This window comes from Labilibacter marinus (assembly GCF_001659685.2).
GTDB lineage: Bacteria > Bacteroidota > Bacteroidia > Bacteroidales > Marinilabiliaceae > Saccharicrinis > Saccharicrinis marinus.
The window spans coordinates 1-57,671 of the sequence record NZ_LXYE02000055.1; the positions used below are offsets into that span (position 1 = coordinate 1).

The window sequence follows — 57,671 nt, forward strand, 5'->3', positions numbered from 1 at the left end:
AATAAAACAATTATTAATTCACCAACTTACTTAAAACAAAAGTGTCAATAAGCCATAATTATGGCATCTACCAATAGTTAAATTAGTAGAAATAAAAACGGCCACTTTGCTAACAAAGTGGCCGTAGAATATATTAAGCTTTAAAACTTAGTCTTGTAATTTTGCCGCTAAAAATTCGCGGTTTAAACGAGCGATATTTGAAATAGAAACACCTTTAGGGCATTCTACTTCACAAGCTCCAGTGTTCGTACAAGCACCAAAACCTAAATCATCCATTTTACCTACCATAGCTTTAGCTCTACGAGCTGCTTCAACTTTACCTTGCGGTAACAATGCTAAGTGACTTACTTTTGCAGAAACGAATAACATAGCCGATCCGTTTTTACAAGTAGCAACACAAGCACCACAACCAATACAAGAAGCAGCATCCATTGCTTCATCAGCATCTGGCTTTGGAATAGGTAATGCGTTAGCATCAGGTACACCTCCAGTACTCACTGAAGTATAACCTCCAGCAGCAATAATTTGATCAAATGCAGTACGGTCTACAATTAAATCTTTGATTACAGGAAATCCTGCAGAACGCCAAGGCTCAATTGTGATAGTCTCTCCATTTTTGAACTTACGCATGTGCAACTGACAAGTAGTTACATCATCATCTGGTCCGTGCGGACGACCATTGATATATAAAGAACACATACCGCAAATACCCTCACGACAATCGTGATCAAATGCAACAGGCTCTTTACCTTCACCTACTAATTGCTCATTTAAAATATCCATCATCTCAAGGAATGAGCTATCGATAGACACTGTCTCTAATTTATATGTTTCAAAACGACCCTTATCTTTAGCATCGTTCTGACGCCATACTTTTAGAGTCAAACTTATATTATTATCCATTTTTCTCTGTTTTACTATTGAACATTAATAGACTTACAAGATTATTTGTAGTTACGTTGAGCAACTTTAACAACATCAAATGTAAGTTCTTCTTTATGCATCTCAGGTGCTTTATCTTCACCTTTATACTCCCAACAAGCAGCGTAAGCAAATTTGTCATCCTGACGTAATGCTTCACCTTCTTCTGTTTGATACTCTTCACGGAAATGACCTCCACATGATTCTTCACGATTCAGTGCATCACGCGCCATTAAGTCTCCAGTAGTAATAAAGTCAGCTAAACGAGATGCTTTTTCAAGTTCAACATTCATACCTTTATCAGATCCAGGAATTTTAACGTTTGACCAAAATTCCTTCTTGATTGCAGCAATTTTTTCGATAGCTTCTTCAAGACCCTTTTTGTTACGAGCCATACCAACGAAATCCCACATTACCAATCCAAGTTCTTTATGTAAGCTATCCACAGAACGCTCACCTTTAATTGACATTAACTTGTCGAATTTAGCTTTAGCTTCTTTTTCAGCTTCAACAAATTCTTTTTCGTCACCTGTCATACGTGGTGTACGAATATCATCAGCCAAGTAATTTTGAATAGTATAAGGAAGTACAAAATACCCATCCGCAAGACCTTGCATCAAAGCAGAAGCTCCAAGACGGTTAGCACCGTGATCAGAGAAGTTAGCCTCACCAGCTGCAAATAAACCAGGAACAGTAGTTTGTAATTCGTAATCTACCCAGATACCACCCATTGTGTAGTGAATAGCAGGATAAATCATCATTGGTTCTGCATAAGGATTGTCATCAACAATTTTCTCATACATTTGGAAAAGGTTTCCGTAACGAGAACGGATGGTATCTTCACCTAAACGCTCAATAGACGTTTTAAAATCAAGATAAACCGCTAAACCTGTATTTCCAACACCAAAACCTGCATCACATCTTTCTTTAGCAGCACGAGATGCAACATCACGAGGTACTAAGTTACCGAATGCAGGATATCTTCTTTCTAAGTAATAATCTCTTTCGTCTTCCGAAAGGTCAGCACCTTTTTTCTTACCAGCTCTAATCGCTTCAGCATCTTCCTTCTTTTTAGGAACCCAAATACGACCATCATTACGTAATGACTCTGACATTAACGTTAACTTAGACTGGAACTCACCGTGAACAGGAATACATGTTGGGTGAATCTGAGCATAACAAGGGTTAGCAAAAGCAGCTCCTTTTTCGTATGCTTTAATAGCAGCAGAACCATTAGATCCCATTGCATTTGTAGATAGGAAGAATGTGTTTCCATATCCTCCAGTTGCCATTACTACAGCATGACCAAAATGACGAGAAAACTCTCCTGTTACTAAGTCACGAGCAATAACACCACGAGCTTTACCATCCACCATTACATAGTCAACAATCTCAGTACGCGTATACATATCAACAGTACCTGCATTTACCTGACGCATTAACGACTGGTAAGCACCAATTAATAACTGCTGACCTGTTTGTCCTTTAGCATAGAAAGTACGACTTACCTGCGCACCACCAAAAGAACGGTTATCTAATAAACCACCATACTCACGTGCAAAAGGTACACCTTGAGCAACACACTGGTCGATGATATCATTACTTACAGAAGCCAAACGGTAAACGTTAGCCTCACGAGCACGATAGTCACCTCCTTTTACTGTATCATAAAACAAACGGTGCACAGAATCACCATCATTAGGATAGTTTTTTGCAGCATTGATACCTCCCTGCGCAGCAATAGAGTGAGCACGACGAGGAGAATCTTGAATAGTAAAGTTTTTTACTTTGAAACCCATCTCACCGAAAGAAGCAGCAGCAGAAGCTCCAGCCAATCCAGTTCCGATTACAATAATATCAAGGTTTCTTTTATTTGCAGGGTTAACCAACTTTTGGTTAGCCTTATAATTGTTCCACTTTTCGGACAGTTGCCCTTCAGGAATCTTTGAATCTAATTTCATTTCTTAAGAATTAAATGATTAAGAAAATAACATAAAATAAGCAGCGATTACGATAAAACCAAGGTTAATTACCCAAGCGAATACCGTTCCAATAACTGTCCATCGCTTACGCCAGATGTTGTTACTAGCACCTAAAGTTTGGAAAGCCGACCAAAAACCGTGTGTTAAGTGAAGAGCTAATCCTAATGAACCAATAATGTAAAGAATTGCCTTTACAGGATTTTGTAAATTAGCTTTTACCAATGCATATGTATCATGCATAGTAACACCATCAATAGTTACCTCAGCAGCTCCGTGAGTAATTTGAAGAGGCACCCAATAATCAGCAATGTGTACGCCTAAAAACGCTAAAATAGTAAGACCTAAAATAAACATGTTTTTAGATGCCCACATCACTTCTTTGGTACCATTACCAGAAGCGTATTTGTTATTTCCGCGCGCTTTGTTGTTTTGCGCTGTTAACAAACCACCATAAATGATGTGTACTAAAAAACCTAGGCCTAAAACTGGTTGCAAACCAAATTTAATAAGCGGTAATGCCATAAAGTTTGCCGCAATATTAAATGTCTCACCAGTTTTATCCACCAATAACGTCAAGTTAATGGCAAGATGGACTATCAAAAAGATAATCAAGAAAAGCCCTGACAAACTCATCAAAAGCTTTTTTCCAATCGAGGAACAAAATAAATTACTCATAAATTTAAAATATTAAAATCTCTAAAATTATATTCGATTTTTGTATTTGAGAGCACAAAGGTAGTTTGTTAACCGTTTTTTACAATGGGAATAAAGAAATAAATCTTTATTTAAAATCTGTCTAAGGATTTACCGTAAAATAACTATTAATTAATGAATTAACATATGCTTTTTAGTTTTAAAAATCATATTTTTTTAATCGGAAACAAATTTTAACATTTAAAAACACTAGGCATACAGACGGTTTAAAGCGTCATACAAGACTCGTTTCTCTGACAAAAAATCGCATTACAAGACGAATACAAAAATCAATTTCTAGCCTATTTTAATCAATAACTAATAGTTGTACTTGGTACGCTTTATATTTAAAACAAAAATATAGGATAACCATCACTATTTATATTGCTCTTTTAAATTAAGGTAAAGTTTTATATTTTTGCGCTTATATCCCCAAAGGCAGCTTTGCGTTGGGCAACTATACTTAGAAAAATTCACAAGTTTAATAAGCTAGGTTATGAACGAAGAAATTGAAATATTGCTGGATATGGCCAAGGAGAAGATGGACAGCTCCATCACACACCTTGAGCACGAATTAGTAAAAATTAGAGCTGGAAAAGCAAGCCCAGGCATGCTTGAAGGTGTTATGGTTGACTATTATGGCTCAATGACTGCATTGCAACAGGTTGCCAATGTAAACACTCCAGATCCACGTACTATTGCTATCCAACCATGGGAAAAAGCCATGATTGAGCCTATTGAAAAAGCAATTATGTTGGCTAATTTAGGATTGAATCCTGAAAACAACGGTGATTTGATTCGAATCAGTGTTCCTGCTTTAACAGAAGAGCGTCGTAAGGACCTAGTTAAGCAAGTGAAAAAAGAAGCGGAAGATGCTAAAATTAGTATTAGAAACGTAAGAAGAGATTGTAACGAAGAACTTAAGAAAATGCTTAAAGACGGTCTTGCTGAAGACTTGGAAAAAGATGCAGAAGCTTCAGTTCAGAAATTAACAGACCAATATTCTAAGAGTATTGATGAGCTTGTTACTAAGAAAGAAAAAGACATCTTAACTATCTAATCAGCTAGATAGATTATTGATAAAATACGAAGGGCTAACTAGATTCTAGTTAGCCCTTATTTATTACTTCAACTGGTGTACCAGGAACAAACTTATTAATGGTACACAATAAATCTTCATATCCAATTGGCTTGGCGATATAATCATCGCATCCTGCCACTATTGATTTCTCTCTTTCTTCAGACATGGCATAGGCTGTTTGCGCAATAACAGGCACACTACTATTTATCTTTTTAATTTCTTTGGTAGCAGCATAACCATCCATTTCAGGCATCTTAATATCCATTAACACCAAGTCAATATTATTAATCCTATTAAAAATATCTACTGCCTCAGCTCCTGTTCGTGCCCAAATTAAGCTTGCATTAGATATAGACAAGGCTACTTCTAAATACCTGAAGTTATCCTCTTCGTCTTCGGCAATTAAAAAGGTTTTACCTTCCCAGTTATATATATTACTTTCTTGCCTCTTTTTATTCGGATTATCTACATTATTTACTTTATGGTATGGCACAGTAAAAAAGAAAGTAGTACCTACACTAGGCTCTGATTCAATCCAGATTTTACCACCCATCAAATCCAATAAATCTTTCACCAAGGAAAGTCCAATTCCTGTACCTCCGTATAAAGTTTGTCTACCTTCCGAGAATTTATAAAATCGTTCAAAAATACGATCTTCCTTTCCCACTGGTAATCCAATACCTGTATCTTTTACATAAAACTGTAACACATCCTCATCCGTCAACTCATATCCAAATTCAACAAAACCTCTATCTGTGAATTTTATTCCGTTACCAACCAAATTAGCCAACACTTGCTTTAAACGATCTCCATCGGATAATATCATCGTATTAGCATCTGCTACCCCTTCCTTTAGATATAACTTGATATTTAGTTGCCCGCGTCGTTTAATATCATTTGAAAAATTATCATAAACATCTTGCAAAATATCGTGTAAGCAAACTGGCGAATTTCTAATTTGCAGCTGCCCTGTATCAATTTTTGAAATGTCAATTAAATCCTCAACAATAGTCAATAGGTTTTTTACATTTAGATTAATCAGGGTAACAAACTCATCTTTTTCTGGCCCACTAATTTCTTTGTGCGAAAGCAGATTACTGAACCCCAATATTGCATTCATTGGAGTTCTGATTTCATGCGACATGTTAGATAAAAACGAATTCTTGAGCACATCCGCTTCTTCAGCCTTAACAATGGCACGCATTAACTTTTCTCTTTCCTGACCTAAGATGTTTTGATACCTCAACTCTTTCTCAAAACTAAAGCTCATTCCATTAATAAAAGATACTAATGGAAAAAGGGTAACCACATTTACAAAAATAAATAAAACACAAAGGTTGATAAAAACAGATAAACTAAATGCCGATAGGAAATCAACGGTGTAAACTTGCGCATAATGTAATAAGCCAACGATAACAAACATGACTGCATTAAGTACTACCGAATACACGCCCGCCTTTTTCCCCAACAACATTCCTGCTAAAATAGAATAGGATATTAATATTACTAAGCCCAGCGCAGCTGGCGCATCCTTTATAAATAAGAAACCTCCAAGCACATAAACGGACATCAATATCCAAACAACCCGAAGTTTAAAAGGTAATGATTTAACTATTCCAGCAAACAGAACACTAAAAAAAACTACAGTACTAAACATGGCTGAACCATAATTCTCATCCTGAAGGAATGAAACAGCATAATAAACATATGCTACAAGGCCCATGACCAATAAGGCAAGTGTAAAATAATGGAAAACTCTTTCGCGCCAATAATAAAAGCCACCACCAGATGGAACCGTAGTTGGTCCCAGCTTCCTCTTCACCCAAACATTAAGCTTTCTTGCGGCTTTACTTTTTTCCTTTGTCATACATTAGAGAAACAGGAGGTTTACTATTTCATTTAACAATAGTCAAAACTCCCCTAAATAGGGCTATAAAGATAAAAATTTCAATTTTATATCAAATCTTATTCCGTAAAATTATTGAGGTGCATTTGAATAAAAAAGAGTCCTTATTTTATCCTCTTCTACTCAACGGACAATTAGAACAAATATCAATACCTTCCTGCACGGTCAATACCCTCTTTCTAAAACTATTATACTGCAAAGAATTCCATATGCTAGAAAATGACTTTTTATGCAGATTACCCATATTATATTGAGCGTTTTTATCAAAACAACAGGGAACCAAGTCTCCTTTCCATGTAATTACAGCGGAATCCCAATGTTTTTTACACTTATTTTTCACTTGCCCCTGCAAACTAACCGCTCCATCCTTTTGTAACCTATAACGTGATAAAGCTTCTTTTTGGGGTAATAAATCCTTCTTCTTCTCCACATCATACACCTGCGCCATTTTCACCTCTACCATATCCGCACCTAGCTCAATAGCCTTTTCTTTAAAACGGAGTATTTGATGCTCATTAAATGAAAATGCAAGAAACTGCGCTCTGATAATGGGCGTTCTGGATTTAGCCTTTTTCTTGGCCTCTGATAAATTACGAATGCCCTCTAGCACCAGCTGCACTTGTCCACCAACTCTATATTTTTGATATATGTCTTGTGTTATTCCATCCAAGGAAACGACCAATACATCCAAACCACTCGTCACCGTCTTTTCTGCTTGTTGAGGATTAAGAAACTGTGCATTGGTAGAAGTTTCAACAACTAAACCTTGTTGCTTAGCAGATTTTACCAAGTTGAAAAATTGCGGATGCATATATGGCTCTCCCTGAAAGTAGAGGTTTATATGCCATAACGATTTGTGTGTTTTTGCCAACAATTCGCCAAAAGCTTCTTCGTTAATCATTCCTTTGGGGCGAGTTAAAATACCCATACCAGTGGGGCATTCGGGGCATTTCAAATTACAAACATTAATCGGCTCTATACTTAAAGCCAATGGATACCCCATCACCCTCGGAGTTCTAGTCATGACACTAACCCAAAAGGAAATGCCCAGCTTAATTACATTAACCAGTTTTGCCCAAGTTGCTGTACGAACATAAGTCCATGCAATAAGCAAATTTGCCCGATAGTCTCTAATTCGCATCTAACAAATCGAACACTTGATTTAAATTTGGAGATAGAATAATCTCCGTCCTTCTGTTTTTCTTTCTGGCCTCACTCGTCTTAGTCGAATCAACAGGCACAAACTCCCCTCTTCCTGCTGCTGTAATTCTCGATGCGCTTATATTGCCATTCTTTAATAAAATACGCGTAACAGACGTGGCACGTTTCACACTCAAATCCCAATTATCCAGCAAAACTGCACTTTTATAAGGAACATCATCGGTATGCCCTTCCACAAGTACATTAATATCTTTTTTTTGCTCTAGTACGCCAGCGATTTTTGCTAATGCACCAACACCAATGGCACTCACCTCGTAACTACCTGATTTAAACAAAAGCTTTTCCTCCATGGAAACATATACTTTCCCATTTTTTATGTGCACCTCAAGCTCATCGCTACCAAAATCAGTTAATGCATTAGCTACCGTATTCTTTAAAGCATTCATTAACGAATCTTTTTCCGATAAGGCTCTCTCTAATTCGTATAATCGTTTATTACGATTTTCTAATTCTCCTTCCATGGAGGCTAAATTCGCGGATGCCGAAGCCAACTTCTCTCTTTTTACCGCTAACTCTCTTTCTGATCTAAACAACGCGTCCTCACGTTTTTGCAGTTGCTCGTGTAAAGATTGTAAATGCTCCAATAGTTCTTTTGATTCACCTGAAATGTTACCCGAAGAATTTTTAACGAACTCTCCATACTGAGCAGCCAATTCCTTATTTCTGTTTTTCAAAGCCCAATTCTGCTTTGCCAAACGTAAGGTATCTTGCTCCAACCCTATCACAAGCTCCTTCAATCGCTCCAACTCACCCTTTAATTCCTTATTATCTACCTCCATCGAGCGATAATCCGATTGTAAGCGATTCAGTTCTTCCTTATTATCTATCTCTCGTTGTTGCACATCTTGAAACTGCTTTAAAGGCACACAAGAAAAAATTCCTAATACAACTAATGCTACAACTATAATATTCGACTTCTTCATTTCACTCTATTTTTATCCATCTCAAATATGCTGAATATTTTATTACTTCAAAACAATCTTGCACTAAAGGTTTAATAAAAATTGGCGATTCGCTTAAAGAAAATCAAAGCACCATCCGTTTCACTCAAATAGCTACAATCATTTGACTGAACTGTATTGAATTCACCTTTATTCATTCCTCGCAAAGGCTCCATAAGAAATCAATTTTAAGCGTTAAAACAAACATGATTTTTTTGATTCATCGACTGAGACCAACCTCATACAAACCTAGTAAAGCATCTAAGCAAAATGTTCTAATCGCTATTTTCATCAAAACTACAATTCAAGTTTTTTTACTCACATTCAACCCTGCATTATTATTTAAACTGAATTCGTTTTAAATTAAAGAGGGCAGGTTATTTAATTGCATGTAATATATTATATTTGTGCCCAACAAATTTTCACCCCAATAACAGAGAATGGAAGAAATAGGGCATCAATTACTTCAACAGATTAATAACCCTGATGATTTAAAGAAGTTTAGCGAAAAAGAACTCATTCAGATTTCTACTGAATTGAGGGACTATATCATTGATGCTGTTTCATGTAATCCAGGTCATTTTGGGGCGAGCTTAGGGGTGGTTGAACTTACCGTTGCCTTACACTACGTTTTTAATACACCTACCGATAAAATCATATGGGATGTTGGACATCAGGCCTATGGACACAAGATTTTAACCGAAAGAAAAGAAAACTTCCATACCAATAGAAAATACAAGGGTTTGAGTGGGTTCCCCAACATCTTCGAAAGTAAATATGATGCTTTTGGAGTAGGACACTCTTCAACCTCTATTTCGGCAGCTTTAGGAATGGCTATTGCCGCACAAAAAAAGGAAGAAAAAGACAAACAAGTGATTGCCGTTATTGGGGATGGTAGTATGACTGCGGGTTTGGCTTTTGAAGGATTAAACAATTTAAGTATTGCTAACTCTAATGTGTTGATCATTTTAAATGATAACAATATGGCCATTGACCCTAGCGTTGGTGGATTAAGTGATTACTTGGTTGACATTTCTACTTCGCATACTTACAATAAAATACGAAGTGAGATTATTAAGGGCCTAGAGAAGTTGAAAATAACAGGCCCTAATTCTGAGGATAAAATTGTTGCTTTAAATAATAGCATCAAATCCCTACTCACCAAACAATCCAATATTTTTGAAGGATTAAACATTAGATATTTCGGTCCTGTAGATGGGCACGATATTAATCATCTGGTAAAAGTACTAAAGGATTTAAAAGATATTCCTGGCCCTAAAGTTTTGCATTGCATCACTAAAAAAGGAAAAGGATTTAAATTGGCCGAAGAAAACCAAACAGCCTGGCATGCAACTGGAGCTAAGTTTGATAAATATACAGGTCAGAAATTAGATACAACACCACAAAAGCCTCGTCCGCCAAAATATCAGGAGGTATTTGGGCATACCATTGTGGAGCTGGCCGAGAAAAACGAGAAGATAGTGGGTATTACACCTGCCATGCCTTCGGGGTGTTCTTTAAATATTATGATGGAGAAAATGCCCGACCGCGCTTACGATGTAGGTATTGCCGAACAACATGCGGTTACTTTTTCTGCTGGTTTGGCCATCGAAGGAATGGTGCCGTTTTGTAACATCTACTCTTCGTTTATGCAACGCGCATACGACCAGGTGATACACGATGTGGCTATTCAAAATTTAAATGTAGTTTTTTGTTTAGATAGAGGCGGATTGGTAGGCGCCGATGGAGCTACACATCATGGAGTTTATGATTTAGCCTTCTTCCGACCTATTCCTAACCTGATTCTATCTTCGCCACGTAACGAAGAAGAGTTAAGAAACCTAATGTATACGGCGCAGTTGCCTGACCAAGGACCTTTTGTTATTCGTTACCCTAGAGGAATTGGAACCAGTGTGGAATGGCAAACCCCTATGAAAGAAATTGAAATAGGGAAAGGCGAAAAACTAAAAGATGGTGACGACTTGGCCTTTATTAGCCTGGGTCCTGTTACCAATAAAGTACATCAAGCCTGTGTAAAACTCGACAATGAAAGCATTTCTTCGGCCTGTTACGACCTGAGGTTTTTAAAACCGCTGGACGAAAACCTGTTACACGAAGTGTTTAAAAAGCATAAAAAGATAATTACCGTAGAAGATGGAACGATTATTGGTGGTGTTGGTAGCGCTGTAATCGAATTTATGGTGGATCATGGTTATTCTGCTCAAATTAAAAGAATGGGTGTACCCGATAGATTTGTTGACCATGGAACACAAACCGAATTACATAGCGAATGTGGCTTCGATAAACGAGGAATGATGGAAACCGCAAAAAGTATGTTCCAATAAGGTTGTTAAAAATGTATCCGTCGTATAAAAAATACTTTTCTCTCAGCATATCACTTTTTATACTCTCTTTTACTTTTGCTCAAAAAGTTAAAGTGTTTGATGCAGAAACGCGCTTGCCTGTTTCTAATGTTATTGTGTTTGATGAAGCAGAAAGTCAGATTGCAGGCACTGACCACGATGGTTTAGTAGATTTATCTGTGTTTAATGAGGAACAGGCTCTATGGTTTAAACATCCTGCTTACGAACTGTTCTATTTATCTCGCAACAATCCTTTACCCAAGGCCATTTACATTTATCCAAAGGTGTATACTTTAGATGAATTTGTGGTTTCGGCCTCTCGTGTTGAAGAGAGTAAAAAGAACATTCCATACTTTTTAGAAACCATTAAACCGCGCTCCATTGAATTTAAAAATGCAGCTACAGGTGCAGATATACTAACCGGAACAGGTTATGTGGCCGTTCAAAAAAGCCAAGGTGGTGGCGGTAGTCCTATACTAAGAGGGTTTGAGGCCAACCGGGTGCTATTGGTGATGGACGGGGTTCGCATGAATAATGCCATCTACCGCAGTGGCCATCTACAAAATAGTATCACTATCGACCCTAACATTCTGGAGAAAACCGAGGTACTATTCGGCCCTTCATCTGCCATCTACGGAAGTGATGCTTTAGGAGGTGTAGTCAGTTATTTTAGTAAGGACCCTATATTATCCAACGATACTATGGTGGTGATTTCAGGCGAGGCATCGCTGCAAACTATGAGCGCATCTAACGCTACCCGAACCAATGTTAATGTAAATGCAGGCTTTAAACATTGGGCTTCGTTAACCAGCTTTACCTATAGTGACTTTGGCGATATTAAAATGGGAGAAAACCGACCTGATAACGCACCTCAGGATTGGGGAAAAATTTATCATTATGTAGGCAGAAAAAATGGACAAGATGTAATGCTGGATAATCCGGATCCCAATGTGCAGTTGAACACCGGATACAAACAGTACGATGTATTACAAAAAATAAAGGCTACACTTAGCCCCAATCATGCATTTGTTTTAAATGCCCAATACTCTACCTCATCTAATATCAGCCGATTCGACCAGCTAAACGATTATTCTGATGACCAATTAAAATATGCCAATTACTATTATGGCCCGCAAGACAGACTCTTTGTATCTGCCAATAGTCGATATAAAAAGGAAACAAAATGGTTTTCTTCGCTAAACACCATTGTGGCCTATCAAAATATAAAAGAATCGCGCTTTAGCAGGAAGTTTGGTGACGACCTACAAAAATCGCAAGAAGAGTTCTTAGATATATTTAGCTTTAACTTTGATTTTGCCAAGCAATTTAACGCCAACTCTAAACTACAGTATGGTGCAGAGATATTATATAACGATATGGCTTCAAAAGCCAAGTATACCGATATAAATACTGGCGCCATTACCACGGCTACAACCAGATATCCCAATGGAGGAAGTTTTTTTCAATCTTACTCCTTATACCTGAATTATCACCAGAAACTGCACGAGCAACTGAGCTTAAATGCAGGGGTTCGTTTTGGATATTTTAGGTACGACTCTAAGTTTATAGCCGATGATCTTTTTGAACCTATCGTGGAGGATTTAGTCATGAAAAACAAAGCTCCTTCAGCAAGCTTTGGTATGGTTTATCTACCCCAAGATACTTGGAAAATTTCGGGTGTTTTGGCTTCGGGGTATAGAGTGCCTAACGTAGATGACTATGGTAAGATTAGAGCCAAAGGCGATGAAATAAGTGTACCTAATCCTTTTTTGAAACCAGAATATGCGCTAAGCACTGAGTTATCCATCACTAAAAGCTTTTACGATGAAGGTTTGCTTATTAGTGCAACAGCATACAACACTTGGCTTTTTGATGCCATCTTAAGAGAATATGTTAGTTACAACGGACAAGATTCTATTGAATACGACAACGATATGTATCGTATGTATCACAACAGTAATCAGCACAAAGCCATCATTCGAGGTGTTTCTGCAGGAGCCCATGCTCACCCTTTTGAATATCTTACCTTAAACGCCACCATTAACTATACCCACGGTAAGGTAAGCACTACAGCCGAACCCATGGGGCACATTGTTCCTTTGTTTGGTAAAGCCAGCGCACAATACCGACGTAAAGATTTAAAGCTTGAGTTTTATATGAACTATCAGGCACAAAAAAGATTGGAAGATATGTCGCCATACGGAGAGGATAACCAAGACGAAGGCACTGAGGACGGATTTCCTGCTTGGCAAACCTATAATATTGCTGCGCAATACCAACTTTTTAATAGCCTTACGCTACAAGCCTCGGTAGAAAACATCCTGGATAGACACTACAAAACCTTTGCTTCAGGCATTAGCGCTCCTGGCAGAAACTTTATATTCTCCATTACGGGGAGGTTTTAAGCTGTGCTTGAAATACAAAAACTCTAGATTCAGATAGCACTTATTCAACACCTCCAATTTTCATGTTGCAAGTATGCATTTCTTTAGTGAGAGCCGATATTTAGATGCAGACAGCAAACATTTCAGTGCTACGAGCGGCTTATTCATATGTGTTTTTTCTTTATAAAATACAATCGGCCAGCAGCATTGTCTAGTAGGTAAAATATAAGTTTGCATAATGTGCTTATGCAATAGCACTCCACAAAATTCGTTTTAATAGTTGAAAGACTAAACAACTATGAATCTTAAAACTCTCAACTTTAAACAACTGGCATTAGTGTTCATTTTTACCTTGGGTACTCCCTCTTATAGTCAGTATAAAAAGTATTTGGCCCATACGGCAAGAGTTAAAACAATTGAAACAGGAATTTATGGATTAGATGATAAGGTAGGAATTTACTTGGCTTACGCCCAACTCAATAAAAGAAAAGCATTACTCTACTTTTTAATGAGTTATGGAGACAGAACCAACAACCCCAATATGAAAGATGAAGTAATGTTGCAGTTTAATTATGGTAAAAATATTTATAATCTGAATAAGCACTTGTTTATAAATGGCTATCTGGGAGGATTTATTTCTGCTCAACGAACTATTGGCACATCCATTGGCCCGACAATAAACATGGAAATTGAATACTTTTTTACCAAAAAATGGGCCCTTAAAACTTCTGGAGCATTGTTATACTATAGTCCATTGCCACACAATAAAAACCTGCAATGGAGAGCGTACGGGGGTATTAAATACATTCTGGCTAAACAACTAAAAAATAAAAATAAGAAACGACACCAGTTTGATAGTTGGTGTAAATAACTACTCGCCCCTCCTATCACACGATTTTCACCTAAAATTCGCATGTCTTTTTTTCCTAGCTGACTCGAATCTGCTATTCATGAAATAGTAAAGCTGTTAGAAATTGTATTCCAGAATTTAATCTATTTGTAATAATTGCACATATTGCAAATACCGCTAGCAAATTGTTGTTTTAATAGTTAGTGTTTATACACTTGTTAATCATGTTCATCCTGTTCATCCTGTTGTTAAATTTGAGACAAGATTGACAAGACAAACAGGATTAAATCGAATTACAGCTTCACCACTTTATGCGTATAACACTCATTATTTATTTCGATAAGAATAATATACATTCCTTTGCTTAGTGCCGATAAATTAATTCGCGAATTGGTTTGTACATCTGTTAGTTTAAGAATGGTTTGGCCCGACTGATCAACAACCCTAAGTATATTGGCGGTATCAATAGTTTGACTGGTAATGTACATGTAGTCTTTTATAGGATTTGGAAATACAGCAAACGGACTCTGGCGCATTTCTTTTACAGACGAACTAGCTCCATATTCGTAAGCCCCAATACTAGGCAACTGATGACGAATATGTCCTAGTATATCGGCATTGATACCTAAATAATAAATGGCTGCCTTAATAGCCGGCGAACCTTCCTGAAGTGCTAGGTTATCAGGATTACTTACAAACAACGGGTTGGAAGGTTCTGGCGATTGCAGATCCCAACCAGTATCATCTTGGTATTGTTGCCAATCATCCATCTGGTAACTTTTTCCTGTACCATTTATGCTAACCATGCGTTGGTTATCGTTTTCATGATAAAACAAGTTATTATTTAATGTAGTCCCCAAGTGCGAGTTGTTGGAAAAAGTAATGCCCGACAATACATATTCGTCATCCACATTTCCGTAAAATATATTGTTACTCACCACTAAGTTCTCGGGCGATTTAGACACAGCAAGCATGGCTCTATAACCCGATCCTTCTGCCGTTACATTCATGCCATAAAAAGTATTGTTTATGATGGATGAATTTTTTAAACCTACTGCACCAATGTGCTTTTGTTTGATGTATTTAAATACGTTGTTGTAAATTTTAAATCCCGTAAAGGTACTTGCCCCCGAGTTTAACCAAAACCCCATACTGGTAAAACCATTGGGATGATTACGGGTATCATCATCCGGATTATCCCACACTTGATTATTCCGAATCACAAAATTCTGAAACACATCGCCCGTATATCCACCCAGTATATCAATACCCGTAGTATGATAACCATGATAAAGTTGGTTGTTTTCAATGGTTACATTTTCAAAGGTAATGGGTGCAGTTCGGGTATCTGCATATATGTTGTACGAAATATTGCGTCTTCCACAATCGTGTATCTCATTGTTTTGAATGAGCAAATCGGAATGCCACACTTGCAAACCCATGGCCGATGCAGCTCCTTTTGTTCCCATATACCCAATGTGGCAATTCTTTATTTGCAGACCTCGCTTGGCATAAGCCATAGGCCAGCCCGTATCAAAACCATATTTAAGGGCAAACATTAGTTCCAGGTTTTCAATGATGATATATTCCTGCGCTTGGTGCGAATTCATTTTAATAGCACTGGCTCTTTGCGGCACCTCAATATAACTATACCTATCGGCAGGATTACTGCTACAATACACATAAATATGATCATCTCCCCAACACCAATCATATTCCTCATTCATCAACGAAAAAGCATTGTCGCGGTCGCGTTCGCAAATATCGGTTGGCGCTCCTTCATTATTTAAATGAATATGCTCCATATTGCCCCATGTAATACTGCCATCTTTTTCGCCAAAAAATATACTTGAAGGATGATTAGTGACCGAATGACTGGTACGGGTACGAGGTGCGCTTATTGTTGTAGACGACAACCATATATGGGTTTTACCAGGAACCTTTGTCCACGCTTCTGCACGCTTTGAGCCTAGTATCCTTGGTCTTTCTCCTGTTCCGTAAGCCGAATAAGTAATGTAGTTTTGTTCGGTTCCACTTTGACGAATGATGAGCTCTTCGCGCCATACACCTCCTCGTTCAAACAGAACCATATCGCCCGCTTGTAAAGTGGTAGAATTGACTTTTGCGATGCTTTGCCATGCACTTTGTTCGCTGGTTCCTGCGTTGGAGTCTTTACCCGAATTACTAATATAATAGGTAGTAGCAGAAATACTTATTGCACTCAATAATAAGCCACAAAGGGCAAAAATAAACTGTTTCATTAGAATTACATTGATCGTGTTTTATCATGCTTCCTTCGAAGCTGTAACCCTAGGCATATTTAACTAACAGATATGAAGATAAATTATTGTTCGATTATGAAAATTAGTTTTATGCCAGCATTTGATACTAAGTAATGTGCCACAAAACCCATTTACTAACACGCTTATAACTCAGCCCGAACCTTTTGATCGATAAGCTTCACATTCAGGAGAAGTTAGAACTGAACTTTTTTCTCTATTCTCATGCAAGAGTTGAATAAATAATGAATGGAGAGTTGGGAATATCTTTTAAAAAGAGAAATCCATAACTATGATTCACTAAAAAATTGTAATTTGACTTTTTATTACGTCAATAAAACTATTCCAAATACAAAATATACTTCTCAATAAGCACATTATTTTCTATTATACATTTATATTCTTTCTTATTACACGGTTAATATATTTTATATTCAGATTGACATATCTTTATTACTCATTAATAATCTTTATAGATAGGTTATAATTATTTAGAAAAAGTCCATTTACATCTACAAATACATTCATAAACTTTTAAAAGTGTTTCTAGTTATTAATAAATAGTATTTATTCCATTACAAAAGGTATACAATACACCCAAACTAGTTAATACTATATTCGAAAGATACTCTAGAATTACTAAACAAGCTAACAAAGTATTACGAGCATATTTTACTTGCTACAGTGCCTTGAATATATTATATTAGTGTGAATCATAATCTCACCTAGTATGCTGAAATATAATTTTAAAAGAGTGTTTCGTGCCCGAGGAATAGACAGGCCATTTACCTTCCTTAAAAAGGCTGGTTTTTCAGATAACTTTGCCTCCAAAATTAACAACAACCGTGTTTATCGTTTAGATTTAAAAGACCTGGAACGCTTATGCTTTTTACTACGATGCACACCCCACGATTTATTAGAATGGCATCCAGAACCATCCATGGAAACAGTAGATACACACCCTTTGGAGAAGCTTCGTAAAAGCACAAAAGATACTGACTTGATAAAAACCATAAGCGCTATACCACTAGAACAAGTACAACGTATCGAGAACCTTATTAAGGAAGAAATAAAAAGTTTGGAAGGCTAATAGAAGCTACATCTAGTGATAATGCAACTTTGTTGTTTAAAAGCAACGCGATAAAATCGCGCAGCAGCGGAGTACGTATGAAGTTTGACTGATGGTTACTTTATATGGCCAAGGGACTTTTAAATAGAAACGAAGCGAGACGCTTCGCTTAACGCGAATAAAAAAAGTACGTGTTACAAACTCGCGCTAGTTATAGCATTAAAAATCTTGTAAATCTTGTTCATCCTGTCTTTAAATTTGAGACATGATTTACAGGATGAACAGGATTAAAACGAATTACTCCTTCATAATATCTAACAGGTTTCTAAAACCTGTTAGATGTAAATGTAGCCTAGCTAGCGCAGATCCGCGAAATAGATCGGCTGAAAAAATGATACAAAAGAGTGGTCATTAAAAAAGCTGTAACTCTTTTACTTGTGGATTAGGATTTTCCTGAGAGAAAAGCATCCCAAGTATATAACTTAGGCCTATTAAACGAATCAAGTATTATAGCCTAAAGAATAATAAAATGATTAAAAGTCCAATATACACACTCTTGTTCCGAGTTTCATTCTCCTTTAAACTCTATTTCTAACATACCTTAACAGAACTATTGAAACCCTCGTTGTTTTTAACATATCGTTGGAGCAAATACAACTTTTTGTTAAAACGCAGCGCATTTGTTAAACACTGTTCTCAATGTTAAGCCAATGTTAAGTCACTGTTTTATGAATGTTACATACCCCACTTTTTCACCCTAAGCCTTAAATAAGATTAAAACCACGGCTCAGAACCCCCATATTTTGCAATCACCTCAAACTAACTACATACTTTTACACTGTCAACAAGAAACAAGGTTGGCTAATTATTTAATCACAAAAACAAAAATTAAAAGTTATGACAAACAAAAACAAAGTAAAAGGATGGGTATTGGGAGTAATACTAGCCTTTGTAACAACAGGAGCTTATGCAGGTGAAGGTGGAAAAGCTGCAGGAAACGTATCTATTCACCCTTATTTAAACACCGACTATTCAGTTATCTCTGTTTCAAACCTAGCCGATAAGGCAGCGAGCTTTAGCATTAAAGATGCAGAAGGTGTGAGAGTATATAAAGAGTGGGTAAGTAAAGAAGGTTTTGCACAAAAAATTCTTGACTTTTCTAATTTAGAAGATGGTGAGTACAAAGCTATATTAAGCGTAAAAGGTGCTGACGAGATTGTAGAGACTTTTAAAATAGCTGATCACAAATTAGTTTATGACAAAGTAGAGCAAGTAATGAGCAAAGAGGAATTAAAAGCTTTCTTCAATGTAGTTGAGAACACTTTATTTGTAAGCCACATTTCTTTTGGCAGCAGCTCTTTTGGTATTTCTATTTCGGATGAGATTGGTGATGAAATTTTTGAGAAAGGTTTTGAAGGCAATTCTACCTATTCTGGAAAATTTGATATTTCAACATTACCAAACGGAGAGTACAAAGTTAGTATTAACTCATCAAATAAGGAATATACATATGCTTTCAGAAAATAACGATAACGACAAAGCCGATCAGGGCGACCAGGTACTATTAAAAAGTACTTCATTTTATAAATGTGTATCTTCTATATTTTAGAGATACACATTTTTTTTGTGCTTAATTTACCAGCGTTACTTCAGGAATTTCATCAATAAAACCTAATAAGCAACAGTTCCACTTACGCCTCAACCAAGTACTGATCCATTAGCATAAGCAGCTCCTCTTTATCGGCTGGCTTAGCAATACAGGCATCAAAACCTCCTTCAATCAGCCTTTCTCGCTCCCCATTTACCGCCCTTGCTGTATGTGCAATAACCGGCAAGCTTTTATTCACTTTTTTAATCCTACGAATCAACTCGTATCCATCCGAATCAGGAAAACTCATATCCATCAACACCAAATCAATATCCGTTCTGTTCATCAATAGCTTACTTGCTCCTGCTGCAGTTCGTGCAGAAACCAATGTAATACCCGTTTTTTCGATGTATTTTCGCATTTGCAGATGAGCACTACTATTCTCATCTACTAATAACATCATTTTATTCACCCAGGAATATTTTCTTGGCACCAATGGATTATCCATTTTTACATGCGACTGCATCCTTGATTCAGTGATTTCGGCGCTTGCATTATCTAACGGATGTGTAAAATAAAACTCCGAACCTTTCGCTTTTTCTGAGTCTAGGCCAATTTCTCCACCCAAGGCATGCACTAGCTTTTCAGAGATAGCCAGGCCTATGCCAGTACCTCCATATATTTTATCCGATTCCTCTTGTCCTTTACTAAACGGTTGAAAGATGACATTTTGCTTGCCCTCTTTAATACCAATACCTGTATCCTTTACAAAGAATTTTAATCCATTACCCTCTACACTAAAACCAAACTCAACAAAACCCTTGATGGTAAACTTGATGGCATTACCTATTAAATTCACCAATACCTGACGTAATCGGATAGGGTCCGTTTTTACCATCAAACCATCGAAATTATCTGGCTTGGTATAATACAGTTTCACTCTTCCTTTGTGTTCAATTTCTACTTTTGGTAAGAAGTTTTCATACAAACTCTGCATCAACTCATCCAAATCCACCTTCTCCTTCACCACAGAAATTTTACCACTCTCAATTTTAGCCACATCAATAATATTATTGATCAGGCTCATTAAGCTATCCGAGTTTTTATGGATCACATCCACATATTCATCCAGCTCACTCTGCGGCGTTTCTGCTCCTCTCAGTAATCCCGAGAATCCAACAATCGCATTCAATGGCGTGCGTAACTCATGACTGATATTAGCCAAGAATTCCGACTTTAATTTATCTGATTGCTCCGCCTTTTCTTTGGCCAGTAACAATTGTTTTTCTGTTGTTTTGCGAATGGTCAAATTACGACCTAGCGCCACTAAAGTAACTACTTTTCCATCTTCGTTTTTCTCTGGCGAAAGTGTCCAATCAAAATACAACTCCTTCACCTCATCGCTAAACCCTTGCTCTACCGACATGGTTTCTCCTGTCATGAATGCATCATTAACTTTGGTTTGCCATGTTGGTTCCACAACCTCATCCAATACTTCAAGCTGAAGTAGGTTTTTACCAATTATTTCATCTGGATTTAAAAACTTGAATCTTTTCGTGAATGCTCTATTGAAGAAAAGAATTTCACCAGCAGGATTCAAACGAAGAATGATATCGGGTGAGTTTTGGGTGAGCGTTCTGAATTCGCGTTCACTATCCGCCAAAGCTCTCTCATTTCGCTTACGCTTAGAGATATCATGAATCGTAAAATAACAAAGCGATTGATTATCCATATAAATTCGCGTTCCCGCCAATTCTATTTCCACCTTTTCACCATCCTTTTTACAAAGAATTAAATCGCCCAGGTACTCCTCTCCCTTTTCTACCTGCTCTATGGCATTAGCAAACTCATACAAATATCCTTTATCAATCAGCTCCATGGCTTTTGTTTCGGATAACTCTTCGTATGTTCTTCCTAAAATAGTACAAGCCGACTTATTCACATATTTAATGCCATGCTCCTCATCAATAATCATAGCACCATCAATGGCCGATTCTACAATTTTTTGATAGCGTTCACGACTTTCTCGTATATTTTCCTGGGCCAGATATGTTTCAGTATTGTCTTGGGCAAAAATCAAGTAACTATCCTCATCTGCTTCTAACCCACGCGAACCATACAAGCTAAATTGCTTTAATTCACCATCCTTGCTTCCGAGCTCAATATCTTCTTTAGCTGCACCATGATCATTTATAGCTTGATAAAAAGCAGCCATTCTATTTTTAAAATCGTCGCTCGGCTGATCATAAAACTCCGAAGGTTCTTTTCCTATTAATTCGTCCCTCGTATAACCAACTGCGTTTATAATATGCTCATTTACATATTTAATTCTTCCCTTAGAAATGATAATTGTACCCAATGGAGATTCATCCAACACCTTATCGAAGAATATCTCCTTGGTGATTAAATCTCTATTTTGCTCCAGCAGCTCCGAATAACGAGCATTGTGCTCCAACTCTCGCTCCGTTCCTCCTAATATTTCCGAAATAGCTAAGGCTATCGACTCCCAAAACTGAATTAGCTCATTGGGATTATAATTTTTAAAACCTGTAAATTCTCCAATCAACCAGCCACCAAACTCTTTTGAGATCATGACACGGTTCACCAGTATAAACGAGGTTCCTAATTGAATATCTACACTACTCTTTCTTAGGTATTCCTCCCCTATATATTTCCCATTGATTTCCTCGGGGTTTAACTTCAGTTTTTCAACATCCTTATTGGAGAGTAATTCCTCTTCGTGTTCATCATCTTGTGTCCACGAAAGCTCATGCCCGTTGGAGAAGCTAGATTTATCAATCACATAAACACTTCTTAATCCCAACTCAGAACCCACTAAACGAAGTAATTCATTAATGGACTTCTTTGTGCGCTTACTTCCTTTAATTTTACGAAGAATCTGATTTCGCAAAGAACTTAAATACCAAACTCTGGCCGCATTACTCTTGTGCCACAAACCATCTAAACGTGCCGACATTAAACCAACTACACGCTCTATCTCCTTCACCTCAAAATTGTACCACTCTCGTTTAAACGCACACGACTCAACCACCAATATGGCTTTTTTGTAATGCGAAAAAACTATAGGAATAACTAATAAGGACTGCGTATTAAAAATCTCGAATTTATCCGCCAAAGAAGCCGCTAATTCACTTTTTAAATCAGAGCTCGCAAAGCATCTTTCGAAATTCGCTGTCTCCAGTGGATTTTCAATATCCGTTATGGTTAAATCTGCCGGATGATATTCTTGTACGTGATTATCTACCCATTGCTTTTGGGCAACAAAAGAAGTTTGCTTTTCGTGGTAAGAGAAAACTGAAACACGGTCTACTTTATATTCCTCGCCTATGAGTTTTAAACAAGAGAACAAAGCCATATCAAAATCACTGGCATCCTGTAGTACTCTAGTTATCTGCTCCATTAAAGCTGAAGCGGCATCCACCTCTCCCTCCTTTTTTGAGCTCACAAATCTATTAAGCATACTTTTCAGATGCTTGTTCTCCGCCTCTAACGACTGAAGCCCGGAAGTGTATTCCAAACTATCGTTTCCCATTCTATAAATCCAAACTGTTTATAATGATAACTATATCAACCACCGACAGCACTTAAAATCAGCACCAATCGGACACATTTTCCCCAGTTCAAAAATACAGATATATAACTTTACTATCGTTGAATTAAACTTTTAATTATCAACATATAATAAACATTGCGTTTTATTATTTGGAAACTACCTTTCCGAGATCTTTAATCGTATGGCATTATAACCAGCATAAGCTGCAACAACCAAAACAGTTACCACCACATAATACACAAAAATAGGTACTGGTACTGGGTCTCCTTTAGCATAAGAATGCATACCTGCCAAGTAGTAATTAACACCTAAATAGGTCATCACTACCGAAAAGAATCCAACAACTGAAACTATATTAAACGACAATTGCCCCTTTAAACCAGGTATAAATCGCATATGAAGAATAAATGCATAGATCATGACAGTAACTAGCGACCATGTTTCCTTTGGATCCCACCCCCAATATCTTCCCCATGATTCATTGGCCCAAACACCACCTAAAAATGCCCCAATGGTAAGCAAATATAAACCTACAGTTAACATCATTTCCATAATGCTACTCAGCTCTGTAATTGTTAAATCAATCTTCTCTTCATTAGCCTCCTTCTTTAATCCAATAATGATTAAATTAAAGAAGCCCATAAATGCACCTAAACCAAGGAAACCATAACTGATTACAATAACAGCTACATGAATATTGAGCCAATATGACTTTAAAACAGGAACCAAGTTTGTGATTTCAGGATTCATCCACCCTAAGTGAGCTACCATTAGTACAATGCCTGTAAAAATACCTGCTATGGATAATACAATAGGTGTTCTTTTACTAAATATTAAACCTGCCAAAACAAGCGCCCAACCAATTAATAGCATCGATTCGTAACCATCCGTCCAAGGCGCATGACCTGAAATATACCAACGCGTAATCATACCAGCAGTATACACCAAGAATAGTAAAATCATTAACGCAGCTCCACCAACATTAAAAAACTTGGGTGTTTTTCTAGGTAGGAACAAATACACAAACTGTACAATAAGTAATATTAAGCCCAATATAAAGAACACTGGCGCTATCAATAAAAATACATTGGTTTTATTATAGAAAATTTCAAAATTGCGATCCTTCTCAGTCGGCAAAACATTTTCGCCAAACTTGTTTTGATATTTAGCGATGGCATCCACATAAGTGGCGGCATCTTCTTTTTTGCCTTCCTTTAATGCTTGTAGGTACACAGGAAAAATATTGCGCACAAACATGCTATCATCTGGACTTAATGCTGGAGACGGATTGCCTGGCGTTAACCAGGTAGCATATTCGTCTCCTGGTATTGGAAACAGCTTTAATAACTGCCCCGTGTGAACCAAATAAAACACATTCACTTGCTCATCAATCTTCACTACCTCATTCTGGAATTTAGATCTATACGCAGGTTTGGTTCTATAAGCTTCTTCAACCTGCTTTTTAAGTTTGTAATTTCCCGTAGAACCAAAGAAATCTGAGAATGATGCTTTCTTATCTGTATTACCAACGATAGCTTGAATAGGCTCTTCATCAACCGTAATTAACGGAACGCTTTTCCATGCTTCGGTATTACTTAAAATACTTAAAACCACTCTATCCGCAGAGTATCCTTTAAAACTATTGTGCTTAACTAACTTACGCAAAATCTCTCCATTTACGGAATTCATCGGCTTAAACCTACCTCCATTATCCTGCGCCCATAACTCTCCAAAAACTTTAGCTTGCTGCTCCGTAACATTAATATATGCATCAATATCCTGCGCTTGAGAAACTCCTGCAACAGATAATATTCCTGCCAATACCAGTGCTTTCTTTCTATTTCCAATCTCGCTTACAACCGTTCCTAAATGACGGAATCGACTTTTGGACGCTACCAATGATAAAATCATAGATAGTGTCATTAGAAAATAACCAATGTAAGTGATAATAGTACCCCATAAATCGTTATTCACCGACAATACCGTACCTCTTTCATCCGTATCGTAAGATGATTGATAAAAACGATAACCTTGGTAATACAATATGTTATTCATGAAAATTCTAAAATCTTTATTTACCCCATTTCGCGAATCTTTTAAAGTAACCTCACTGGCAAATGACGATGGGCTATCTGAACCTGGATACCTTTCCAACTGGAAATCGTTTAGTTTAATATCAAATGGTGTTGTTAATACAATAGAACCATAATTAAGCTTTAACTTAACACCTCCTACTTGTACACTTTTATACTCGCCAATTCTATCACCTCTTCCTTGTAGGGTTATTGTTTTTTCTTCTTCTCCTGCCTTAGCATTCACCACAATCGCTTCCATACCTGTTCCTTGCTCTCCCTCTTTTGCTGGTACCGCCTTTAAAATTGCCTTTTCCATATAATTGGTCTGAACCATAAAAAAGGAACCCGTTCCGTAAAGTACATTTGAATAAAATGGCTGAGCCTCACTTAAATCCACATCTGTTCTTTCTTGCGTTCCCATATCGGTAATAAACACATTAAACTTAGATGTAAAATATAATTGGTCGTCTTTTGGAAAGATATTAAAATCACAATCTTTTTCGGATGAAAACCCAATGGTGATATCTCCAATTTTAAAATCTTCACCAGGAAACATACTTAGGTTATTTCTTCCTCCACCAGCAGAAACTACTAGAGAAAGCATTGGTTCTCCATTTTCATCCTCAACAGGAATTAAGTTGGTGTTTTTAATGAACGAAACACTTTTCAATTCCACTGTTTCGTCACCAACATGTATCTTCTTTTTAAAGTAATCTCTACTTCTCTCCGACATCAACACATCAGATTTAAACTCCACTACTTCTCCATTCTTTTCACCCGAACCTGTAATATATGTTTTTGACGATAGAAACTGATCAGTGGTAGCGCCTTCGCGAATATGCATCATTCCTTCATATCCTACATATCGAGTTAAAGCAGCTCCAACAATGATAACAAAGAAGGACATGTGGAATAATAAAACCGGCAACTTGCCTTTCTTCCACATATATGCTTTGTTCATATTTAAAAACATATTAATCCCTAACAGCACAAAAACGCCTTCGAACCACCACGAGTTATAGTACAGAGCTTTTGCCGCATTAGTACCAAAGTCATTCTCTACAAAAGTTGCAATTCCCATGGCAGCTGCCAATATTAAAAATAACGTTCCCATTAAATAAGGAGCAGCCAGAAAGGATAGTATCTTTTTCATAAGATTATTAATTAATATCAAGATTCAAGCATTAAGTTTAACCAATAGCTTACCAAAGCTAATTCTCGGCATATACATACTAATACTATATCATGATTATTTTATGTGTTTAGATTTTTTCATTTGTTGATTTACGATAAGCTTTAACTTATCTGCCTCGCTAATCTATAAAATATTTCCGCAATAACATGCTTTAATTCAAAAAGGAAAAAACATAGAGCTATTGATATAAACCCGTATATTTGTCGCCTTATAAATATTATTTTGACTAACTTAGTAGTACATGCGTATATAACACAGCTACTTAATTAAAGTTTTATCAAAATAAACACATAAGTATATTTAAAATTGAAATAAACATTTACCTACTATAAAGATGAAAAGATTATTCTTTGGACTACTGACACTTCTGTCTGTTTGCTCCTACGCTCAAGACTCCGAGAAAAAAATCACAGTAAAAACTTATGGTTTTGTTGGCTTTGATGCCATCCATGACACCAGACAAAGCGTTTCGGTTAGACACAATCATGTGTATCTATATCCGCTTAACGAAAATCTTGATGCTAATGGCAAAGACATCAACGACCGTTCTAAAACAGACATGGGTATTGGAATATCTCGATTAGGTTTTGCCATAACTGGCCCTGATGCATTTGGCGCCACTACTTCGGCAAAAATTGAAGGTGACTTTCTGGGTGCTCCCGGAAACAGTAAAGACTACATGTTAAGAATACGCCATGCATTTTTTAACTTAAAATGGAATAAGTCGTCCTTACTAATTGGACAAACCTGGCATCCTTTATTTGTGCCAGAAAACTATCCCGCTATGGTAAACTTTGTAGTTGGAGCACCTATCCACCCAATTTCCAGAGCACCACAAATTAGATATACTTATCAAGCTTCTTCTGATTTTTCAGTAGCATTATATGCTATGTCGCAAGGTGATTTTAAAAATTCCGGAGCTTTAGAACAAACAGAATATGCTAACATTCCAGAAATGAATGTTCAGTTTAAGTATGGCTCTCCAAAGAAATTCTTTGCGGCTTCAACTTTTGGATTCAAGCAAGTTTTACCTAAAACTCTGGACGACGCAGAAAATTACTTAAACGAAAACGTAACCAGTTTTCACGCCAATCTTTCATTACGCTACACTACACCTGCAGTAACCTTTAAAGCTGAAGGAGCATATGGTGGCAACATGACTAACCTAGTAATGATTGGTGGTTTAGCCAGAAAAACAGAAAATGGAAATGCTGTAAATGGAGAATATGAAGCCATTAGAACATCCGCTGTTTGGACTGACATACATACGAATGGTAAAAAAGTGAAGTTTGGACTTTTTGCTGGTATCACAAACAATTTAGGAACTGCCAACGAGTCTTCTGTAATTGAAGACGAGATTGGATACACCAGAGGGTATAACATTGCTTCTGTTACAGCCGTTTCTCCAAGAGTAGTTTGGACATCTGGGAAAGTAAATATTGGGCTAGAGCTATTACATACCATCGCTGCTTATGGCGATGATTTAGATGAAAAATCGAAACCTATAAACACCAGAAACTTTTCAAATAACCGTTTAACACTTGGATGTCGATATAATTTTTAAATCGATATTAAAAGATATAAATTTGAAGCCCGTAAGTAAATCTTGCGGGCTTTTATTTTACATCATATTGAATGAAGAAAAACATAGGAATAGTAGCTGCCATATTGATTATTGTAGGCTTTGGAATGATTCATGGCTCTTATAACAATGCTGAAATATACGGAGGAAGTACCATTGGGGTAGGAAGCATCGCATTATTATACCTACTATACACATCTGGAAAGAAAAACGAAGAGGAACAATAATGTATTCGAAAAACGAAGAAAAAGAACTGAAGTTAGAGTTTTGGAGAAAGCTAGGTAATCGCACTAGAAAACTACCCGGACAGCGCGGGAAAGCGAAGGTATGGATTGGAGATAGAACAGACGTTAAGGGCGTTGACCTTAGATTTGATGTGGGCCGAAAAAAAATTATTGTTGCGCTTGAAATAAACATTAAAAACGAAACACGCCGTTTACATATATATGAGAAGTTAGAAGCCACCAAAAGGCTTTTTGAAAATGAATTTGGTGAAGAACTTATCTGGGATTTTGCCTACGAGAAAAAACACGGCGAAGAGGTGTGCCGAGTATACCAAGAAATTGAAGGAGACTTTCTTGTTCCAACTCAGTGGCCAGTTATTTTTAACTTTATGATTGATAAAATGCTTCGAATGGAAAAAGCATTCTTAGAAGTGCAGGACTACTTAAAGTATGACGAATTGAATCAGTAAGAAAAAAAAGTCATTGATCAACAGTATTAATACCAATGACCAATGACTATTTTTATAATGACAAATTTACGCCGAATTTCTACTAGCGTTAATATTTCCGAACATCGCTCTAATCACCATTTTTTCGAATACCTCTAAAGGTATTTCTTTATTGCCATTTTGCGATTCTTGAATTTTCATTAATGCATACTGCTGAATCATTAACAATGGCAGTACAATTCGCTCTCTTAAACGAATACTCATTTGACTTCTTGGATTGTCTGTAAGTAATCCTGATAAGCCAGATACTTTTAACAACATTTCATTCGTCAATTCATACTCTTCGTAAAGCATCTTCCAAAAGTCACCATACTTTTCATTCTTTTCCAGGTACCTGGTCAATTCAAAGTTGGTTTTACTCATACTTTGCATACTATTAGAAAGCAAAGTTTTAAAGAAAATAGAATCATTGTATAAATCTTTACAAGCTTGCAAGTTTCCTTTTTCCTCTTGTTCCTTTAATGCAGAACCAAGACCATAATATCCTGGTACATTTTGTTTCAATTGACTCCAAGCACCCACAAACGGAATCGCTCGTAAATCTTCAAAATTAATTTTACCGCCACCTCCGCGTTTAGTTGGGCGACTACCAATATTGGCTTTACCGTAATATTTTAAAGTACTTATCTCCTCTAAATAAGGAACAAATAGTTCGTGCTGCTTTAGCGATAAATATTTTTGATAACTACTTTCAGCCATCTCTTCAATAAAATCATGCTGCTTATCCTGCAACTGATTTTGTGGTTTGCTATATAACTTATTCGACAATCCAGCCGTTAACAAATAGCCCATATTATGCACTGCAGCTTCTTTAATACCGTAGTGTGAACTAATGGTTTGACCTTGTACAGTCATTTGGATTTGTCGGCTTTCGATATTTTTACCCATACCTGCATAAAAACGATGCGCATTACCACCTCCACGCGCTGGAGGTCCACCACGACCGTCAAAGAACACTACCTCAACATCACTTTCTCTAGACTTGATTGTAACGTTTTCTTTAGCTGAGAAAATAGCCCAGTTAGCCATTAAGTATCCTCCATCCTTGGTTCCGTCAGAGAATCCTAACATCACCGTTTGACTATCTGCCCTACTTTTAAGGTGCTTACGATAAGTTGGATTAGTATATAAAGTTTGCATGGCTTCTCCAGCTAACTTTAAGTCATCAATCGTTTCAAAAAGCGGAACAATATCTACGGTAAGCTCATCGTAACCCCAACCACAAATTCGAAACATGGCTAAAACTCTTGCCACATCAATTGGTCCGCGGCAGTTACTGATGATATAACGATGCGCTCCACGCTCTCCGTTTACACGCTGAATATCCTTAATAACACCAAACGAAGCTACGGTATCTTTTACAATATCATCCTCAAAGATATTAGGATCGGCAACACCACGCACATTCATTAACAACTGAATTTGCTCAGCCTCATCCATATCAAACAAGTTAGCTGGCAATAGTTCAGGGTAAGCTTCCATTACCGCCTTAAGCGCTTTGGCAATTATTCTACTATCCTGACGAATATCAATACTCGCCATATAAAATCCAAACAATTGGACTTTACGCTTCAGCGACTGTATCTTTTCAAGATATAAACCTTGATGTTGCTCAACAATTAAAGTCTCTATTTCTGTAATGCGATTTAATAAATCGTCTAATTTCACATTTGAACTTCCTGAAGCATTACTTAATTCTGCCTTAAAAAGATCTTCTATTTCAACCACTCTATCATGAACCCCTGCAAAAGTTACTCTCCGCTTAAGCTCTCTAACGTCATTATAGTAACAATTAGTAACCGTATTACGCAGTCTGGCCGCCACTTCTTTGGTGGTATCTACTGTTACAAATGGGTTACCATCTCTATCGCCACCAGGCCAAAATCCTAATGAGATAAATTGGTTATTCTGCTCTAAAGCTTCCTTGTAATCTTCCGCCGTTTTATCTAACAGCTGACCAATAGCAGGATAAAAAGTATCCTTTAAATAAAAGGTCAAACGATTAGCCTCATCCAACGGAGTTGGTTTAATTTTTTGAAAGAAAGGCGTTTTACCTAACTGCTGTAATAAATCTCTAACCTCAGCCACTTCACCTGTTTTAATGGCTTGCATCAAATCAGTAATAATGGCTAATACCTGAGAAGGGTAAAACTGCGTAGGGTGAGCAGTCAACACCACTCGCACACCAAACTCTTTAACTACCTCAGCCATCTTATCCTTCAGGTTATCCTTTTTTACCCTGTCACTAATTGAAGCATAGGAATTTTCACCTTTAATGCGATGAATTTTATTATAAGCAGCATCCTCTAATGCATCAATCAAAACAATTTGACGCTCGATATATTGAATGACCTTAAAAAGAAAATCATTTTGATCTTCTTCAGAAAGCTCTGATTTATGATTAGAGAAGAAGTTTTGTAAAATTGAAACTGGGTCTTCCCCATTATCAAGTCCATTGGTACATGCCTTGTACAGTAAAGGAATTAAATTCCCTGCTTTTTCAACCGCTTCTAATTGTAGCGATAAAAAGAGACTATTATAAAGCTGATACTTCAGCTCTATTTCTTCTTCGTAAGATTTTACAATTTGACTATTCATAATTTTTTGAACATTATAATAAATGGTAGTTTATGGTTTTAACAATGTTATAAAACAAAAGGGTACCGATTAAAGCACCCTTTTAAAATATACACTTAAGGTACTATTATTTCTTCTTTGACCAACTGTCTTTTAATGCAACAGTCCTGTTAAAAATAAGTTTATCACTGCTTGAATCTTTATCTACACAAAAATATCCGATTCTTTGAAACTGAAACTTATCTAATGCCTTGGCATCCTTTAATGAAGGTTCCACCTTCGCACGAACCACCTGCAATGAATCTGGGTTAATAAAGTCTAAATGATCAGCATCCTTTTGAGCTGCTGGTGCTTCGTGATTATATAATCTATCATACAATTTTACCTCAGCATCTACAGCATGTTTAGCCGAAACCCAGTGAATTACCCCTTTAATTTTGCGCGTAACAGTCGTGGCTCCACTCTTTGTTTCAGGATCGTAGGTGGCATATATTTCCTCAATAACACCTTCTTCATTCTTTTTTATACCAGTACAAGTAATAGCGTATGCACCTTTCAAGCGCAATTCCTTACCTACGGTTAAACGAAAGAATTTTTTAGGTGCATCTTCCATAAAATCATCTCTTTCAATATACACTTCACGAGAAAATGGAAGTTTTCTAGAACCCATAGATTCATCTTCTGGGTTATTGATTAATTCAACCCACTCTTCCTGATCTTCAGGATAATTGGTAATGATTAACTTTAATGGATCAATCACCGCATTTACGCGCGCTACTTTTTTATTCAAGTCCTCACGAATACAACTCTCTAATAAAGCTACATCAGTAATACTATCGCGATTAGTTACCCCTACTTTATCCGCAAAATTACGAATTGACTCGGGTGTATATCCTCTTCGACGCAAGCCTGAAACAGTTGGCATACGCGGATCGTCCCATCCTTCTACAATATCTTTTTGAACCAGCTCCAGTAACTTTCGCTTACTCATTACTGTGTAATTTAAATTCAATCGTGCAAACTCAATCTGGCGAGGCCTTACCTTCGCTTTCCAATTTTCATCAGCTTCCCTAATTTGATCCAGAAACCAATCATATAATGGTCGGTGCACTTTAAACTCAAGCGTACAGATAGAGTGGGTAATTCCTTCGATAAAATCCTCTTGCCCGTGAGCAAAATCATAAATAGGATAAATACACCATTTATCACCCGTACGATGATGCGCTTGATGAATTATTCGGTACATATACGGATCGCGCAAATGCATATTTGGCGACGACATATCAATTTTTGCACGCAACACCTTGGCTCCAGTTGGAAATTCACCAGCCTTCATTCTTTCAAACAAATCCAGATTTTCCTCTACGGAACGATTTCTGAAAGGACTTTCGGTTCCAGGCTCTGTCGGTGTTCCTTTTTGCTTGGCTATTTCATCCGCATTTTGATCATCAACATAGGCTTTTCCTGCCTTTATAAGCAATAAAGCCCATGCATAAAATTGATCGAAATAATCCGAAGCAAACTTCACTTCTTTCTCCCAATTAAAGCCCAACCACTTCACATCTTCCTGAATACTATCTACATATTCCACATCCTCTTTAACAGGATTGGTATCATCAAATCTTAAATTACATCCACCACCATACTTCTGTGCAAGACTAAAGTTTAAACAAATAGACTTTGCATGCCCAATATGTAAATATCCATTAGGTTCTGGTGGAAAGCGTGTTAATACAGCTCCGCCATTCTTATTCTCTTCTAAATCCTTATCTATTTCCAGATGAATAAAATTCGATTTTACTTCTTCTGAATGATTATCATTACTGTCTTTGTTCATTGGTATGTGCTATATATCGATGATTCCTTTATAATTTTTCCTGCAAACATTAAAAATGTTCGATTAATAACCCACAAAAATAAAGCTTTTAATATAATAGGCGATTATTTATTATTAATAGTTGTAAAAAAGATGAATATAATACCAAACAAAAACTTTTGTCTTTTGTCTTTTATAAAATGTGCATTTTATAAATTTGCCACAACAATATCACATTAGGAAAGTTAAATAACTTATGCAAAAAGGTATAATAGAATTAGAGGAGATGGAGTTTTACGCTTACCACGGATGTTTTAAAGAAGAACAAGTGGTTGGTAATCGTTTTATCGTAAACATTTCTATACAGGTAGATGTTAATGTACCGAGCAAATCAGACAATATTCAAGATGCTTTAAATTATGTTAGTGTCTATGAAATAACCAAACAAGAAATTCAGCAGAAATCGCATTTGGTAGAACATCTTACCGAGCGAATTTTAAATGCAATTCATGCAAAATTTGATTATGTAGATTGGGTTAAAGTGAAAGTTTCTAAAATGAATCCACCTATGGGCGGACAAATGAAAGCGGTGAGCGTAACCATGCAACGTTAATTAACATTTAAGTAACGCCCTGATAAAACAACAGTTACAATAGGTAAAGTTAAAAATTAAGCCAAAATTCAATTTTATATTTGCAGGGAATTAATTTAATCACTTATTTTGCAAGCCGAATAGGAAACGGTTCCTTGGCCGAGTGGCTTAGGCACTGGTCTGCAAAACCAGTTACGGCGGTTCGAATCCGCCAGGAACCTCTCAAAAACGCTCGCTTTTGGTTATAAAGTGAGCGTTTCTGGTATTATACAGGGACATAGTTAATTAAAAGCTTTCCCTGACCAACCACCTCATCCTATATAAAGCCAAGAAAGACAATATTTTACATACGTATCAAATTAATTAAGTGACAAGAGATGGACGCTAGAGAAAGAAAAAACATCAAGAAGGGAACTAAAGTGGCGATTCTTCAAAAGCAGGATGAACGTTCTGGACATTTAACACATGGTGTTGTTCAGGATATTATTGATGAAGTGGGTTTCCACATGAAAGGAATTGAGTGTAAACTAAAGACTGGACAAACAGGCAGAGTAAAGCTAATTAAGCTTTAACAGACACTTTAGTTACAAACAAAAACTCCCGATTTTCAATTGAAAATCGGGAGTTTTTGTTTGTAATCTGTTATCTAAATCAAGAAGCAATAATGATCCTTTTAGAGAATTATTATTTAACAACTAGTTTCAACGGTTTATTATTCCCTACTTTTACTAAATACACACCAGCATTCAGGCTAGAAATATCCATAACGTAATCTGAATTTGTGGGTACTTGCTCCATCAGTATACGCTTACCACATATGCTTAAAATATCAACTAATATATAACTATGTTGAACATCTGTAATTTTAATATTTACAACATCACTAGCAGGGTTAGGGTGAATAATACAATTTCTGACATAACTTTCAGAATCAAGATTTGTTGCCACAGATGCTGACTTCATTTCAGAAACTCGCTCTAAGGTAAACTTATCCATGTTCCAAGTCCAATTAGTAGAACCTGCGGTTAATTTAATCAAATGATTTCCTGCAGAAAAGTTGGCTGTTTTACTAGCTTTAAGTGCCTGGTAATTATCCCAACTACCATTATTAGGAACGGTAGTTGTGTTAAAATAAGTACCGCTAACACTAAAGTCAATTGTTGATCCTGTTATAGGCGATGATGTGTAGTAAGTAATTTCATATGCACCATCTTCAGGTATGGAAACAAGATATTCCACCCAATCACCTTTATTCACATAGTTAATTTTTGTTCCTGCATTATTTACTCCATAGTTTACATATCCATCATTAAAAGTTCCATCTGTATCAGAAAAACTCTCTGCTTCAATGGTAATAGTTGAGCCTACCCCTGTATTGCTCGAATCAACAGGTTTATATACTCGCACCCAGTCTACTAACATTTTATTTTTAGACGCATCTGCCAAATCAGCAGCCGATGGTGTTGAACCAGTTAACCAACTCTGCGACTCCATATTAATGATAATATCAAGATCCTTAGTAAATCCCCGTGCTTCATTTGTTATTCCATTATTGTCTAAATCGTTATCATCACTTCCCTGAAACCAACCTGTATCAATTACATTATATCCTTTAGAAGCATTACTTGCATTTTGAAGCGTACTTAAACTATAGGAGCTTGATGTGGTAAAAGTTGCAACATCAGAATAGCCATCGTTCCCATTTGTTGGCATACTATAGCCATTACCATCTTTAGTTACAGAATTATAATAAGTATACTCCCAAGTACCATTAATTTTAGTTGCCATGGCATTATAATACATTACACGAACCAAGTCTCCATCTATATAATACTCAAAATGCTTTGGAGAAATCCAGTACACACCCATACGCATATAACGTCGATTACCACCATTCCAGCAATATGGCCCCCAACCGCCAGCATCTGTAATTTTTGAAATTGGATACCAGCTATTTTTATCTCTAGGCTGATAATCGGTAAATGGGTTACGAACAAAGGAATGATGACTAATATGAGTAAAATTCTTGAACCAACTTACACCACCATAGTTTTCAATAATATCTATTTCTTCCGTATCATCAGGACTTAATAGCCAGAAACAAGAAGCTAATGAAATATTAGCAACACTCACTGAAGCCTCTACATAAGCAGGATAAGAAACCTTACTATTTGAAGTAACACAACCCGAAGCAACTCCATAGCTACCTCCTTTACTATTTTTGGACGTATAAGCTACGGTTATAGCAAGGTTATCTCCATCTACAGAAACCTGAGAATTATTCCAATAGGAATAACCTGGACCATCCCATGAATTGTGATAAAAATTATACCATTGATTATTAGGCCCAAAGTTAGATTTATCAGCAAAGCCTCCTGAATTAAAGGAATTTGTATAACTAAAGTCATCCGACAGATTAGTTTGAAGCTGCCACTCTTTACCGTTTCCGGCATTGGCAGGAATAGAGATATTACTCCATTCTTGTGCATTAGAAATTACTGCGATGAAAAGCATCGCTACAGAAAATAAAGTTGTTTTCATAAGATTTAATTTTCACAAGTTTTCCTCAACACTAAGGGTAACTGTGTTGAGGAAAAATGTTAATTTTTACACTTGTATTATATTCTCGAAACTATTATTAAGATAAATACAGTACAGCTTGTAAAAAACAACTAATGCAGGGGGAGTATGATAACTATCATTCTGTACGCTAGATTTAATAAGGGGTAGCGTAAGAGATTAGATCGGCGAAATAACATGATAATATTTAATAAAAACTCGCCTTATAATCAGATCTGATCAATTTAAAAAGTATACAATTATTTAATAGGGTTTTCAATGTGCGACCTTAATATTTTGCGACAACAATATTAAGATATAGAATCAGCACATTGTATTAGGTACAATTTAGATGAAAGGGCTGACCTTTATCCTGATAGAACTATTTTTCTTCTTGATTTTCCCACCAAGAAGAAAAAATATCTTAATGCTTAACAATACACCCAGTAATGATGATAAGATTTTAATACATTAACTTTATAATTTTTAATCACATTGTGCATTATTTACTTTTTGCGGACAATCATTTAAATTTTCTTTTAGCAAAGTCACTATTTTAGGATTCAAAGTTGGGTTTAATCCAACTTTCTCATTCAAATAATCCTTGTCAAAACCTACGATTCTTTCATTATCAATAATTAATAAGGGACGACGAATTAAAAGGTGGTCTTTCATCAAAAGCTCAATAGCATCTTGAGCATTATACTTTTGGGGGTTAACCTCACCTGACTGAACGGATGGAGCATTTTTATTGAACCAATCCTTTACTGGTAAACCCTCAAAAAAATTAAGTAATTCAATTTGCTTCCAATCATACTGTACAATATGAATAGAGTTGACCGTATGCCCAGCCATTTCTAGGATTTGTTTTTGCTTAGTATTATTTATACAACCCGTTTTTTCGAAGAATGTAATTGTAGCCATTTAATATGAATTTTAGTTTTTAAAAGCATATCAAATTTAGTTCCTGAAATACAATTACACTCTATATCTGCCAATTACAAACACAAACACCTGACAGTTCCTTACATTTTTGTAGACATTAATATAAAATGAAACCGAAAAGTCTAAATTATTTCAATAACAATTACCACATCTTCTTTAGCAAAAAGAATCGTGTACTTTTTGCTAACTTCTTATTGTTTTATTTCATATGATAACACGATTACATTGAAATTGCCTATAAATAGCCGTAACTTTAATGTATGGTAGACATGTATGAAATACAGAATCAACTTTTTGAAAACATCAAAAATAAGATTGATGCTAAGTATTCTCTTGTACATGAAGTATCTGAAGCACTAGAAATAAGTTATGACAGCACCTATAGGCGCCTTCGTGGAGAGAAGCAAATTACTCTACAGGAAGCCTTTGTTTTAAGTCGTAGATTCAACGTATCTCTAGATGCTATTTGCCAGGTAGACTCCAACTACCTTCCATTTATTTGTAATCCTGTTGAACCTGAGAATTTCTCTGGGATAAAATGGCTCGACAATGCACTAAATAATGTAACTCAATTTTATAATGCGAACATTACTGAACTCACCTATGCTGCCAAGGATCCTCCAATATTTAGCTACTTTCAATTTCCTGAAATAGCTGCATTTAAATTTTTATTTTGGGAGAAAACATTATTTAAATCGAAGGGCTTGGCTAAGCAAAAATTTAGCATTCAGCATACAAATCCATCTATTATAGATCGTTGTAAACAAATTGCTATCATTGCACTTAAAATTCCAACAACAGAAATTTGGAATGAAGATACATTTAGGATATTACTTCGACAAGTGGAGTATTATTGGGTTTCTAATTATTTCAACACAAAGGAAGACCTTATTTCACTATTAGAATGTCTTGAAAAATGGCTAAACCACACCAAAAAAGAGGCTGAAATAGGCATGCGTTTTTTATATGGAAAAGAACCCAAGGGTATACCAAACAGCTACAAACTATATGAAAATGAAATTGTTTTGAACGACAACACTATCTTTATTCGCCTTCCTAATAATAACGTCACTTTTATAACTTATAATGTTCTTGGACTTTTATCATCTAACAATGATGCCTTTTGCAAAAACATAGAACGGTTTCAGCGTGCTATAATCTCTAAATCTAACTTAATTAGTCAATGTGGAGAGAAAGAAAGGAATCGCTTTTTTAATAAACTTCATTTTGCCATTGATCATTTTAAAGAGAAATATCATATATAATCAAATAACAGCCACTAAACCATCTTCTTTCATTATCGATCTTCTATTTATTGATGTTGCCCAATAGTAGAAACGCTTGGGCAACATAGCTACAATAGCATAAATAATCCGATTTATAAATCCAGGTATACATATTACCTTATGTATACTTATATTTTTAAGACTATAAGCGACCACCTCATCTGCCTCCATCCATAAAAACTTACTTTTAAGTATTTTTTGTTCTTTAGCCTTCCCTTTTCGCCTTAAATGAAAATCCGTTTTTACGAAACCCGGACAAAGCGCCTGTACATTTATATTATACCTTTCTAAATCCAAATAAAGACATTCGGAGAATGAAACCATAAACCTTTTTGAAGCACAATAGAAATAATTAAAAGAAGCTGGCATAAAGGCAGACAAAGAGGATACATTTATTATTGTGCCTTTTTGGTGCATTATCATATTAGGAACTACCGAATGAATCAAATGGGTAGCAGCTGTAATATGTACATTTAACATACGATTTTCCTCTTCGTAACTATGATCAAAAAAACCTTCTGCACTACCATAACCAGCATTATTAATGAGCAATTCAACAGAACGCATTGTTTTAATATGCATTAAAAGCTTTTTAAACTGATTGGAATCATTAAACTCTACCCGCATTATTTCAACCCGAGCATTAAAAGAATTTTCAAGTTGACACTTCAGTGATTTTAAAGCATCTACTCGTCTACCTGTTAGTAACAAATGCCAACCTTGACTAGCTAATAAGTGAGCATAGGCCTTTCCAATACCACTTGTTGCTCCTGTTATAATAGCTTGTTGATTTTTCATTTTACTATTCTTAATTTATTCGTATTTCTATACACTCCGAATTAACTACCCATACGGTGAAAAAGCATCATCAAAATACATTAGATTCTATTATGATAATCTATTCTTCAATCGCCTAAGATTAGCATAAAATACATTTTTAAGCACAGGCTCTTGCACCCATTGTGGAAACATAGGAGGCTCACTTGAAAAAGTTGTAAAAGTAATTTTGGTTTTTTGATGACCCACTCTCTTTAATTTCCATACAGCCTTATAATCTTTAATTCGCACCAATTCCGTATCTAAATGAGGACTGCCTTTTCCACTCTGCACGGTTAAATAATAACTATCTTTATTTTCTCTAGCAACCGAGTATTTAGCTATTAAATCCCTATTAGACATAGGCCATGGCAGCTGAATTTCCATATACACCCAGTGCGCCTCTGGATCACCTACTTTTTGGGCAACCTTTATTCCTTTCATCCACTCTTTAATCGTTTCATGACTATTCAGATAACGCACTACATCCTCCATACAACTTTCCACTTCAAATTCACCTTTACGTTCTCTAACATTAAGTGAATCGTTAACCTTTACCCATCGTTCGTAAAGGGCAATACCTTTAGCGTCTTTCACACACACCCATTCCGAATAATACATTGATGCGTTAACAAATGCCTTTTCTTTCAACACAGCAGGGTTTAAATTTAAAAGCATCCTAATCAAGAAATAAACAAGAATTACCATTTTTCTTTATATTAGTTAAACATCTTCTGAAGTAAAATTAAGGATGAAGTCTTCTAAATTGTAATTACTAGTTAATACAGCACCCCACCTATTTGGCAAAATTTGCATCTGGAAACTTATTTAATTGATTTAAGTAGCAATAAGCACAACAAATGAAAAATACTTGAAATAATTATCGAACAACAATTCAATATAAACATCTACTTATTGCACATTTGTATACACTGCAACATTTTATCAATAGCACCACTACAGGTTCTACTTTAACACAAATAAATCCTATTATTAATAAGTAATACCGAGTGATAATATATATGAAAACCAGCACTAAAAACCATTAAAACACTGTTATATTGCCACTTAAGACACACTCCATTTACATAAGCTTTTCATTCGTTCACCGTACAAATCCAAACACTAATCAAAGCAAACGAAACATTTTCAGCAACTTGCGTAATATTTCAACACAACTTGAAGCGATGACTCTGATTATATGCTTCATAAAACAAAGACAAATGAAAAAGTTGATTATTATTTTATTCGCACTTATAGCTACAAGTAATTGGGCAAATGCTCAGTTTTCGCACCTAAACGATGTTGAATTAAAAACAAGTGAGGATTATAAAGAATACACCGAACAGGTACTGGATTGTAGTTATTATTTGTTGATGACTCCGTTTGACAAAAAAGATTCGGAACGAACAGCAGCCACAGAATTTATTATTCGATGGATGAAAGGAAGTCCTTCTTGCGATTTTTCAGTAAGTGACGACATAAAAACCCTCACAGAAGAAAAAGAGGAGTTAATAGGACTGTATGCCTCGTGTTATGCTAAAGTATATCTGGAAAATGAAGAAAGCACTCAAGATATTACCGAAATTACTGAAGGCGCGGTTAGTGCATTAATACAGTACTGTAACAACCCTAGCAATAAAATTAAGCCTACTAAAGAAATGAAAAAACGTTTAGGCTAGAAATAGGTTATAGGCATTAGCCTATTTTACACATTGCAATTTCATATTAAGAAAAATACTCACAAAAAAACGGATAAGCTATGAGCTTATCCGTTTTTTATACCTTATAATTTAACAGAAAGGCAACTCCTACTTTTTATCTTTGGCATCAAATAGCTTATCCACTACTTCAACTAAATCGCCATTATTTAGTTTTTTAGCAATGGCACTATACGGAGCACTAACTACTTCCTCGCCCTTTTCAACACCTTCAATAATTTGAATATACTTTGTATCTTGAATACCAACTGCTACTTTCCGTTGTTCAATTTTTCCATCTACCACAACAAAAACAACCTCTGTTTTCTCTTCTTCTTTTTCTAAGTCCAAATTATCATCCTCAACTTTCGTTGTATCTTTTCGTGTAGTAACCGATTGAATTGGCACGGTAAGTACATCCACTTTTGTATTGGTTTGAATATCCACAGTGGCCGACATTCCTGGTCTAAAAGGATAAAAATTAGTTCCTTTCTCCTCAAGTAACTCTTGGTACGATTCTGGAAGTATTAATATTTTCACTTCAAAATTGGTAATCTGATCTGCACTTGTCCCTTGGGACTTGGCTGAATTAGCAATCTCTGTCACTAAACCTTTAAATTTCTGCTTAAGATAAGCGTCTACTTCAATTAATGCAGTATCCATTGAACTAACTCGAATGATATCGTTTTCGTTTACATCCACCACAACCTCCATATTATTCAGGTTAGCGATAGTCATCATTTCAGTTCCTTCAAATTGAGCAGTTCCCACTACGCGCTCCCCTTTCTCTACGTTTAAACGAGATATAGTTCCATCCATTGCAGCATAAATGGTGGTTTTGGCTAAGTTATCCTTGGCCTCATTCAAAGACGCCTTGGCATTGCGTAAAGAAGCCCTGGATGCATCCACACTAGCCTTTGCGACATTATAATCGGCCAAAGCCTGCTCATATTCCGACTCTGAAATTGTTTGTTCTTTCCAAAGTTTTTCATTTCTATTATACGATAACTCTTTTTGTTTAAACTGAGCTTCGGCTTGGGCAAGACTAGCTTCTGAAGACTTTAAAGAAGCTTGCCTTTTTTCGAGATTACGCTCATAGATATCTGGTTGAATGCGTGCCAGCATCTGACCTTTCTTCACCTCATCACCTTCCTTAACAGTCAGTAATAAAATCTCTCCAGAAACATCGGAAGAAACCTTCACTTCTACCTCTGGTTTAATTTTACCATTAGCCGTAATGGTTTCAGTTAAAGTTCTTACCTCAACTTTCTCAATTTTTACTTTATGCTTAAATTCTCCTCCTATCCACCCTTGCTTTTTGGCAACAATTAAAAGAAGAATAATTACAACTAAACCTATTAAAGGGTATAATACTGATTTTTTCATTTTTAAAATTAGTTGAGGTAATGTATTTAACGCAAGATAATAAGATTAAACAAATGCATTTTATATTTATCTAAAAATAACAAAAGCACCCACTCAAATAAATGAATGGATGCTTCGCAATTATTAAACCCACACTATCTTGAAGTTTTTACAACTGTATTGGGACACCTTTATAAAAATCAAGAATTTTATTTCTCAAAATATACTCATATTTCGATTGTATAAGATTTGATTGAGCTCTTGTAAAATCCGTTTTAGCCACATTGTAATCCACTGAATTTACCAAACCAACATTAAACTTTTCCTCCGTATATCGAAATGATTCTTTAAATGATTCCACAGCCTCATTACTAGAAATATACTTATTATGCGCAGCCAAAGCATCAGCATATGCTTGCTGTATCTCTTTGCGTAAGGTTAATTTTGCCTGACTTAAAGCATAATTTGCATCGATCACTCGTACTCTTGCATTTTTTACACTATTTCTGGTCTGTAACTTATTAAAAATAGGCACGTTTAATGTAGCTCCTATATATAAGTTTTTCGTCGAATTAATTTGGTCGCCTAAAGGTCTGTTAATTTTATCTGGATCATCTTCAAGCCATATAGCATTTGCTCCCCAACTTCCATCAATACTTAAGCGTGGATAATATCCGCTCTTGGCAATATCTACCTCAACTTCAGAACTTTGCAGATTATAGTTTGCACCCTTAATCTCTGGCATAATATCAATCGCCATTTTATAAACATCAACAGGTTTAGCCAAGTTGATTTCATTCACTTCTGGAATTACTGGCGAAATTACATCAAACTCAGCAACATATTCTAAATCTAACAACTGCGCCAAATTTAATAATGATAAACCTAGATTATTTTTTTGCGTAGTCACATTAAGAGCTTCTTTTGCTGCTTGAGATTTAATTTCAAGATAACTACCCTTAGCTTGACTACCAGCGTCAACCAACTTTTTACTTCTTTCAACCTGCTGGTTGGTTACCTCATATTGTTCTTCAGCAATAGCTAATAACTCCTTATCAAATAAAATTTGAAGATATTGACTCGTTATGCGTAGTGAAATATCATTTTTTATTTCCTCCGCCAAAGCCATGGTAGCCATTAAATCTATTTGATTTTGCTTGATTTTATTACTTAAATTGAATCCATTAAACACATCGACAGAAGAGCCAACTCCTAAACTAAACGAACTATTGTTTACCTCAATATTTTGGGCAGCTTGCTGAACCCAAGTATATCCATAGCTTAGGCCATAACTTGTGCGCCCGTTTAAATCAGGTAAACGATTTAATTTACTTTGATCTAATTTTGTTTGCTGCAATTGATTATTCACTTCCTGCCTCTTAATAGTAATATTATTATCCAAGGCATAGGTAATACATTTCTCTAATGTCCATGCTTCTTGCGCCTTTACATTGGCTGCTTGCACAAAAAGAATGATAACAAGTAATGACAATATCTTATTCATCATGTTAGTCTGCTTAAATTAATTTTTAAATGTTTAAGGTTAATGATAATTATGATTTTGGCACTTTAATCTTATCATCTTTTTGAACTCCCGACTTAACCTCAATCTGGATACCGTCCGAAAGACCTGTTTCAATTTCTTTCTTTTCAAACTGTTGCTCAGCCACCTCTACTTCAACAAATGCGGTATCGTTACTAAATTGCAAAAGTTTTTCGTTTATAGATAAAACACTATCTCTTCTGTCTAAAACAATATCTGCATTAGCGCTATATCCAGCTCTAATAAACTGACCTTCTTTTAAATTAACGTCAGCTTTAATTTCAAACTGAATTGCACCATTTTCTTCTACGCCTTTAGGCGAAATATACTCAAGCTTCGCATCAAATTTTTCTCCTTCAATGGCTCCGATAGAAAGTAACAAATCCATACCTTCTTTAATTTTACCAACTTCGGTCTCATCAACTTTTCCTTCAAAAATCATTTCACCCATATCAGCCAAAATAGCTACAGTTGTTCCATCATTAAATGTGTTACTTTTAATCACTGAATTTCCAACTTCAACAGGAACATCTAAAACCATACCCTCGATAGTTGCCTTAATTATGGTATTTGTTTGAGCTCCCATATTTTTGGTTACACCTTCTTTAATTAACTGAAGGTTATTATCTGCAGCATTCACATCTTCTTTAGCATTTTCATAGCCCATTAATTGATCTAAATATTCTGATTCAGCAATAACACCATTATCATACAAATCCTTCTTTCTCTTGTACTCAATTTCGGCATTTTTAAATCTAATCTTAGCTTTATTCAATTGACTCTCGGCATTATTAACTTGAACCATTTCAGGTATAATCTGAATTTTAGCAATCAGATCACCTTTCTTCAATAAATCACCAGGCTCCGTATAAATTTCGGTAATAATTCCAGACTCCTGAGGTTTGATCTCAATTTCTTGTCTTGGCACAACAGAACCTGTTGCTACTGTTTTTTTTACGATATCCTTAAACTCGGCAGATTCGGTTTTGAATACTACCTCTTTTTCTCTGGACTGATCGTATAAATAATAGAAGCCGCCTACAAAAACAAATGCGAACACTACTATAAGGATGATGTTTCTAACTCTTTTCATGTGTATAAGTTTAATTTTATTAAGGTCATATTGAAGTCGCTACTTTATTCTTTTTTGCCAAAAATTAGAGCAACTCAGTTATAGTATTTTATTATTAATTCTCCTGACGGATAGCCTCAATTGGTTTAATAGCTACAGCTCTTCTGGAAGGTATAACTCCTGCCAAAACCCCTGAAAATATTAATATTAACAATGACGTTACGGCAACCGTAAAATTCACCTCTGGATTTAAAAAACCAGAATCCGCAGATGGATTACTCCCTATCGCTTGGCTTATTCCTTCAACAATAAGAACGCCGAAGAACATTCCTAAAAATCCTGCTAAGCCTGTTAAAAAAACCGACTCGGTAATAATTGTTGATATAATATTGAGAGGTGAAGCACCAATAGCTCGTTTAATACCAATCTCTTGTGTTCTTTCTTTAATGATGATAAGCATGATATTACTAATTCCAATAACACCAGCCAGTAAAGTACCAATTCCTACTATCCAAACTAGAATGTTGATGCCTAAAAATAATCCGCTCATTTTCTTAAACTCTTCACCAACATTATTAGAACCCATGGCACCTTCGTCCTCAGGGTGAATATCATGTCGTTTGGCTAATAAGGCCTTCACTTCCTTCTCAACCTTCATGATATCATATTCCGGCTTTGCGGTAATAGCAAAATAACCTACAATATTATTATAGTTGTAAACTACCTGACAAGTTGAAAATGGAATAAAAACCGTTTGGTTTTGTTGCTCTCCCCAACGTTGAGAATGTTTGGATTCATAAGTTCCGATTACCTGAAAATATATTTCACCAATACGGATATATTTATTTAACGGGTCCTCATCCTTCTCAAACAAATCATTATACACCGTTTTACCAATAATGGCTACTTTACGATTACCTTTCAAGTCCATCTCATTGATAAACCTTCCGTGCTTTATGCTTACTGGGTCAATTTTATAATCTTCAGGTATGATACCCGTTACCTCGTATGAACCTTCTTGCAATCCACGACTAACAAGCGATGCATTCTGATATCCTCCTCCTTGCATTCTTGGTGCAATAATATCTATACCTGCAATGTTATCTTTCATAGCCTGTTTATCCTCATACTTAAAATAGTATCTCCTATTTCGAGGAAAACCTTTATAGGGTTTCGATGTTGGTTGCGTCCAAACGAACATACTATTCGTGGCAAAGTCGCCCATATTAGCATAAACACCATTCTCAAGACCTTTACCCGCACCCATCATCAGCATGAGCATAAAGATGCCCCAAAAAACACCAAAGCCTGTTAAGAAAGTACGCAGCTTATTTTTTTTCAGCGTATAAAATATTTCTTGCCATTTATCTAAATCAAACATACTATTTCGTTTTATTCGTCGCGTAATGCAACAATGGGCTTAATTCTAGATGCTCTTCGAGCGGGTACATAACCTGCTAAAGCGCCAGCTAACACAATGAGTAAAGCGGCTCCAATAGCTATATTAAAATCAACACCTGGATTTCTGAAAAAATCTGAAGCTGGTAATCCTGAGGCTAGCTCCAGTAACCCTACCCCCACCAACAAACCAAAGAATCCAGCTATTGAGGTAACTATAATCGACTCTTGAAGAATTAAACTAACTACCGATCCAGGAGAGGCTCCAATGGCCTTTCTAATTCCTATTTCTTTGGTTCGTTCTTTGACTACAATAATCATTATATTACTTACTCCAACAATACCTGCAATGATGGTAAAAATACCTATGACCATAACAAACATGCTAATTCCAGTAAAAATGGCTTGGGTTTGCTGATAATTTTCTAGTACATTATATCCTCCTAACGCTCTAGTATCTTCAGGATTAAAGCGGTATTTGTCCGCTATAATACTCCTAACTTCCTGATACATTGCCTGACTTTCTTCCAAAGTACTTTCTCCAGTTGTAAAAGCTATACTTCCAACATCTTGTTGTCTTCCAAAAACCTTTTGAGCCACCGTCATAGGTATATAAAAACGTTCCGTCTCGCCAGGATGAACATCATCAAAAATTCCAATTACCTTATGCGGTATTCCTCTTATCTTAATATATTCACCTATCGGATTTTCATCCTTGCATAGTCTTTCTTTAGCTTTTCGTCCAATAACTGTGACTTTTCGAGCTTCTTTTATATCAATTAAATTAAGCAATCTTCCCTCAGCCAATTGAACCGATTCTATGTGCTGATACCCTTCTAAGATTCCCATCACCTGAAAGGTTCCATACTCATTTTTATAATTGATTAATGAGCCCCACATTCCAATTCTACCTGTTAAATGTCCTAGCTCTGGTATCTTTTTCTGAATCAGTTCAAGGTCCTCATCTTTTAAAGAAATTCTTCTTCCAACATTTAATCCGTCATGTGCCATAGAAGTTTGTCCGCCCCATAAAAATGCACTATTCTTAGCATCACTAAAGTTGTGCATTACCCCTCGCTCAAGCCCTTTACCTGCACCTAAAAGAATAACCAGGATGAAAATCCCCCAAAAAACACTAAAGCCTGTTAAGAAAGACCTTAGCTTATTCTTTTTCATGGTACTTATTATTTCCTGCCAATTACTTAAATCAAGCATAGGTCATAATTTTATGTGTTTTTTCGCTTTCAATTAATCCATCTTTAAGTTTAATTAAACGATGGGTTTTTTCGGCGATATCGTGCTCATGAGTAACAATCACGACTGTAATACCAGAGTTATTTACTTCTTGTAAAATATCCATCACTTCGTAAGATGTTTGCGTATCCAAAGCTCCTGTTGGCTCATCGGCAAGTATTACTTTTGGTTTAGATATCAAAGCTCGTGCAATAGCTATCCTTTGTTTTTGACCTCCTGACAATTCGCTTGGCATATGATCTGCCCAATCCTTTAGCCCCAGTCTTTCTAGATATTCCAAAGCAATTTCATTCCTTTTTTTACGAGGCACACCTTGGTAGTATAACGGTAGGGCTACATTCTCAACTGCATTTTTAAACGAAATCAGATTAAACGATTGAAAAATAAAGCCGATATACTGATTTCGAAATGCAGCAGCTTTCTTCTCATTCATCTTCTGAATTAGAATGTCGTTGAGATAATATTCCCCTTTATCGTAGTTATCAAGGATCCCTAAAATATTAAGTAGAGTGGACTTTCCTGAACCAGACGATCCCATAATGGAAACCATCTCGCCTTCTTTAATATCCACATCTATGCCTTTTAAAACATGTAGTGAATTTGCCCCAGTTATATAGGACTTGTGTAAAGAATTTACTTTTATGACGCTTTTACTCACCTGTAGATGTTTTATGGTTGATATTCTAAAATATGACAATTCTCATATCAACCAGCGTTCCAAAAACAACAATTCGCTGTATTTGTGCAAATTAGCACATAATCATAAGTGAGTACTCAAGGTGGTAAGTGTTCATAAATGAACCAGCGATGTACGATTACGAACACTAATCCGAAATCACTACACCTTTTAATCTGTAGAAATGTAAAACTTCTTTGTTTCCTCTTAAGTTCAGTTGTTGGTTTTAAGCTCTCCTCTATGCTTTAGACACTTTCCAATAACCTGTACTAAAAGATAAGACTAATGTAAACACTAAACTTATAACGAATGCTAGAACAGTAATATTAGAATCCGACTCTGGTAAAGAATGATACTCTAATAATAAAGAATACATCTTAGTTATAAAAAGTTTAAGTAATACAGTTGTTAATGTTAATAGTGCCGAAAAAGCTAAAAAGCGTAATCCAAATTTAACGTAATTCATACCAAGTATTTATCGTGTTGTTTATCTATCAAGAGCTAAAGTACTACAACTATAAAAAGAAGTGCTATTATTAGCGTGACAAATGCGTGACAGGACTGTGACAAATGTGTGACATCAAAAAGGCAAAGCGTGACCAAAGCGTGACAAGCCACAAACACGTACCTACAAGACAATTACACGTGTCATATCTTTATCATTTAAAGATGATAAGATTTTGAATGATAAAAAATCGTTAAAAATATTTCTTTAATCGGATAGAGAATCGCCCCTTTGATTCCTGATTTAGCATCCAATCTTGATTATAATATTGGATGATTGAAGATAATTGAAGATTACTTTTTATAGAATAATTTGTTATTGATGATAAATATCCACCTTGTAATAATGGATATCCAAAACCAATTAAATCTAATTCAGAATTAAAGTTTTCTGTAAAATCGTATTTAAAAGATAAGTTATAGGAATGCTCGCTAACACTAAGATTTTTTATTGAAGTGCGCCCGTAAAACAAATCCTCTATGTTTCCTTGCTCTCCCTGTTGAAATTCGGAATATAAATACTCTAACCCTATTCGAACTTTTTCTTTCTGATAATAAGCTCCCAATGATACCAATGCATTAGTAGATGAAAAATCATCTTTAGTAGCAAAAATAGAAGTCTCATTAAAGAGCTTAAGATGATTCATACTATATGACCATCCAAAACCAAAAACATAATCACTTTGGTTTAACAAGCCACTCAGCAATTGAAAGTCTAATGCTTTTATTTGCGATTGAAACCTAAGGGCGGCTGTCATATCGTAATTACCATCCACTTTAATTACCGCATCAACTCTTGCTTCATCAGAATTCCCAAAGCTAACACTTACCCCATCCATACCAGGTTTAGCTCTATAATCAAAATCATAGAAAGAATATACATTAAATATATCATTAGGATTCCAAACTCTTCCTCTGCCCCATTCCACTCTTTGCCGACCAACTACGGTATTAACTTTGCCTATATCATAACTTAGCGTTAATCTATCAATATGGCTATTTAACACATAACCTTTACCTGAAAATATATTCACGCTCAAATCCACCACACCAGGATCACTTGCTAAAATATACTTATATGTCGCATCGTTCTTTATTGTTCCACCCAATAAAAACCTATTTCTGAGCCCTATATCTAATGATAAACCATTATTAAAGTTTCTATTGATATTAAATCGGTTATGAATTAGGTTATCTAAAACCATATCATCATTATTACTCCATGTAAGAGATGGCATTTCAGTTACAAACCCATCTACATCCCAAGATTGCCCAGATGCATTTCCACACAAAAATGTGGCAACAACAAAATAAATACAAAACTGAATCTTTGTTTGTAATTTCATTTAAACTAAGTAAATAATCAAGGGGGATTTTGTAGTTGTTTTAAACCAAGGCTAAAATTATAAGTTTTTACTAGATCTACCTTCCTATTTTCTCATTTTTTGCATAAAAAAACATGTGAATCAAAATTTAGTCTATCCTTAATTTTTAGTGTCATCTTTTTTTTCCATTTTTACAGCTAAGTTGCCACATAACATAGATAACACAACACATTTATTATCAAATATTTTGAAAAAAGGTATAGTTTTTAAATCAACAGGAAATCGCTATTTAGTAAAGTCTTCTGATGGAGAATTAATTAATTGCTCTATTAAAGGAAAGTTTAGGATGGACGGCATTAAGAGCACCAACCCAATAGCTGTTGGCGATCATGTGGACTTTTTATTGGAGGACGATGCCAATATGGGTGTAATTACCACCATTCAAGAAAGAAAGAACTACATTATCCGTAAAGCAACCAATTTATCAAAGCAATCACATATTATTGCCTCCAATATAGATCAAGCCTTATTATTAGTTACTGTAAATTATCCAATTACAACAACCGTTTTCATCGATCGTTTTTTAGTTTCTGCAGAAGCCTATCGTATTCCCGTTAAAATAATTTTTAATAAAATGGATAGATACGACACGGACCACTTGACTGCAGTTGAAAACTTAATTAGCATATACGAAAGAATTGGTTATGAAACCTATAAGATTTCTGCTAAAATGCAGGATGACCTTAGCGTTATGGTTGAATTACTAAAAGATAAGGTTAGTGTAATATCGGGTCATTCTGGTGTTGGCAAGTCTACACTTATCAATAGAATTCAACCTGGACTAAATTTAAAAGTTGCTGAGATTTCCGATATTCATCAGAGCGGTAAACATACTACAACATATGCAGAAATGCATCCGCTTAATTTTGGAGGTGGCATTATTGACACGCCTGGAATTAGAGGTTTTGGTTTAATTGATATTGAAGACGAAGAGTTACATCATTTTTTCAAAGAAATATTTGAAGTTTCTCACCAATGTCAATTCGGCAATTGCACTCATATTCATGAACCAGGATGTGCGGTGAAAAAAGCAGTAGAAAACGATGAAATAGCTTTAACCAGATACCAAAGCTACTTAAGTATTCACGACTCAAAACAGGAAAAATATAGATAGTGACCCGATGTAAATATCTCAACACATAGCAAGAACAACACACTCAACACAACACTAACTGACATCTTTCGATGAAGCGTACTCTCTTTATAGTTATATCTAGCATCATTTTTTTAGTGATGTCGAACATTTACTATTATTACGATACATACAATTGGCAACTTAATACACACCACAGCATTTTAGAAAAGGAGCTAATTACTTGTACCGAAATATTAGAAGACTATTTTATTGAGGCGGAGACCAATACCATGCTTCTTTTAAATGAGGATGAGCTTGGTGGCCTATTTAATCTGCAACTCCAAAACATTGAGGTTTTAAAACGCATTGAACTATTACACAATCGATACCGAAATGTGCTCAAGCAACTAGACGTTTACGATACAAAAGGCAATTTCTATTCCTTAACCCAAGATGCCAACCAAAACTTAATAACAGCCTTTGGCAAGAAAAATAGAAAAGAAGCTTTTAAAGTTACCATCGAACTCAATGCGAGTGAAAACGAAATAAAATACACACAACCTCTTTATAACGACACCCATATATTTGGCTATATGGAATCTACATATGACTTAAAGAGATTTTATGATGATATATTCAAAAACTTTTTTGTAGAAGACCACCTATTTCAATGGATAGCCAGTTCCGACAATAATGTGGTTTATTCACCATTGAGAAATCTAGTACTAAACGATCATGATTTCTTAAAAAAAGAAGACGATGGTAAACCGAACATACATTTCTTAAGTCATAATACGCAAAAACTAAAAGTGATGTCGGTGGCTAAAAAACTGAAAACCATTGACAATTATCTTATTTTTTCGATGCCAATTAAGCCAATCACACATTCTATTCTTAAAAATTCATTTTTGGTTGCCTTTATTTCTTGTATCGTTATTTTATTAATTGCATTATCTTTTTACCAATACATAATAAAAACAAAAAAGACGATCAAACGCCTTTCGCAATCGGACGATGCACTGCATAAAATACTACATTACCTACCTATAGGTGTTGTTTTAACTGATGGTGAAGAGAAAATAAAACTAGTAAATAGAATTGCTTTAAACTTATTTGATTACGAAGACGAAGACATCTTAATTGATCAAATTGTTTCGGACGAAACCATGTTTGAAAAGCGTAAGTTGATGCAGGTGGAGAAGGTTTCTTCTTCTTCCAACAGATTCATCATTAATGCAGGCGGCAACAATCAACAAGTTATTCTGAGCGAAAAAATCACTTTCTTCAATCAAGATGTAAAATATTATATTCATGTATTTATTGAAGTAGACAATACAGCTACCCAGAAACAAAACATTAAAACGCATACTGCTCAATCAGCCTTTATCGCCAATATAAGTCATGAATTAAGAACGCCTTTAAATGGTATCATTGGTATGACTGATTTAGTATTAACGACTAACAAGCTACATGGCTCGGAACACGATATGTTGAAGGTCGTGAAACGCTCAGCAGACACTTTACTTGCTTTAATTAATGACATCTTGGATTTCTCAAAAATTGAGGCAGGCAAGCTAGAAGTTGAGTCCATCCCTATGGATATTACACAAGAAATTAATGAAACCATTCTATCGTTCGAAACCATAGCAAAAGATCGAAATGTTTCATTGAGTTCAAAAATCAATACCAAACTACCAACGGAGTTCATGTGCGATCCACTTAGGTTTAGACAAGTACTCAATAATTTAATTGGAAACGCCATCAAATTCACCCCTATAGGAAAAGTTGAGTTATCCGTTGAAAAGACCAGTACGCTAAATGGACGACCTGCTTTAAAGTTTATCGTTAGCGATACTGGTGTAGGCATCCGAAAAGAAAAATTGAAGACCATTTTTAATTCTTTTGCGCAGGAAGACGAAAGTACCACACGTAAGTTTGGCGGAACAGGTTTAGGTACATCTATCTCTAAAAATTTAGTGCGATTAATGGGTGGTGAAATATGGGCCAATAGTCCTTCTGAGATTTCTGAAAACCCTCAGTACCCTGGTGCCGAATTCTGTTTTACCATACCATTTGTAACCAAGCGAAATCAGAAAGAACTAGATTTTTCTTACATATTATCCTGGACACAAATTAATTCTCTAATTATTACCGACGAAGCGCTTCAAGTTCAGAATATGATTAAGAACCTTATGGCACTTGGCATTAATTACAAATTAATGGCTCCTTCGCAAGAAACTATCTTACTACTAAACGACAAACCCAACATCCAATTATTAATCATCGACCAACGTCCCGATTTTAATGGACTAGATTTCCTACAACAACTTCATAGTCATAACTTACACAATAATTTTATCATCTTATTTCAGAGTTCTGATTATGAAAGTATGAATACGAATTTCAGCAAGAAACTTGGAGCCGACACTTTCTTAAGAAAACCTGTAAAATTAAATACCTTACGTCAGTTTGCGGTGCGTTATTTCCCTAGCATCAAATCACAGAATAGTCTTGTGGGTAAAATAGTTCCAGATAATATCAAAATACTCATTGCAGAGGATAATCTGTTTAACCAGCGAGTAGCTCAAAGCCTATTTCGAAAAGTAGGATATGAAATTGACCTTGCCAACAATGGAAGAGAAGCCGTTGATAAATTCAAGAAAAATAAATACGATATTATTTTTATGGATTTAATGATGCCTGAATTGGATGGATTTGATGCCACTAAGGAACTGAAATGTTATGACGAAAGTTGTCCGATTGTAGCAATGACAGCCAATAATGATGATAAACAAAGAGAATTAGCATTTATGGCTGGCATGGATGACTTTATAGTAAAACCAGCTCAAAAAGAAGAAATAACGCGAATGATTATTAAGTGGTGCTCGCGTTAAAACCTTAGACCAGCAATATTACTCTAGCCTGTTCGTTATTTCATTGAGCATTACATTTATCTATATTATATAGCATGCAATATTATACACGTAAAAAGCGCTTTAAACTTTGGATTTTAATTGGTACTATTATAATTGGCTCAATTTCGTTTATATATACTGCCCACCTCGTTAACGAACTTAAACAAGAAGAGAAAAAGAAAATTGAATTATGGGCGCAAGCAACTAGGCAACTTGTTCAACCAGGCACCGATGAAAGTTCAATCAACCTTACTTTGGAAGTTCTAAAAAACAATACAACGGTTCCTGTTATTATTGTAGATAGTAACGACTCTATTTTGCAATATCGAAACTTACAAGCCCCCAAAGCATCTCCTTCGATTTATCTTAAACGTCAATTAAAGAGAATGCAAGATGCAGGCCAAAGTATTGAAATTGACCTAGGCGATGGAGAAAAACAGCGCTTATACTTTAGCACCTCTACACTACTTACTCGCTTAAAATGGTTCCCTGTTGTACAATTGCTGGTTGTTTCTATTTTTGTATTAATCGCGTATATCGCTTTTAGTAATTCGCGAAAAGCAGAACAAAATCAGGTTTGGGTAGGCATGTCAAAAGAAACTGCTCACCAGCTCGGAACTCCTATTTCTTCCTTATATGGTTGGATTGAACTTTGGGCTCTAAAATTTCCTGAAGCGGATGGCATTGATGAGATGAAGAAAGACATTAACCGACTTCAGAATATTGCTGACCGATTCTCAAAAATTGGTTCTAAGCCCATTTTAAAAACAATGAGCATTAACTCAACCATTGTACAAAGCGTTAAATACCTAAAAAGTCGTTCATCCAGTAAAGTAAAATTCGATACTAAGCTTGGAGATGAAGCTCAAGTACAAGGCAATACTATTTTAATAGAATGGGTATTTGAAAATTTAATTAAAAATGCCATTGATGCAACCAAAGGAGAAGGTTCCATATCTGTTGTTTCAAAATTAATGGAGCGCAAAGTTTATATCGATATTATTGATAACGGAAAGGGCATTTCTAAATCGAACTTTAAAACCGTATTTGAACCTGGTTACACCACAAAAGAAAGAGGCTGGGGTTTAGGACTTTCCTTAACTAAAAGAATAATTGAGGAATATCATCAAGGAAAAATATTTGTAAAGGAATCGGAAGCCCATAAACGGACCGTTTTTAGAATAATTCTACAAGCCTCAACCCAATCATAAGTCGCTCTTTTTCTTTAAAATACAATGCAAGAATAAAAAATAACAATAAAAATGAATTTATATTTCTGTAGTCGTATTTATTTTTATACTTTTGCAAAGTTTTTATTTAAGGTGAGATGGATAAGCTAAGAGATTACAGCATAGCCTTCAAGGGTTTAAAAGATGGCAAACACCAATTTCACTATACAATTGGTCAAGCATTTTTTGAGGCAATTGAAGAGTCTACCATTAAAAATGGAGATTTTGAAGTAGATGTGTTGATGAATAAAAAAACACAAATGCTTCAGTTAGATTTTAACATTGCTGGAAACGTTCAGACAATGTGTGACAACTGCTTGGGTGAATTAAGCATTCCCGTTGAATATACAGGAACAATGTATATTAAGTTTGGAATTATGTATGATGAGCCAAGTGAAGAAATTATTGTTCTTCCGCATGAAGAAGGAGAATATAATGTTGCACAATTAATATATGAATTTATTGTGGTAAGCATGCCATTGCGATCTGTCCATGAAGATTACGAGAGCTGCGATCCTGAAATGACTTCTAAATTAGAAGAGTTTTCAGCCGAATATCACGAAGAAGACGATAATACAGACGAAGCAATAGACCCAAGGTGGGCAGCTTTAAAAAAATTAAAAGATAATAATAATTAGTAAAGAGGTTATAAAATGGCACATCCTAAAAGAAAGATTTCGAAAACGAGAAGAGACAAGAGAAGGACGCATTATAAAGCTGTAGCTCCTACATTGGGAGTATGCTCAAACTGTGGTTCTACTGTAAAACTACACACGGTATGTGGAGATTGTGGTTTCTACAGAGGAAAACTAGCTGTTGAGAAAGAAATTACAGCATAACTTTTTATTTTTAAAAGTACTTTTTAAATTTGCTTCGCTTTGCGAGGCAAATTTTGCTTTAGGGCACTTTATCTTCGAAAAGGGTAAAGTCTGACACTTCAGATATATAGTAGTTTAGCTTCTTCATAAGCACGAGAAATAAAAAGATGCATAAGTTTTTAACTTAGGCTAATTTCTAACTTTTGCCGGTGGTTCGTTTTGCACTACCGACAAGAACAAAAAAATTACATGAAAAAGATCAATGCAGTAATCACCGGTATCGGTGCACACTTACCTGACTATGTCCTTACTAATGAAGAACTATCTACTATGGTAGACACTTCTGACGAATGGATAATGACTCGCGTTGGTATTAAAGAAAGACGCATTTTAAAGGGTGAAGGGAAAGGTGCTTCCGAAATGGGTGCCGAAGCTGTTAAACAACTATTAGAAAAAACAGGTACAAAGCCCGAAGAAATTGACTTGGTAATTTGTACTACAGTAACACCAGACCACGTATTCCCTGGTACATCTGCAATTATTTGTGATAAAGTTGGAATTAGAAATATTCAAAGTTTCGACTTAAATGCGGCATGTTCAGGCTTTCTTTATGGATTAGATACTGCAGTAAAATATGTAGAATCAGGAAGCCATAAAAAAGTAATTTTAGTGAGTGCAGAAAAAATGTCTTCAATTACGGATTACACAGATAGAACTACTTGTGTACTTTTTGGAGATGCAGCTACTGCAGTATTACTTGAACCTACTGAAGAAGAAGTAGGAATACAAGATACTATTTTAAGAAGCAACGGTATTGGCAGAAACCACTTATTGATGAAAGCAGGAGGATCTGTATATCCACCATCTCACGAAACTGTTGACAACAACGAACACACCGTATATCAAGAAGGTCAAGCCGTATTTAAGCATGCCGTTTCTAACATGGCCGATGTCTCCGTTGAAATCATGGAGAAAAACAACCTATCATCGGAAGATGTAGCTTGGTTAGTTCCTCATCAGGCAAACTTAAGAATTATTGATGCTACCGCACGCAGAATGGGCGTTTCTAAGGATCAGGTAATGATTAATATTGAAAAATACGGTAACACCACTTCCGCTACAATTCCTTTATGTTTATGGGAATGGGAAAAGCAACTTAAGAAAGGCGACAACATTGTACTTGCAGCATTTGGTGCTGGATTTACTTGGGGTTCTATCTATCTTAAGTGGGGTTATGACACGAAATAAAAACAATCAGTTGAGTTAACTCAACTAGCGTTTACAAAATAACAAAGGGTGATTTCTTTCGAAATCACCCTTTGTTATTTTTAGTATTTTAATATCAAACTATGCCAAAGCCTCAACAGCAGCTTTTATTCGGGCAATCGTTTCTTCTTTACCAATTAACTCCGCAATAGTCATTAAGTCTGGCCCAAAACCACCACCAACTAAAGCCAATCTAAAGGCATTCATTACCAATCCAAAACCCAAACCTTTCGCCTCAATCTTGGCCGCAATAGCCTCTTTTATATCACCTGATTTCCAATCCGACACATCTCCTAGCTCAATAGCTAATTCAGCCATAAAAGCTGGCACATCACCTTTCCAGCGTTTTTTAACCACCTTAGGGTCATATTCTGTAGGGGCTACAAAAAAGAAAGAAACCTGCTCCCATAAATCAGAAATGAAATTAATACGCTCCTTCACTA

Annotated in this window: 42 protein-coding genes and 1 tRNA gene (1 of these 43 running past the window's edge); 20 read left to right on the forward strand and 23 right to left on the reverse strand. The window is 35.8% G+C overall.

The features are described from left to right. Positions 1-147: 147 nt before the first annotated feature. From A8L32_RS21150 to A8L32_RS21160, 3 genes are read right to left on the reverse strand one after another with little or no spacing between them, the layout of a single operon-like run. On the reverse strand, positions 148-903 hold the full coding sequence (locus A8L32_RS21150; protein WP_075591457.1) for a succinate dehydrogenase/fumarate reductase iron-sulfur subunit: 756 nt from the start codon (positions 901-903) through the stop codon (positions 148-150). Positions 904-944: 41 nt separating this feature from the next. Further along, a complete protein-coding gene (locus A8L32_RS21155; RefSeq protein ID WP_075591458.1) occupies positions 945-2,882 on the reverse strand; it encodes a fumarate reductase/succinate dehydrogenase flavoprotein subunit in 1,938 nt (645 codons plus the stop codon). Between the two features lie 18 nt (positions 2,883-2,900). Beyond that, a complete protein-coding gene (locus A8L32_RS21160; RefSeq protein WP_075591459.1) occupies positions 2,901-3,578 on the reverse strand; it encodes a succinate dehydrogenase cytochrome b subunit in 678 nt (225 codons plus the stop codon). Between the two features lie 514 nt (positions 3,579-4,092). Here A8L32_RS21160 and frr point away from each other — a divergent pair. Further along, positions 4,093-4,656 (forward strand): ribosome recycling factor, encoded by a 564-nt coding sequence (frr, locus tag A8L32_RS21165; protein ID WP_075591460.1) that lies wholly within the window; start codon positions 4,093-4,095, stop codon positions 4,654-4,656. Between the two features lie 49 nt (positions 4,657-4,705). Here frr and A8L32_RS21170 read toward each other — a convergent pair whose 3' ends face one another. From A8L32_RS21170 to A8L32_RS21180, 3 genes are all read right to left on the reverse strand, one after another. After that, a complete protein-coding gene (locus A8L32_RS21170; protein WP_075591461.1) occupies positions 4,706-6,544 on the reverse strand; it encodes an ATP-binding protein in 1,839 nt (612 codons plus the stop codon). A gap of 148 nt (positions 6,545-6,692) precedes the next feature. Continuing rightward, entirely contained in the window at positions 6,693-7,724 is a 1,032-nt protein-coding gene (locus A8L32_RS21175; protein ID WP_083631446.1) for a radical SAM/SPASM domain-containing protein, read from the reverse strand. Continuing rightward, a complete protein-coding gene (locus A8L32_RS21180; RefSeq protein WP_075591462.1) occupies positions 7,714-8,727 on the reverse strand; it encodes an OmpA family protein in 1,014 nt (337 codons plus the stop codon). Before A8L32_RS21180 ends, A8L32_RS21175 begins: the two co-directional genes overlap by 11 nt. A 458-nt stretch (positions 8,728-9,185) precedes the next feature. Between A8L32_RS21180 and dxs the strand changes: the two genes are divergently transcribed. The 3 genes from dxs (at position 9,186) to A8L32_RS21195 (ending at position 14,363) form a co-directional block, all read left to right on the forward strand. Further along, on the forward strand, positions 9,186-11,090 hold the full coding sequence (gene dxs, locus A8L32_RS21185; RefSeq protein WP_075591463.1) for a 1-deoxy-D-xylulose-5-phosphate synthase: 1,905 nt from the start codon (positions 9,186-9,188) through the stop codon (positions 11,088-11,090). A gap of 92 nt (positions 11,091-11,182) precedes the next feature. Continuing rightward, positions 11,183-13,513, forward strand: a complete 2,331-nt coding sequence (locus tag A8L32_RS21190) for a TonB-dependent receptor plug domain-containing protein (RefSeq protein WP_158027273.1) — start codon at positions 11,183-11,185, stop codon at positions 13,511-13,513. Positions 13,514-13,790: 277 nt separating this feature from the next. Beyond that, positions 13,791-14,363, forward strand: coding sequence for a hypothetical protein (locus tag A8L32_RS21195; protein ID WP_075591465.1), 573 nt, complete (start codon positions 13,791-13,793; stop codon positions 14,361-14,363). Positions 14,364-14,635: 272 nt separating this feature from the next. Here the strand turns inward: A8L32_RS21195 and A8L32_RS21200 are convergent, their stop codons facing one another. Next, the gene (locus A8L32_RS21200) at positions 14,636-16,603 is read right to left on the reverse strand and encodes a T9SS type A sorting domain-containing protein (RefSeq protein WP_075591466.1); all 1,968 of its coding nucleotides are present in this window, start codon (positions 16,601-16,603) and stop codon (positions 14,636-14,638) included. Between the two features lie 748 nt (positions 16,604-17,351). Between A8L32_RS21200 and A8L32_RS21205 the strand changes: the two genes are divergently transcribed. Both A8L32_RS21205 and A8L32_RS21210 read left to right on the forward strand, forming a co-directional pair. Then, positions 17,352-17,711 carry a helix-turn-helix domain-containing protein gene (locus A8L32_RS21205; protein ID WP_075591467.1) on the forward strand — a complete coding sequence of 120 codons (360 nt, stop codon included), beginning with the start codon at positions 17,352-17,354 and terminating at the stop codon, positions 17,709-17,711. Positions 17,712-18,587: 876 nt separating this feature from the next. Next, positions 18,588-19,217: a hypothetical protein gene (locus tag A8L32_RS21210; protein ID WP_075591468.1), complete on the forward strand. Its 630-nt coding sequence runs from the start codon at positions 18,588-18,590 to the stop codon at positions 19,215-19,217. Positions 19,218-19,381: 164 nt separating this feature from the next. Here the strand turns inward: A8L32_RS21210 and A8L32_RS21215 are convergent, their stop codons facing one another. Beyond that, positions 19,382-22,831, reverse strand: coding sequence for a PAS domain S-box protein (locus A8L32_RS21215; RefSeq protein ID WP_075591469.1), 3,450 nt, complete (start codon positions 22,829-22,831; stop codon positions 19,382-19,384). Between the two features lie 177 nt (positions 22,832-23,008). After that, a complete protein-coding gene (gene ccsA, locus A8L32_RS21220) occupies positions 23,009-26,080 on the reverse strand; it encodes a cytochrome c biogenesis protein (RefSeq protein ID WP_075591470.1) in 3,072 nt (1,023 codons plus the stop codon). 376 nt (positions 26,081-26,456) lie between these two features. Here ccsA and A8L32_RS21225 point away from each other — a divergent pair, with 376 nt between their 5' ends. The 3 genes from A8L32_RS21225 (at position 26,457) to A8L32_RS21230 (ending at position 28,398) form a co-directional block, all read left to right on the forward strand. Beyond that, positions 26,457-27,686, forward strand: coding sequence for a DcaP family trimeric outer membrane transporter (locus tag A8L32_RS21225; protein ID WP_075591471.1), 1,230 nt, complete (start codon positions 26,457-26,459; stop codon positions 27,684-27,686). A 71-nt stretch (positions 27,687-27,757) separates the two neighbouring features. Next, positions 27,758-27,931: a hypothetical protein gene (locus A8L32_RS23570; protein ID WP_158027274.1), complete on the forward strand. Its 174-nt coding sequence runs from the start codon at positions 27,758-27,760 to the stop codon at positions 27,929-27,931. Continuing rightward, on the forward strand, positions 27,931-28,398 hold the full coding sequence (locus tag A8L32_RS21230; RefSeq protein WP_075591472.1) for a DUF4268 domain-containing protein: 468 nt from the start codon (positions 27,931-27,933) through the stop codon (positions 28,396-28,398). The genes A8L32_RS23570 and A8L32_RS21230 overlap by 1 nt, the downstream gene beginning before the upstream one ends. A gap of 66 nt (positions 28,399-28,464) precedes the next feature. On the opposite strand, the gene A8L32_RS21235 is transcribed toward A8L32_RS21230, so the two are convergent. Both A8L32_RS21235 and A8L32_RS21240 read right to left on the reverse strand, forming a co-directional pair. Further along, on the reverse strand, positions 28,465-31,035 hold the full coding sequence (locus tag A8L32_RS21235; protein WP_075591473.1) for a phosphoenolpyruvate carboxylase: 2,571 nt from the start codon (positions 31,033-31,035) through the stop codon (positions 28,465-28,467). A gap of 106 nt (positions 31,036-31,141) precedes the next feature. Beyond that, a complete protein-coding gene (locus tag A8L32_RS21240) occupies positions 31,142-32,851 on the reverse strand; it encodes a glutamine--tRNA ligase/YqeY domain fusion protein (protein WP_075591474.1) in 1,710 nt (569 codons plus the stop codon). Positions 32,852-33,086: 235 nt separating this feature from the next. On the opposite strand from A8L32_RS21240, the gene folB reads away from it, so the two are divergent. The 3 genes from folB to A8L32_RS21260 all read left to right on the forward strand — a co-directional run bounded on the left by folB (position 33,087) and on the right by A8L32_RS21260 (position 33,994). Beyond that, a complete protein-coding gene (gene folB / locus A8L32_RS21250; protein WP_075591476.1) occupies positions 33,087-33,443 on the forward strand; it encodes a dihydroneopterin aldolase in 357 nt (118 codons plus the stop codon). Positions 33,444-33,571: 128 nt separating this feature from the next. Continuing rightward, positions 33,572-33,643 (forward strand) — tRNA-Cys (locus A8L32_RS21255). A gap of 156 nt (positions 33,644-33,799) precedes the next feature. Then, positions 33,800-33,994: a YwbE family protein gene (locus A8L32_RS21260; RefSeq protein WP_075591477.1), complete on the forward strand. Its 195-nt coding sequence runs from the start codon at positions 33,800-33,802 to the stop codon at positions 33,992-33,994. A 112-nt stretch (positions 33,995-34,106) separates the two neighbouring features. Here A8L32_RS21260 and A8L32_RS21265 read toward each other — a convergent pair whose 3' ends face one another. Together A8L32_RS21265 and A8L32_RS21270 are read right to left on the reverse strand one after the other, a co-directional pair. Continuing rightward, the gene (locus A8L32_RS21265; RefSeq protein WP_075591478.1) at positions 34,107-35,963 is read right to left on the reverse strand and encodes a carbohydrate-binding protein; all 1,857 of its coding nucleotides are present in this window, start codon (positions 35,961-35,963) and stop codon (positions 34,107-34,109) included. Positions 35,964-36,467: 504 nt separating this feature from the next. Beyond that, a complete protein-coding gene (locus tag A8L32_RS21270; RefSeq protein ID WP_075591479.1) occupies positions 36,468-36,905 on the reverse strand; it encodes an ArsC/Spx/MgsR family protein in 438 nt (145 codons plus the stop codon). Between the two features lie 290 nt (positions 36,906-37,195). Between A8L32_RS21270 and A8L32_RS21275 the strand changes: the two genes are divergently transcribed. After that, on the forward strand, positions 37,196-38,191 hold the full coding sequence (locus A8L32_RS21275) for a hypothetical protein (RefSeq protein ID WP_143525189.1): 996 nt from the start codon (positions 37,196-37,198) through the stop codon (positions 38,189-38,191). Here A8L32_RS21275 and A8L32_RS21280 read toward each other — a convergent pair whose 3' ends face one another. Both A8L32_RS21280 and A8L32_RS21285 read right to left on the reverse strand, forming a co-directional pair. Beyond that, the gene (locus A8L32_RS21280; protein WP_075591481.1) at positions 38,192-39,010 is read right to left on the reverse strand and encodes an SDR family NAD(P)-dependent oxidoreductase; all 819 of its coding nucleotides are present in this window, start codon (positions 39,008-39,010) and stop codon (positions 38,192-38,194) included. Between the two features lie 90 nt (positions 39,011-39,100). Beyond that, entirely contained in the window at positions 39,101-39,736 is a 636-nt protein-coding gene (locus A8L32_RS21285; RefSeq protein WP_143525190.1) for an SRPBCC family protein, read from the reverse strand. Positions 39,737-40,251: 515 nt separating this feature from the next. Between A8L32_RS21285 and A8L32_RS21290 the strand changes: the two genes are divergently transcribed. Next, positions 40,252-40,710, forward strand: a complete 459-nt coding sequence (locus A8L32_RS21290; protein WP_075591483.1) for a hypothetical protein — start codon at positions 40,252-40,254, stop codon at positions 40,708-40,710. A 129-nt stretch (positions 40,711-40,839) separates the two neighbouring features. On the opposite strand, the gene A8L32_RS21295 is transcribed toward A8L32_RS21290, so the two are convergent. The 7 genes from A8L32_RS21295 to A8L32_RS21330 all read right to left on the reverse strand — a co-directional run bounded on the left by A8L32_RS21295 (position 40,840) and on the right by A8L32_RS21330 (position 49,886). Beyond that, complete coding sequence (locus A8L32_RS21295; protein WP_075591484.1) at positions 40,840-42,114, reverse strand: efflux RND transporter periplasmic adaptor subunit; 1,275 nt, start codon at positions 42,112-42,114, stop codon at positions 40,840-40,842. Positions 42,115-42,262: 148 nt separating this feature from the next. Continuing rightward, entirely contained in the window at positions 42,263-43,600 is a 1,338-nt protein-coding gene (locus tag A8L32_RS21300; protein ID WP_075591485.1) for a TolC family protein, read from the reverse strand. A 46-nt stretch (positions 43,601-43,646) separates the two neighbouring features. After that, positions 43,647-44,729 carry an efflux RND transporter periplasmic adaptor subunit gene (locus A8L32_RS21305; RefSeq protein WP_075591486.1) on the reverse strand — a complete coding sequence of 361 codons (1,083 nt, stop codon included), beginning with the start codon at positions 44,727-44,729 and terminating at the stop codon, positions 43,647-43,649. Between the two features lie 94 nt (positions 44,730-44,823). Continuing rightward, positions 44,824-46,089: an ABC transporter permease gene (locus tag A8L32_RS21310; protein ID WP_075591487.1), complete on the reverse strand. Its 1,266-nt coding sequence runs from the start codon at positions 46,087-46,089 to the stop codon at positions 44,824-44,826. 11 nt (positions 46,090-46,100) lie between these two features. Next, complete coding sequence (locus A8L32_RS21315) at positions 46,101-47,321, reverse strand: ABC transporter permease (protein WP_075591488.1); 1,221 nt, start codon at positions 47,319-47,321, stop codon at positions 46,101-46,103. Continuing rightward, positions 47,314-48,018 carry an ABC transporter ATP-binding protein gene (locus tag A8L32_RS21320; RefSeq protein WP_075591489.1) on the reverse strand — a complete coding sequence of 235 codons (705 nt, stop codon included), beginning with the start codon at positions 48,016-48,018 and terminating at the stop codon, positions 47,314-47,316. The genes A8L32_RS21315 and A8L32_RS21320 overlap by 8 nt, the downstream gene beginning before the upstream one ends. 716 nt (positions 48,019-48,734) lie before the next feature. Further along, positions 48,735-49,886 (reverse strand): hypothetical protein, encoded by a 1,152-nt coding sequence (locus A8L32_RS21330; RefSeq protein WP_075591491.1) that lies wholly within the window; start codon positions 49,884-49,886, stop codon positions 48,735-48,737. A gap of 226 nt (positions 49,887-50,112) precedes the next feature. Here A8L32_RS21330 and rsgA point away from each other — a divergent pair, with 226 nt between their 5' ends. The 6 genes from rsgA (at position 50,113) to A8L32_RS21360 (ending at position 57,210) form a co-directional block, all read left to right on the forward strand. Continuing rightward, entirely contained in the window at positions 50,113-51,039 is a 927-nt protein-coding gene (gene rsgA, locus A8L32_RS21335) for a ribosome small subunit-dependent GTPase A (protein WP_075591527.1), read from the forward strand. A gap of 119 nt (positions 51,040-51,158) precedes the next feature. Further along, a complete protein-coding gene (locus tag A8L32_RS21340; RefSeq protein WP_075591492.1) occupies positions 51,159-53,894 on the forward strand; it encodes a response regulator in 2,736 nt (911 codons plus the stop codon). Between the two features lie 74 nt (positions 53,895-53,968). Then, a complete protein-coding gene (locus A8L32_RS21345; protein WP_075591493.1) occupies positions 53,969-55,126 on the forward strand; it encodes a sensor histidine kinase in 1,158 nt (385 codons plus the stop codon). Positions 55,127-55,242: 116 nt separating this feature from the next. After that, positions 55,243-55,782: a YceD family protein gene (locus A8L32_RS21350; protein ID WP_075591494.1), complete on the forward strand. Its 540-nt coding sequence runs from the start codon at positions 55,243-55,245 to the stop codon at positions 55,780-55,782. A 15-nt stretch (positions 55,783-55,797) separates the two neighbouring features. After that, positions 55,798-55,983 (forward strand): 50S ribosomal protein L32, encoded by a 186-nt coding sequence (gene rpmF / locus A8L32_RS21355; protein ID WP_075591495.1) that lies wholly within the window; start codon positions 55,798-55,800, stop codon positions 55,981-55,983. A 228-nt stretch (positions 55,984-56,211) separates the two neighbouring features. Further along, complete coding sequence (locus A8L32_RS21360; RefSeq protein ID WP_075591496.1) at positions 56,212-57,210, forward strand: beta-ketoacyl-ACP synthase III; 999 nt, start codon at positions 56,212-56,214, stop codon at positions 57,208-57,210. Positions 57,211-57,309: 99 nt separating this feature from the next. Here A8L32_RS21360 and gltX read toward each other — a convergent pair whose 3' ends face one another. Beyond that, on the reverse strand, positions 57,310-57,671 hold the 3' portion of the coding sequence (gene gltX, locus A8L32_RS21365) for a glutamate--tRNA ligase (protein WP_075591497.1). Its footprint extends 1,162 nt past the window's final position; only the last 362 of its 1,524 coding nucleotides appear in the window; the start codon falls outside the window, past its right edge; it ends in the stop codon at positions 57,310-57,312.

What these genes read in the sequence shown, in the direction of transcription:
- dxs (WP_075591463.1), top strand. Translation starts at nt 9,186, where the DNA reads ATGGAAGAAATAGGGCATCAATTACTTCAACAGATTAATAACCCTGAT.
- A8L32_RS21210 (WP_075591468.1), top strand. Translation starts at nt 18,588, where the DNA reads ATGACAAACAAAAACAAAGTAAAAGGATGGGTATTGGGAGTAATACTA.
- A8L32_RS21350 (WP_075591494.1), top strand. Translation starts at nt 55,243, where the DNA reads ATGGATAAGCTAAGAGATTACAGCATAGCCTTCAAGGGTTTAAAAGAT.
- A8L32_RS21170 (WP_075591461.1), bottom strand. Translation starts at nt 6,544, where the DNA reads ATGACAAAGGAAAAAAGTAAAGCCGCAAGAAAGCTTAATGTTTGGGTG.
- A8L32_RS21150 (WP_075591457.1), bottom strand. Translation starts at nt 903, where the DNA reads ATGGATAATAATATAAGTTTGACTCTAAAAGTATGGCGTCAGAACGAT.
- A8L32_RS21280 (WP_075591481.1), bottom strand. Translation starts at nt 39,010, where the DNA reads ATGAAAAATCAACAAGCTATTATAACAGGAGCAACAAGTGGTATTGGA.
- folB (WP_075591476.1), top strand. Translation starts at nt 33,087, where the DNA reads ATGCAAAAAGGTATAATAGAATTAGAGGAGATGGAGTTTTACGCTTAC.
- A8L32_RS21300 (WP_075591485.1), bottom strand. Translation starts at nt 43,600, where the DNA reads ATGATGAATAAGATATTGTCATTACTTGTTATCATTCTTTTTGTGCAA.
- A8L32_RS21290 (WP_075591483.1), top strand. Translation starts at nt 40,252, where the DNA reads ATGAAAAAGTTGATTATTATTTTATTCGCACTTATAGCTACAAGTAAT.
- A8L32_RS21340 (WP_075591492.1), top strand. Translation starts at nt 51,159, where the DNA reads ATGTCGAACATTTACTATTATTACGATACATACAATTGGCAACTTAAT.
- A8L32_RS21295 (WP_075591484.1), bottom strand. Translation starts at nt 42,114, where the DNA reads ATGAAAAAATCAGTATTATACCCTTTAATAGGTTTAGTTGTAATTATT.
- A8L32_RS21240 (WP_075591474.1), bottom strand. Translation starts at nt 32,851, where the DNA reads ATGAACAAAGACAGTAATGATAATCATTCAGAAGAAGTAAAATCGAAT.
- A8L32_RS21270 (WP_075591479.1), bottom strand. Translation starts at nt 36,905, where the DNA reads ATGGCTACAATTACATTCTTCGAAAAAACGGGTTGTATAAATAATACT.
- A8L32_RS21215 (WP_075591469.1), bottom strand. Translation starts at nt 22,831, where the DNA reads ATGGGAAACGATAGTTTGGAATACACTTCCGGGCTTCAGTCGTTAGAG.
- A8L32_RS21265 (WP_075591478.1), bottom strand. Translation starts at nt 35,963, where the DNA reads ATGAAAACAACTTTATTTTCTGTAGCGATGCTTTTCATCGCAGTAATT.
- A8L32_RS21195 (WP_075591465.1), top strand. Translation starts at nt 13,791, where the DNA reads ATGAATCTTAAAACTCTCAACTTTAAACAACTGGCATTAGTGTTCATT.
- A8L32_RS21345 (WP_075591493.1), top strand. Translation starts at nt 53,969, where the DNA reads ATGCAATATTATACACGTAAAAAGCGCTTTAAACTTTGGATTTTAATT.
- A8L32_RS21160 (WP_075591459.1), bottom strand. Translation starts at nt 3,578, where the DNA reads ATGAGTAATTTATTTTGTTCCTCGATTGGAAAAAAGCTTTTGATGAGT.
- A8L32_RS23570 (WP_158027274.1), top strand. Translation starts at nt 27,758, where the DNA reads ATGAAGAAAAACATAGGAATAGTAGCTGCCATATTGATTATTGTAGGC.
- A8L32_RS21310 (WP_075591487.1), bottom strand. Translation starts at nt 46,089, where the DNA reads ATGTTTGATTTAGATAAATGGCAAGAAATATTTTATACGCTGAAAAAA.
- rpmF (WP_075591495.1), top strand. Translation starts at nt 55,798, where the DNA reads ATGGCACATCCTAAAAGAAAGATTTCGAAAACGAGAAGAGACAAGAGA.
- A8L32_RS21330 (WP_075591491.1), bottom strand. Translation starts at nt 49,886, where the DNA reads ATGAAATTACAAACAAAGATTCAGTTTTGTATTTATTTTGTTGTTGCC.
- A8L32_RS21200 (WP_075591466.1), bottom strand. Translation starts at nt 16,603, where the DNA reads ATGAAACAGTTTATTTTTGCCCTTTGTGGCTTATTATTGAGTGCAATA.
- frr (WP_075591460.1), top strand. Translation starts at nt 4,093, where the DNA reads ATGAACGAAGAAATTGAAATATTGCTGGATATGGCCAAGGAGAAGATG.
- A8L32_RS21180 (WP_075591462.1), bottom strand. Translation starts at nt 8,727, where the DNA reads ATGAAGAAGTCGAATATTATAGTTGTAGCATTAGTTGTATTAGGAATT.
- ccsA (WP_075591470.1), bottom strand. Translation starts at nt 26,080, where the DNA reads ATGAAAAAGATACTATCCTTTCTGGCTGCTCCTTATTTAATGGGAACG.
- A8L32_RS21235 (WP_075591473.1), bottom strand. Translation starts at nt 31,035, where the DNA reads ATGAATAGTCAAATTGTAAAATCTTACGAAGAAGAAATAGAGCTGAAG.
- A8L32_RS21175 (WP_083631446.1), bottom strand. Translation starts at nt 7,724, where the DNA reads ATGCGAATTAGAGACTATCGGGCAAATTTGCTTATTGCATGGACTTAT.
- A8L32_RS21155 (WP_075591458.1), bottom strand. Translation starts at nt 2,882, where the DNA reads ATGAAATTAGATTCAAAGATTCCTGAAGGGCAACTGTCCGAAAAGTGG.
- A8L32_RS21360 (WP_075591496.1), top strand. Translation starts at nt 56,212, where the DNA reads ATGAAAAAGATCAATGCAGTAATCACCGGTATCGGTGCACACTTACCT.
- A8L32_RS21205 (WP_075591467.1), top strand. Translation starts at nt 17,352, where the DNA reads ATGCTGAAATATAATTTTAAAAGAGTGTTTCGTGCCCGAGGAATAGAC.
- A8L32_RS21305 (WP_075591486.1), bottom strand. Translation starts at nt 44,729, where the DNA reads ATGAAAAGAGTTAGAAACATCATCCTTATAGTAGTGTTCGCATTTGTT.
- A8L32_RS21260 (WP_075591477.1), top strand. Translation starts at nt 33,800, where the DNA reads ATGGACGCTAGAGAAAGAAAAAACATCAAGAAGGGAACTAAAGTGGCG.
- A8L32_RS21230 (WP_075591472.1), top strand. Translation starts at nt 27,931, where the DNA reads ATGTATTCGAAAAACGAAGAAAAAGAACTGAAGTTAGAGTTTTGGAGA.
- A8L32_RS21315 (WP_075591488.1), bottom strand. Translation starts at nt 47,321, where the DNA reads ATGCTTGATTTAAGTAATTGGCAGGAAATAATAAGTACCATGAAAAAG.
- A8L32_RS21285 (WP_143525190.1), bottom strand. Translation starts at nt 39,736, where the DNA reads ATGGTAATTCTTGTTTATTTCTTGATTAGGATGCTTTTAAATTTAAAC.
- A8L32_RS21275 (WP_143525189.1), top strand. Translation starts at nt 37,196, where the DNA reads ATGTATGAAATACAGAATCAACTTTTTGAAAACATCAAAAATAAGATT.
- A8L32_RS21225 (WP_075591471.1), top strand. Translation starts at nt 26,457, where the DNA reads ATGAAAAGATTATTCTTTGGACTACTGACACTTCTGTCTGTTTGCTCC.